Consider the following 45,515-nt stretch of genomic DNA (forward strand, 5'->3'; position numbering starts at 1 on the left):
GGTGATGGAGAAGCTGGTCGCCTGGCTGGACGCTAACGCCTTTGATGGCGCCTACGTTACGCTGGTGGCGGATGTGCCGGAACTGTACGCGAAGTTCGGCTTCGAAAGCGTTCGCCCGGAGAGCGAGGGGATGGCCCGCGTCTGGCGAACCCGCAGTCGTTAGCTCGCATTTCCTGCCAGGAAAAGAGCGTTGTCCAAATGGCAACTCGTCTTACGGCGCGTTCCTCACTATGCTGAACGCCATTCACATCGCGAGGATCCCATGACACGCTTTCTTCTCTGCAGCTTTGCCCTGGTTCTGCTCTACCCCTCCGGCATCGATATGTATCTGGTCGGCCTGCCGCGTATTGCTCAGGACCTGGGGGCCAGCGAGGCGCAATTACATATCGCCTTCTCGGTCTATCTGGCCGGTATGGCCTCCGCGATGCTGTTTGCTGGCCGCATCGCCGACCGCTCGGGGCGTAAGCCTGTCGCTATTGTAGGTGCAGCGATCTTTGTTATCGCCTCCCTGCTCTGCGCCCAGGCGCATACCAGCAGCCACTTCCTCATCGGACGCTTTATCCAGGGGATCGGCGCCGGCAGCTGCTACGTGGTGGCTTTCGCTATCCTGCGCGATACGCTGGACGACCGTCGCCGCGCCAAGGTGCTGTCGTTGCTCAACGGCATCACCTGCATTATCCCCGTCCTGGCGCCGGTGCTTGGCCACCTGATTATGCTGAAATATCCGTGGCAGAGCCTGTTCTACACGATGACCGGCATGGGCGTCATGGTCGCTGTGCTGTCGGTCTTTATCCTGCGTGAAACGCGGCCGACGGCGCCTCCGCAGGCAGCGTCACCGCAGCATGACGCTGGCGAATCGCTGTTGAACCGCTTTTTCCTCAGCCGCTTACTCATTACCACCCTCAGCGTGACGGTGATCCTGACCTACGTTAACGTCTCGCCGGTACTAATGATGGAAGAGATGGGGTTCGACCGGGGAACTTACTCAATGGCGATGGCTCTGATGGCGATGATCAGCATGGCGGTCTCCTTCTCAACGCCGTTCGCCCTGTCGCTGTTTAATCCCCGCACCTTAATGCTGACCTCACAGGTGCTGTTTCTGGCTGCAGGCGTGACGCTGAGCCTCGCCACTCGCCAGGCCGTCACCCTGATCGGGCTGGGCATGATTTGCGCCGGCTTCTCCGTTGGGTTCGGCGTCGCGATGAGCCAGGCGCTGGGGCCGTTCACGCTGCGCGCGGGCGTCGCCAGCTCGGTCCTCGGCATCGCGCAGGTGTGCGGTTCATCGCTGTGGATTTGGCTCGCCGCCATCATCGGACTCAGCGCAATGAATATGCTGATCGGGATACTCATTGCCTGTAGCATAGTGAGCCTTGTTTTGTTACTGGTCGTCACCCCGCCGCGGGTTGCGCAATACGATGAAGAAGCCGCTGTCGAGTCTTGATCTTAATTTACTCCTCTGCCTGCAGCTCCTGACCCAGGAGCTCAGCGTTACCCGTACGGCGAAGCGGATGAACGTTTCGCCGTCAGCGGTGAGCAAGTCGCTGGCCAAACTGCGCGCCTGGTTTGACGATCCGCTGTTTGTGAAAACCCCGCTGGGCCTGGCGCCCACGCCGCTGGTCAGCAGCATGGAGCAGGATCTGGCGGACTGGATGCAGATGGGCAACCAAATCCTCGATAAACCGCACCATACCATGCCCAGCGGCCTCAAATTCGAACTGGCGGCGGAAGCGCCGCTGCTGATGATCCTGTTTAACACCCTCTCTCAGCGCATCTATCAGCGCTATCCGCAGGCATTGATTCGTTTGCGCAACTGGGACTACGACTCCCTGGACGCCATCATCCGCGGTGAGGTGGATATCGGCTTCTGCGGACGCGAAAGCCATCCGCAGTCGCGTGAGCTGCTGAGCCTGCTGCCGTGGTATATCGATTTTGATGTGCTGTTCACCGACCTGCCGCAGGTCTGGCTGCGCGCCGATCATCCGGCGCTCAGGGAAGAGTGGGATCTGGCGGCATTCTTACGCTATCCGCATATCACTATCTGCTGGGAACAACGCGATACCTGGGCCCTGGACGACGTGCTGCAGGAGCTGGGGTATAAGCGTAACGTGGCGCTGACCGTGCCGGGGTTTGAGCAATCACTTTTTATGGCCGCTCAGCCGCAGCACACCATGCTGGCCACCGCGCCGCGCTACTGTCAGCACTATAATCAGCAGCACCAGCTGCCGCTCGTCTCCCGGCCGCTCCCCCTGGAGGCGCAGCATCTGGAAAAGCTGCGCGTTCCCTTCACCCTGCTATGGCATAAGCGCAACAGCTACAACCCGAAGCTTGTCTGGCTTAGAGATACGCTGAAAGCGCTCTATTCCGGTACGCTTTAAGCCTTGTTTCGTGCCCATAACACCTTATTTGCGCAAGAATTTGTAAAATTCAAACAAATTCCCTTTTCAATGGGGGATTTCGGCATTAAAACCTGTTAATACCAGGCGATAATAGCGCCCGCAGTTTTATCCAGACCATTACTCACGGAGCGACGTATGGCAACGCATTTTGCAAGAGGGATACTCAGTACCGGGGAGCCGCTATCGACACGTTTGTCAGCGGCCTGTCATCAATCCGCACGTCTTCTCCCGACATATCGCCAGGCTCGCTTTTGCGCGTCGCGCTCGCTGCTTGCCGAGCTGCTGTTTATGCTTTACGGCATCAGCGAGCTGCCTGAAATCATCAACGAAGCCAATGGCCGACCGGTTTTTAGCGATCGCCAACTCCCCCGCTTTTCGATCGCTTATACTGGCAATATCGTTGGTGTTGCCCTCACCACCGAGGGGGATTGAGGCCTCGACATGGAACTGCAGCGCACTGTCCGCAGCCACGACGCCGACCGGCACAATTTCAGCAACAATGAGAATCTGTGGATTAACATACAGCATGATCCGGACGAAGCGCGCAGCCAGCTGGTAGCGCTGCGCCGCAGCGTGCTAAAGCTGACCGGCGAAGCATCAACGCAGCTGCAGCTGCTGCCCGGCTCTGGCCGCCTGCGCACCGCCGGCAGTCAGCCAATCGAAGCGGTATGTGACGCCGAATCGCTGCTGGTATGGTCCATTGCCGCAACCCCGAACATCGGCTCGCTGAAGGTCTGGGAATATGATGCTAAGGGAGGTGACTGGCGCAGCCTGGCGGATGCGCAGCAGCGCGCACGCGAACCGTCAGCCCGCCTGATGCGCTTTACCAGCTTACCCATGGAAAAAACCTTATCCCTCAATTGACCGGTCTTGCCGGCATCATGATCCAAAGGAGCAATCATGTCAGATACCTTGAAAGTGGTTACGTTACTCGGCAGCCTGCGTAAAGGGTCGTTTAATGGAATGGTCGCGCGCACCCTGCCCGGCATCGCGCCAGCGGGCATGGATATCTCCGCGCTGCCGTCGATCGGTGATATCCCGCTGTACGATGCTGATATGCAGGAGGAAGAAGGTTTTCCGCAGCGCGTGCAGGAGATTGCGCAACAGATCCGCGAGGCGGATGGGGTAGTGATAGTCACTCCAGAATATAACTATTCCGTGCCTGGCGGCCTGAAAAACGCCATCGACTGGCTGTCACGCCTGCCCGAGCAGCCGCTGTCCGGCAAACCGGTACTGATTCAGACCAGCTCAATGGGCGCCATCGGCGGTGCGCGCTGCCAGTATCATCTGCGGCAGATTCTGGTCTTCCTTGATGCGATGGTAATGAATAAACCGGAATTTATGGGCGGCGTCATCCAGAACAAAGTGGATCCGCAGGCGGGTGAAGTGGTCGATCAAAGCACACTCGACCATCTGCGCGGCCAGCTGACCGCCTTTGGCGACTATATTCGGCGGGTTAAAGCATAAAAAAAGCCCGGCAGCGATGCCGGGCTTTTTCATCATGCGTGCGGATTAATGTGCATCGATAAAGACAATTTTCAGCACGAACAGCAGCGAAACGATAATCACACACGGGCTGAGCTCGCGCAGCCGGCCGGTACCGATCTTCATCACGCAGTAAGAGATAAAGCCCAGGGCGATACCTTCGGTGATCGAGAAGCTAAACGGCATCATCACTGCGGTGATGAACGCAGGCACCGCCTCGGTCAGGTCGCTCCACTTCACGCGCGCGAGGCTGGAGGTCATCAGCACGCCAACGTATATCAGCGCGCCCGCGGCGGCATAGCCAGGAACCATCCCCGCCAGCGGAGAGAGGAAAATAACCAGCAAGAACAGGATACCAACGACAACGGCGGTCAGGCCGGTACGCCCGCCCACGGAAACGCCGGAAGAAGATTCGATATAGGCCGTCACCGACGAGGTACCGATGAAGGAGCCCGCCACCGACGAGACGCTATCGACAAACAGCGCTTGCTTCATGCGCGGGAATTTACCGTTGGCATCCGCGAGACCCGCTTTATCCGTCACGCCAATCAGCGTCCCGGAGGAGTCAAACAGGTTGACCAGCATAAAGGAGAAGATCACGCCGGCCAGGCCCAGGTTCAGGGAGCCCGCCAGATCGACCTGACCAATCACCGAAGCCACGCTCGGCGGCGCCGAGACGATCCCGGTGTAATGCACGTCGCCCAGCATCCACCCCAGCAGGGTGGTCACAACGATAGAGACCAGTACCGCGGCGTGAATGTTGCGCGACGCCAGAATCGCGATGATAAAGAAGCCCAGCACGCCCAGCAGTACGCTGTGGGAAGTCAAATGACCAATGCTGACCAGCGTTTCCGGATTGGCGACAATCACCCCGGCGTTTTTCAGGCCCATCATGCCGATAAACAGGCCGATACCGCTGGTGATACCTACACGCAGGCTAAGCGGAATATTGGCGATCATCCAGTAACGTACGCGGAAGATGGTCAGCAGCAGCAGGCCCACGGCGCCCCAGAAGATGGCGCCCATGCCCACCTGCCACGGCAGCCCCATCGCCTGCACCACCACAAAGGCGAAAAAGGCGTTCAGGCCCATCGCCGGCGCCAGGGCGACCGGCAGGTTCGCGAACAGACCCATCAGGATACTGCCGAAAGCGGCAATCAGACAGGTGGTCACAAACACGGCGCTGGTATCCATGCCCGCTACGCCAAGAATTTGTGGGTTAACAAAAACGATATACACCATCGTCAGGAACGTGGTGAAACCGGCGATGGCTTCGGTGCGCACCGTGGTGCCGTGCTCGCGCAGCTTAAATACGCGCTCCAGCAGACCCTCGCCAGAAGACTGGCTGGTTTGTTGTTGACTCATTATCGGTTTCCGAACGTAAGGAGGGAAAATTCGAGGCTATCCTATACCAAATTACGGCACCAGGCGCGGTTGTATGGTAATTTTTTTCATTTATTTTGCTTATACGGCAACGATTGCGTCGCGGCATTGAGCATTACGAAAACGTTAAACTTGTTAATATGGAAAGGCTATGACTCAACCAGAAGCAGTATTTTTTGACTGTGACGGCACGCTGGTCGACAGCGAGGTGATTTGCTCCCGCGCCTACGTTCACATGTTTCAGGAATTCGGCATTACGCTGGACCTCGCCGAGATTTTTAAGCGCTTCAAAGGTGTGAAGCTGTACGAAATTATCGACACCATCAACGCTGAGTATGGCGTTAACCTGCAAAAGGCCACCCTGGAGCCGATTTACCGGGCGGAGGTCGCTCGCCTGTTCGATAGCGAGCTGGAGGTGATTCCCGGAGCCCAGGCGCTGCTGGATGCGGTAAGCGTCCCGATGTGCGTGGTTTCCAATGGCCCAGTCAGTAAGATGCAGCACTCGCTCGGACGCACCGGCCTGCTGCGCCATTTCACTGACCGCTTGTACAGCGGCTACGATATTCAGCGCTGGAAGCCCGACCCGGCGCTGATGTTTCATGCGGCAGAGGCCATGCAGGTAAAAGCCGAAAACTGTATTCTGGTGGATGACTCCAGCGCCGGCGCTCAGTCGGGGATTGCCGCCGGCATGGAAGTGTTTTATTTCTGCGCCGATCCGCACAACCAGCCGATCGATCATCCCAAAGTGACGACCTTTACCGATCTGGCAGAGCTGCCGGCATTGTGGCAGGCGCGCGGCTGGGATATCACGCGTTAAGGGCCTGGTGAGCGGCACGTTGGCATCGATGACCCCCCGCTATGCGTCTGCGTAAGCGGGGAATAGAACTAGCGGCTTTTTATTGCTGCAACTCCGCCGCCGCCGCTTTATCGGCAATAATCACCAGTGAAGGGTGCAATTTGAGCACTGAAGCCGGCACCTGCACGCTGACCGGACCTTCCACCACTTGCTTTAACGCGTGCGCTTTTGCCGCACCGCTGACAATTAGCAATAAATTTTTCGCCGCCATCACGCTTCTCGGCCCCATGGTGACATAGCTGTCTGGTACTGCCGAGATATCCCCGCCCATCTCGCTGTTAGCGATAAGAGCAATCATTTCCCCATGAATCGGCACTTCGACCGTCTGATCATGAAAGCGGGTGGTATTCGGCAGGTTGCCGCAAAAATGGCCGTCGGCCCCCAGCCCCAGCACCATCAGATCCAGACCGCCAGCCTCTTCCAGCTGGCGATCGTGCTGAGCGGCGTTGTCCAGCGTCAGCTTGTGAATGTTCTCTTCTTTGATCTGCGCCGGGGTAAAAAACAGCTGGCGCAAATTAGATATCGTGACGCCTTCTCGCGACTGGCCGCGAAAAGGGATCTCATCGAAGTTGTAATAGTGCACCCGATCATAGAATGCTTTGCCTTTCACGGCGGCGGTCAAATGCTCATACATCCGCTTTGGCGTGCTCCCCGCCGTCACCGCCAGATTCACCCGCCGCGGCGCCGTGATATAGCCCAGAACATGATGGCTGGCGACCAGGCTCATCTCTTCATAATCTTCGGTCACAATCATTTTCATCTTGTCGTCCTTCACAAGCACAAAACGGGGGCTGAAGGCCCCCTAAAGGTTATTTAAACAGTTTTTGCACAAACTCGGCGTAGGCCGGGCGCCAGACGTCCATTTCATGGTTCAGGCCGGGATACTGGTGGTAATCAAATTTAATCTGCTGTTTTTCCAGCTCGCTTTTCAGACCAGCAATGTCTTTACCGGTCACAGAATCTTTTTCCCCGACGACCACGGTAAAGTTACGCAGCTGCTTATTGATCGCGTCAGGCTGCTTCAGCTGCGCTTCCACGCTGGCATTCGGCACCGTGGTAGTCGTAACGCCGCTAAAGGTGGCGAGCCAGCCAAAGCTCTCCAGATGATTCATTCCGGAAACCAGCGCCTGATAACCGCCCTGCGAGAGGCCCGCCAGCGCCCGACCGTCGGTATCTTTACGCACGTTAAATCGGGCATCTATCAGCGGAATAATATCCTGCATGAGCTCTTTATCCGCCGCCTGCGCATTAAGTGGATAGAAGGTTTTGCGCCGCTCCTGCGGCGGGAAGTTTTCCGCGACCGCTTCCGGGATATCGGTTTCGGTATCCGGGACCACCACCAGCATCGGCTTAATCTTGCCCTCCGCCAGCAGGTTATCCATGATTTGCGGGATCCGCCCCTGATCGATGGCCGACAGGCCGCTGTCGCCAAAGCCATGATAGAAATAGAGCACCGGCAGAGGATCGCCGGTTCCGCTATAGCCCGGCGGCGTCCAGACATAGAGACGACGTTCGGCGTTCAGAGCCTTCGAGTGATAGGTGAGGGTGCGCAGATCGCCATGCGCAACCTCCCGATCGTCAAGAATACTGCCCGGCACCAGAATCAAACTGGTGTTCACCTGGCGCTGCGGCTTCTGATAGCGGCTGCCGGTATCTACCGAGCGGAAGCCATCCACATCGAAATAGTATTCATAGAGATTGGGCTTCATCGGCTCGCTTTTCCATGTCCAGACTCCGTCCGCTGCTTTGGTCATGTCGTGCGAGACAAAGGAGTCCGGCGTGGCGCCAGTCACTATCGAGACCCGCCGGGCATCAGGGGCAAACAAGCGGTAAGTGATACTCTTATCCGCGTTAACCTGGGTGATAAAGTGGCTCACCGGCAGGCTTGGGTCCGGCATCGCGGGTAATGGCGCCGCCTGGAGGGTAAACGCCGCGCCCGCCAGCGCCAGGGCGAAATAAATTGCATGTCGTTTCATCGTTGTTCCTCTTTCGTTGTGTCCGTTCAGTTATCGTCTCACCACCAGATTTCCGCCTGCGCCCCCACGGCAAACTGATCGTTCTTCCCGTCTTCAAAAATGCTGGTTGTATTATTCGCGGCCTTATCCAGGTCAATATCCTTCGCTTTAATATAGGTGGCATAGAAACGAATTTCCGGGCGCGAGGTCAGCATACTGGTATTGACTTTGAAGGTATGGAACAGCGTGGTCTTGTAGCCGGACTCGTTATATTTCTTGCCGGTAACATCTTTGTTTTGCTGTTTGAAGTACCCCAGCTCGACGCCGGTCTGGTTATATTTATCCCAGATATAAGCCGGTCGCAGAACCGTACGGATAGATTCAAAATCGGAGTGGGCCCCGGTTTCGTAGCTATAGACGTCGTTACCAAAAGAGTAGACGATGGCATTCGCCATAATAACGTCATCGCGTAAATAGGTTTCCCCCTGCGAGGTTAAGCGCACGGCGGTGCCATTGGTATGATCGCCATAATAGCGGCCATTAAAGGTGGTATAGGGGCTGGATCCGGCATAGCGTGAGAAGCTGCTGGCAATAGAGTTATTGGCCAGTAAGAAAGAGAATTCGTTAAAGCCGCCGTTAGCAAATTTCTGCGTTAACGAGGTACCAGCCATCCAGGTATCTTTCCACGGATAATAACCTTCATTGCCCTCTTTATATTTCTCTGATGAACTTTGGTTGGCGGCGACATAGCGTCCGCTAACCATCAGGCTGGCTTTATCCCACAGCGGAATCTCTTTGTAGCGAACGTCCAGGGTGTTGGTGTTAATTTGCTGCTTATTGCTTAAAGAACGGTCATAATCATCGACATCTTCGCGAATCAACGCGATATCGAATTTCCCGGCGCCCACCTGCCAGTTTTCCAGCCCTACGCCGGCCGCCGCATCGGTTCTCTGCGTTTTCCAGTCCAGCATCTGGATTTCAATTTTTGGCGCCCCGTGTTTGCCGACCCAGAAATCGGCTTCCGGCGCAAACGGCAGGAACCCTTTGGTGTTAACATACATATCCGAGAATTGAATGTAGTTTTCGCCGCCGGCATTGTCACCAAACCAGCCAGTGGAATACTGCTGGCCGACGTTCCCGTCGAGCATCACGATGGCGTCGACGCGTTTATCGCCTTCCTGAAACACCCGCTGCTTCAGCTGCAGATCGAACCAGCCGGAATATTCATTACCCAGGCGGCCAAGCGAACCGATCGCCCATGATTTTGGCGAGCCGTGCGAGGCGGTCCCCCAGCCGGAACGGAAGTAGCCGTTATAGCTAAAGCCAATTTCATCTTTCACGAACTTGCTAAAGTCTTTCAGCGTCATCGCGCTGTAGGCTGGCGCGCCATCGGTGACAGGTTGTTGATTTTTAACCAGCACCGCATCCGGTTTAACCGCCGTTTTCGGCCCGGCGGTCGCCCCCCGGTCTTGCGCTTCTGACCTTCCGCAGGAGGAGACCATGAGGCCCAAATCTGGTCTCTTTTTCTTTCCTGGTCCTGATATTTTTTGAGCTCTTTTTGCGCGTCTTTGAGCGCTTTTTCCAGCAGCTCAAGCCGTTGTTCCACCGTCAACTGGCTCGCTAGCAGATTAGTTGAATAACAAAGTGGCGCCAGCAAGACTATCGCCGAAGCGATCCTGTTTTTTCTCATCATAATATTCCCTTATATAATCATTGGCGTAAATAAAACACGACAACAACCCTATTCCGTGCCGGTGCTAATAGCCGTATCCATACCGTTTGACGTCGCGGCGGCTGTTATTTTTGCGGTTAGACAAAAACAAAAAAACCTGAAGAAGACCATCTGCCTTGGCAGATAATCCTCTTCAGGTTTTGCCCGCGCATCGCGGTAGCAACCCTCATTCAGCCATTATTGGCCCGCATAAAACAAAAAACCTGATATCGCCCCCAGGAGCAATATCAGGTTTTGCCTGCTGTCGCAGTCACAATCCGTTTAAACCATCCTGAGCGTTAAAACTCAGTGAGTGGCAGCTGATTGTTACGCGATAAAATGAATAACTCAAACGGGCAGATTGTTAATTGTGACGATAATCTCAGCAATCTCGCAGCCGCGGGGTAAAACATATCTAATTCTGATAAATCCATTTACCAGAATTAGACAGAATGATTATTACTCTTTCGGATCTTTGCCAGCGAGCAGTTTATCCAGCTCATCGCCGCCAACGTGACGGAAATCCTGACCTTTGACGAAGTAGAAAATATATTCGCAGATATTCTGGCAGCGGTCGCCGATACGCTCGATGGAGCGCGCGCAGAACAGCGCGGTCAGGACGCTGGGAATAGTGCGCGAGTCTTCCATCATGTAGGTCATCAGCTGACGCACGATGCCTTCATACTCCTGGTCGACTTTCTTATCTTCGCGATAGATACGTACCGCTTCGTCGAGATCCATACGCGCAAACGCATCCAGTACGTCATGCAGCATCTGCACCGTGTGGCGGCCCAGCGATTCGAGGCTCACCAGCAGCGGCTGGTGCTGCTGGGAAAACTTCTCCAGCGCGGTGCGGCAGATTTTATCCGCCACGTCGCCAATGCGTTCCAGCTCAGCGATAGTCTTGATGATCGCCATCACCAGGCGCAGGTCGCTGGCGGTCGGCTGGCGCTTGGCGATGATGCGCACGCACGCTTCATCGATAGCCACTTCCATCATGTTGACCTGCTTGTCGCCGTCGATGACGCGTTTCGCCAGATCGCTGTCCTGGTTATGCATGGCGGTGATGGCATCAGAGAGCTGCTGTTCCACCAGCCCACCCATGGTCATCACCTGGGTGCGGATATACTCCAGTTCAGCGTTGAACTGGCCGGAAATATGTTTGTTAAGATTTAGGTTGTCCATGGTGTCTCCTGATTGCCCAACTGGTGAGAGCCTGAAAGCACAAGGGCAAATCAACCGTAGCGGCCAGTAATATAATCTTCAGTTTGTTTCTTCGCGGGCTTAGTGAACAGGTCATCCGTGTTGCTGAACTCAATCAGCTCGCCAAGATACATAAATGCCGTATGGTCGGAGCAACGCGCAGCCTGCTGCATGTTGTGAGTCACGATAACGACGGTGTAGTCCTGTTTCAGCTCGGTGATCAGCTCTTCGATACGCCCGGTGGAGATCGGGTCCAGCGCGGAGCACGGCTCATCAAGCAGCAGCACTTCCGGGCGGATCGCGATACCGCGGGCAATGCACAGACGCTGCTGCTGACCACCGGAGAGAGAATATCCGCTCTGGTGCAGTTTATCTTTGGTTTCGTTCCATAATGCGGCTTTGGTCAGCGCCCACTGCACGCGCTCGTCCATATCGGCACGGGACAGCTTTTCAAACAGGCGCACGCCGAAGGCGATATTGTCGTATATGGACATCGGGAACGGCGTTGGTTTCTGGAACACCATGCCAACCTTAGCGCGCAGCAGGGCGATATCCTGGGTGTTAGTCAGAATGTTGTCGCCATCCAGCAGGATCTCACCTTCCGCGCGCTGCTCCGGATACAGTTCAAACATCTTGTTGAACGTGCGCAGCAGGGTGGATTTACCACAGCCTGACGGACCGATAAACGCCGTCACCTGGTTTTTGGTGATATCCAGGTTGATGTTCTTCAGGGCATGGAATTTGCCGTAGTAGAAGTTCAGGTTACGAACTGAAATCTTACCCGGAGCTGTATTCACCATACTCATCTCAATCTCTTCCTCATTCAGCGCAGCAGTTGCTGCGCCGCAAAAAATTAACCGTGTTTCTTCTTGGCGAAGATAACGCGCGCCAGGATGTTCAGCAGCAAGACGCACAGGGTGATAATCAATACCCCGGCCCATGCCAGTTGCTGCCACTCCGCAAACGGACTCATGGCAAATTTGAAAATGGTCACCGGCAGGTTAGCAATCGGCTGCATCATGTCGGTGCTCCAGAACTGGTTGGACAACGCGGTGAACAGCAGCGGCGCCGTTTCCCCGGCGATACGGGCGATAGCCAGCAGGATCCCGGTCATAATCCCTGAGACGGAGGCTTTCAGGGTGATCGCCGAGATCATCTTCCACTTCGGCGTCCCCAGCACATAGGCCGCTTCACGCAGGCTATCCGGCACCAGCTTCAGCATGTTTTCGGTGGTACGAATAACGATAGGCACCTGCAGCAGCGCCAGCGCGATAACGCCCGCCCAGCCCGAGAAGTGTTGCATCTGCGCCACCACGATGGTGTAGACGAACAGACCCACCACGATAGACGGCGCGGAAAGCAGAATGTCGTTGATAAAGCGGATGATTTCCGCCAGCACCGACTTGCGGCCATACTCCGCCAGATAAATTCCGGCGAGGATACCCAGCGGCGTACCAAATACGGTTGCCCACAGGATCAGCAGGCCGCTGCCGGCGAGGGCGTTAGCCAGTCCACCGCCCGCCGTATTCGGCGGCGGCGTCATTTCGGTGAACAGCGCCAGACTCATGCCGTCGAAACCGCGGGTTATCGTCGCCATCAGGATCCAGATAAGCCAGAACAAACCAAACGCCATGGTCGCCATCGACAGCGCCAGAGCGATACGGTTCTTCATGCGGCGTTTGGCCTGCATCTTGCGACGGGACTCCGCCAGTTCGGCGGTAGTTTGCAATTCAATGGTCGCCATTAGCGTGCCCCCTCATTCTTCGCGAGGCGCATAATCATAAACTTCGACGCGGCCAGAACGATAAAGGTGATAACGAACAGGATCAGGCCCAGCTCCATCAGCGCCGCCACGTGCAGGCCGGTTTCCGCTTCGGCGAACTCATTAGCCAGCGCGGAGGTAATACTGTTCCCCGGCATATACAACGAGATGCTGTCGAGCTGGTAGGTGTTGCCGATGATAAAGGTGACCGCCATGGTTTCACCCAGCGCGCGGCCCAGACCGAGCATCACCCCGCCGATCACCCCATTCTTGGTGAACGGTAAGACAATGCGCCAGATCACCTCCCAGGTGGTGCAGCCGATGCCATAGGCCGACTCTTTCATCATCACCGGGGTCTGTTCGAAAACATCGCGCATGACCGCGGCGATGTAAGGGATGATCATGATGGCCAGAATGACGCCAGCGGCGAGAATACCGATACCAAACGCCGGGCCGGCAAACAGCGCACCGACGAACGGGATGGTCGACAGAACGTTGCCGACCGGCTCCTGGAAGTAAGTCGCAAACAGCGGGGCGAAAATAAACAGGCCCCACATGCCGTACACGATGCTCGGGATTGCCGCCAGCAGCTCAATCGCAATGCCCAGCGGACGCTTGAGCCAGGCGGGGGACAATTCTGTCAGAAACAGCGCGATGCCGAAGCTCACCGGAACGGCGATCAGCAGCGCGATAAAAGAGGTGACCAGGGTTCCGTAAATCGGGACCAGCGCGCCGAAGATCTCGTTAGGCGCATCCCACTCTTTGGTCCACAAAAAGGCAAAGCCAAACTTTTGAATGCTCGGCCAGGAAGAGATGATCAGGGAAACGATGATGCCGCCCAGCATCAATAGCACAATCAGCGCAGCCAGTTTTACCAGCGCACTGAAAATCATGTCACCCTTTTTCCCCGGAGGGGTAAATGCAGGCTTGGTTGCAGCCATAGATTACTCTTTACGTATTAAAACTTGTTCGAATAAATGCCCGGTGGCGTTGGCTCCCGGGCCTACAGTCTGAACCGTAGGGCGGGCAGCGCCTGAACGCCCCCGCCATCTTCGTCAAAAATCTACTGTTAGTACAGCGCTTTACCGCTGCTGTCTTTGACGTTGGTTTTCCATGCCGCGCGAACCTGCTCTACCACGCTTTCCGGCAGCGTCGCGTAATCCAGCGCATTCGCTTCTTTCCCGCCGTTTTTATACGCCCAGTCGAAGAACTTCAGCACTTCAGCGGTCTGTTCCGGCTTGTTGGTCGCCTTATGCACCAGGATGAAGGTGGTTGAGGTGATCGGCCATGCATTTTCGCCTTTCTGGTTGGTCAGGTCCTGAGCGAAAGACTTGCTCCAGTCAACGCCTTTTGCGGCGTTAGCGAAATTGTCTTCAGTCGGGCTAACCGGCTTGCCGTCGGCAGAGACCAGTTTGGTGTAGGCCAGGTTGTTTTGCTTAGCGTAAGCGTATTCGACGTAACCAATCGAGCCCGGCAGACGCTGAACAAAGGCGGCGATACCATCGTTGCCTTTACCGCCCAGACCGGTTGGCCAGTTTACGGTAGAGCCGGCGCCGATTTTCGATTTCCACTCTTCATTCACTTTGGACAGGTAGCTGGTGAAAACGAAGGAGGTACCTGAACCATCGGCGCGGCGGACCACGGCGATGTTCTGCGACGGCAGCTTCAGGCCCGGGTTGAGCTTAGCGATCGCTTCGTCATCCCATTTTTTAATTTTACCCAGGTAGATATCACCGAGGGTTTTGCCATCCAGCACCAGCTCGCCGGATTTCACGCCAGGCAGGTTAACCGCCAGTACCACGCCGCCAATCACGGTGGGGAACTGGAACAGACCTTCCTGGGTCAGTTTGTCATCAGCCAGCGGAGCATCAGAAGCACCGAAATCAACGGTGTTGGCAATAATCTGCTTAACGCCACCAGAGGAACCAATACCCTGGTAGTTCACTTTATTGCCGGTTTCTTTCTGATAGGTATCAGCCCATTTGGCATACACCGGCGCAGGGAAAGTTGCGCCTGCGCCAGTCAGGCTTGCTGCTGCGAAGGCAGAGAAAGCGCTCATCGATAAGGTCGCGGCGACAACTGTTGCGACGGTGGTACGCATAACGTTCATAATGTCTCCTGCTGGGATTCGTAAATCATTGTTTCGAGGCTATGGTGAGCAAAATAGGTCAAAGAGGTGACAGTAAAATGTACGAATTATGACAGTTTTATGACAGGCCGGGAGAGTGGATTTTACGCCAAATAATACGCTTATAACTCAGATGGTTATCTTTAATCATGACCGTGCAATGACAAAATAATTTTCTTTTTATGACGGCGAAATCGGACCGTAAAACGATCGTTTGTCATCTACCGCCAGCCAAAATATTGCGCACGTAATCGATGGAAAACAGCAGGTGCAAATAAAAAGGGCCGCCGTCGGCAGCCCTTTGCAGGATAGGATGCTTTACTCAACCGTTACCGATTTCGCCAGGTTACGCGGCTGGTCAACGTCAGTGCCTTTGATCAGCGCGACGTGATAAGCCAACAGCTGCAGCGGAACCGTATAGAAGATAGGGGCGATGGTCTCTTCCACATGCGGCATCTCAATGATGTGCATGTTATCGCTACCGTTGAAGCCGGCTTCACCGTCGGCGAAGACGTATAGTTCACCGCCGCGGGCACGAACCTCTTCGATGTTGGATTTCAGTTTTTCCAGCAGTTCGTTGTTCGGCGCCACCACAATCACCGGCATTTCCGCATCAATCAGCGCCAGTGGGCCGTGCTTAAGCTCGCCCGCCGCATAGGCTTCCGCGTGAATGTAGGAGATCTCTTTCAGCTTCAGCGCCCCTTCCATAGCGATCGGATACTGATCGCCACGGCCAAGGAACAGCGCATGGTGCTTATCAGAGAAGCGCTCTGCCAGCTGCTCAATACGCTTGTCCTGGGAGAGCATCTGCTCGATACGGTTCGGCAGAGCCTGAAGGCCGTGCACGATATCATGCTCGATAGACGCATCCTGACCTTTCAGTCGCGCCAGTTTCGCCACCAGCATCAACAGCACGGTTAGCTGAGTGGTAAAGGCTTTGGTCGAGGCCACGCCGATTTCCGTTCCGGCTTTGGTCATCAGCGCCAGATCGGACTCGCGCACCAGCGACGAGCCCGGCACGTTGCAGATGGCCAGCGAGCCGAGATAGCCCAGCTCTTTCGACAGACGCAGCGCCGCCAGGGTATCGGCGGTTTCACCGGACTGGGAGAGGGTGATCATCAGGCTATTGCGACGCACTGCGGACTTGCGATAGCGGAATTCGGAGGCGATTTCCACATCGCACGGGACGCCGGCTAACGCTTCGAACCAGTAGCGGGAGACCATCCCGGAGTTATAGGAAGTCCCGCAGGCAACTATCTGAATATGTTCAACCTGAGCCAGCATTTCATTGGCGTTCGGCCCCAGTTCGCTGAGATCCACTTCGCCATGGCTGATGCGCCCGGTCAGGGTGTTCTTAATCGCGTTCGGCTGCTCGAAAATCTCTTTCTGCATATAGTGGCGGTAGATACCTTTATCGCCAGCGTCATACTGCAGATTGGATTCGATCTCCTGGCGCTTCACTTGCGCAGCGGACTTATCAAAAATCACCACCGAACGGCGAGTCACTTCCGCGATATCGCCTTCTTCGAGGAAGATGAAGCGGCGGGTAACCGGCAGCAATGCCAGCTGGTCGGAGGCGATAAAGTTTTCACCCATCCCCAGGCCAATTACCAGCGGGCTACCGGAGCGGGCCGCCAGCAGAGTTCCCGGGTCACGGGTATCCATGATCACCGTACCGTAGGCGCCGCGCAGCTGCGGGATAGCGCGCAGGACGGCTTCACGCAAGGTACCGCCTTGTTCCAGCTCCCAGTGCACCAGATGGGCAATAACTTCGGTATCGGTCTCGGTGACGAAGACATAGCCGCGAGACTGCAGCAGGGCGCGCAGCGGCTCATGGTTTTCGATGATCCCGTTATGGACCACCACAATGTGTTCAGAAACATGCGGATGCGCATTGCTCTCAGACGGTTCGCCGTGCGTCGCCCAACGAGTATGGGCGATCCCGGTACCACCGTGTAACGGTTGCTCTTCTACCGCCTGAGCCAGCATCTGAACTTTACCCAAGCGACGCACGCGGGTCATATGACCTTCGCTGTCGACCACTGCCAGACCGGCAGAGTCATAGCCACGGTATTCCAGACGACGTAAACCTTCGAGAAGGATTTCAGCAATATCACGCTGCGCGACTGCGCCAACAATTCCACACATAGTTAAATTTCCTGATAATGGCGATATGCCATGCGTTGTCGCTGACCTGTATTTGCCCGTTTTTCGGGCGCCCCGAGCCTTGTAGAGAGTGGGGTTATTGTTATGGTACTGCCTGCGGACGGGGATCTATGTTGACCCTCTCATCCTGGTTCGCCGGGAAAATTTCCCCGGCGATAATCCAAATTATTTCTTCTTCACCGGACGCTGCCAGCCCTGTTTGTGGACCTGCGGTACGCGGCTCAACACCAGTTCGTTATCGGCGATATTGCGCGTGACGGTGGTGCCGGCGGCGATCGTGACGCCGTTGCCTACCGTGACCGGGGCCACCAGCTGGGTATCCGAGCCGACAAAGACATCATCGCCAATAATCGTTTTATGCTTGTTCGCACCATCGTAGTTGCAGGTGATGGTGCCCGCGCCGATATTGACGTTATCGCCAATCTCCGCATCGCCCAGATAGGTCAGATGACCCGCCTTGGAGCCTTTCCCGAGACGCGCTTTTTTCATTTCCACGAAGTTACCAACGTGGGCGCCTTCCAGCAGTTCGGCGCCCGGGCGCAGACGGGCAAATGGACCGATGGTGCAGGCCGCCTGCAGCTGGGCATCTTCCACCACGCTGTAGGGGCTAATTTCGCAGTCATCGCCGATGGTGCTGTTTTTTGATCACGCAGCCGGCGCCGATTTTCACTCGATCGCCCAGCACCACGTTGCCTTCCAGAATAACGTTAGTATCGATCTCTACATCGCGCCCATGCTGCAGCGTACCGCGCAGATCGAAACGCGCCGGATCGCGCAGCATCACGCCCGCCAGCAGCAGCTTTTCCGCCTGCTCCGCCTGGTAGACGCGCTCCAGGCGCGCAAGCTGCAGGCGGTTGTTGACGCCTTCGACTTCGCTCAGGCGCTGCGGATGCACTGCGACGATCTGGTGTCCTTCCTGGTGCGCCATGGCGATGATATCGGTGATGTAGTATTCGCCCTGAGCGTTGTTATTGGTGAGTTTCGCCAGCCAGCGCTTTAGATCCGCTCCGCCGGCGATCAGGATCCCGGTGTTGATTTCCTGGATCTGGCGCTGGGCCTCGCTGGCATCTTTGTGCTCAACGATGCCCGTCACCTGGCCATTTTCACGGGTAATGCGGCCATAGCCGGTTGGGTCATCCAGCTTCACCGTTAACAGACCAATCCCACCCTGTGGTTTCGCGGCGCGCAGGCGCTGTAGCGTCTCAACGGAGATCAGCGGCACGTCGCCATAGAGCATCAGGATGTCTTCATCATCATTGAAGAATGGCGCCGCCTGCTGCATAGCGTGCCCGGTTCCGAGCTGCTCGGCCTGCAGCACCCAGTTCACGTTGTCTTCATGCAGAGTCTGACGCAGCAGATCGCCGCCGTGGCCGTATACCAGGTGTACCGCACATGCGCCTAAATCGTTAGCGGCATCAATGACATGCTGCACCATTGGCTTCCCGGCCAGGGTATGCAGCACCTTAGGAAGATCGGAATACATGCGGGTCCCTTTGCCTGCAGCAAGGATAACCACGCTCATCGCACTATTTGACATACTCATCCTGACGGTAGTTAGAACGAAAAGTAAAAGCCTTTCACGTTGAAATTTCTACATATTTTTCATCATAAAACGAGACGTGGAGAAAACGTCCAGGCTCACTGTTTTACCCCATTTTATGACGCTATTTTTAACCACTGCAAATCAGTTTAACGCTGAAAAAGGAGGGCGGGGTGGAGAATCATTAACTATCTCACTGCTTTTGCTGTTTTTTCGCCACCTGAATAAAGCCGCAGCGGCAGGCGTTTATCAGCACCCACAGCGGGAAGAACCAGGATAAATATTCGCCAGTCGCTGGCGGGGGAGGGCGGTAAAGTGATGGATGCTATCCATAAAAAACGAAAGGCCACCTATCAGGTGACCTTCTTTTCCCGGTTTCACATCGCCAGTGTTGTCGTTTTGATGGGCGATACGTCGTGTCAGCGGGCGAGATAGCGCGGAGCTTAGAAGCTCAGGACGCTAAATTTAGCGATGATTTTATGGAACAGTTTCATGATGATTTCCTGACGCAGGTGCAGTTTATAACGCTCTTTTTTGTGACATACATCACATAAAAAGAGTTTACGCCTCATCATTTAACTAATCAATAACAATTAAGGGTGAATGCTGTTTTCACTTCATCCGCTCGTCAGCAGCGGGCAATAAAAAAAGCCAGCCTGGAACCCAGACTGGCTTTTTACGTTCAAGCCGGTGTTACATCGCTTTTTTGGTCAACTCGATAACGCGCAGTTTAGCGATCGCTTTGGCCAGTTCCGCAGACGCCTGAGCGTAATCCACATCGCCGTGAGAGCTCTTAATGTGCTCTTCCGCTTTGCGTTTCGCTTCCAGCGCTCGCGCTTCGTCGAGGTCCTGACCGCGAATTGCGGTATCCGCCAGGACGGTCACGCTGCCAGGCTGCACTTCAAGAATGCCGCCGGACAGATAGATAAACTCTTCATGACCGTGCTGTTTAACGATGCGAATCATACCAGGCTTAATGGCGGTGAGCAGCGGCGCGTGGCCCGGGTAAATACCCAGTTCACCTTCGCTACCCGTTACCTGGATTTTTTCGACCAGACCAGAGAACATTTGTTGCTCTGCGCTGACGACGTCCAGGTGGTAAGTCATTGCCATATCACCCTCCGATTAAGGCGTTAAAGTTTTTTGGCTTTTTCCACGGCTTCGTCGATGGAACCGACCATGTAGAACGCCTGCTCTGGCAGGTGATCGTATTCGCCTTCCATGATGCCTTTAAAGCCACGGATGGTGTCTTTCAGCGCCACGTATTTGCCCGGAGAACCGGTAAAGACTTCTGCCACGAAGAACGGCTGGGACAGGAAGCGCTGGATCTTACGCGCGCGAGCTACCACCAGTTTGTCTTCTTCAGACAGTTCGTCCATACCGAGGATGGCGATAATGTCTTTCAGTTCCTGATAACGCTGCAGGATGGACTGAACGCCACGCGCGGTGTCGTAGTGTTCCTGACCAACAACCAGCGGATCCAGCTGACGGCTGGTGGAATCCAGCGGGTCAACGGCCGGGTAGATACCCAGGGATGCGATCTGACGGCTCAGTACTACGGTTGCATCTAAGTGAGCAAAGGTAGTGGCTGGGGATGGGTCAGTTAAGTCATCCGCAGGTACGTATACCGCCTGTACGGAGGTGATAGAACCGGTTTTGGTGGAGGTGATACGTTCCTGCAGAACGCCCATCTCTTCCGCCAGGGTCGGCTGATAACCTACCGCTGAAGGCATACGACCCAGCAGCGCGGATACTTCAGTACCGGCCAGGGTGTAACGATAGATGTTATCGACGAACAGCAGTACGTCACGACCTTCGTCACGGAATTTCTCAGCCATGGTCAGGCCGGTCAGCGCAACGCGCAGACGGTTTCCCGGCGGCTCGTTCATCTGGCCGTACACCAGGGATACTTTATCGATAACGTTGGAGTCGGTCATTTCGTGGTAGAAGTCGTTACCCTCACGAGTACGCTCACCTACGCCCGCAAACACAGAGTAACCGGAGTGCTCGATCGCGATGTTACGGATCAGCTCCATCATATTTACAGTTTTACCTACACCCGCACCGCCGAACAGACCAACTTTACCGCCCTTGGCGAACGGACACATCAGGTCGATAACTTTGATACCGGTTTCCAGCAGTTCCTGAGAGCTGGACAGCTCTTCATAGGACGGTGCCGCGCGGTGGATAGCCCAACGCTCTTCTTCGCCGATGTCGCCTTTCATGTCAACCGGTTGACCCAGTACGTTCATGATACGACCCAGCGTTGCTTTACCTACCGGGACTTCGATCGGGTGCTCGAGGTCTTTTACATCCAGACCGCGGCGCAGACCATCAGAAGAACCCATGGCGATGGTACGTACGATACCGCCGCCCAGCTGCTGCTGAACTTCCAGCACCAGAACTTCATTACCATTCTGTACCTCAAGGGCTTCGTACACGCGTGGTACGGCATCCTGAGGGAACTCGACGTCGACCACGGCGCCGATTACCTGGACAATCTTTCCAGTAGCCATCTTAAATCCTCTACGAAATAACCTGGTTAAACCGCGGCGGCCCCCGAGACGATCTCGGTGAGTTCCTGAGTAATGCTGGCCTGACGAGCTTTGTTGTATACCAACTGCAGCTCTTTAATCAGGCTGCCGCCATTATCGGTCGCGGCTTTCATCGCCACCATACGGGCGGCCTGCTCGCTGGCCAGGTTTTCAACCACGCCCTGATAAACCTGAGATTCGACGTAGCGGCGCAGGAGGGTATCCAGCAGCGCTTTCGGATCGGGCTCATACAGGTAATCCCAGGATTTACGTTTCAGATCAGCATCTTCTGATGCCGGTAACGGCAGCAGCTGAGTGATCGTCGGAACCTGAGACATGGTGTTAATAAATTTGTTGCTGACAACGTACAGCTTGTCCAGACGGCCTTCATCATAGGCCTGCAACATCACTTTTACCGGGCCGATCAGTTCGGACAGGGATGGGTTATCCCCCATACCGGTCACCTGTGCAACCACGTTGCCGCCCACGGAGTTAAAGAAAGAAACGCCCTTAGAGCCGATCATTGCGAGGTCGCACTGAACGCCTTTATCGGACCATGCTTTCATTTCCGCCAGCAGTTTCTTGAACAGGTTAATGTTCAAGCCGCCGCACAGACCACGGTCGGTCGACACCACCAGGTAGCCCACGCGCTTAACGTCGCGTTCTTCCAGGTAAGGGTGCTTATATTCCAGATTACCGTTCGCAAGGTGACCAATCACTTTGCGCATAGTATCTGCGTAAGGACGGCTGGCCGCCATGCGCTCCTGCGATTTACGCATTTTGGAAGCGGCGACCATCTCCATCGCTTTAGTGATCTTTTGCGTGTTCTGGACGCTTGCGATCTTACTACGTATCTCTTTTGCGCCGGCCATGAGCTTCTCCTCAATGCCTTGCGGCCTGCCCTAAGACAGACCGCCAGACGTTACCAGGACTGGGTTGCTTTGAAGGAATCGAGGATGCCTTTCAGCTTGCCTTCGATTTCGTCGTTATAGCCACCGGACTGGTTAATCTCTTGCATCAGCGGAGCGTGATCACGGTCGACGTAAGCCAGCAGAGCGGCTTCGAAGCTACCGATTTTCGCCAGTTCTACATCAGCCAGGTAACCACGTTCTGCTGCGAACAGAACCAGAGACTGCTGCGCGACGGACATAGGCGCATACTGTTTCTGTTTCAGCAGCTCGGTCACTTTCTGACCGTGGTCCAGCTGTTTGCGGGTTGCATCGTCAAGGTCGGATGCAAACTGGGAGAACGCCGCCAGTTCACGATACTGCGCCAACGCGGTACGGATACCACCGGACAGTTTCTTCATGATCTTGGTCTGCGCTGCACCACCAACACGGGATACGGAGATACCCGGGTTAACCGCAGGACGAATACCGGCGTTAAACAGGTTGGTTTCCAGGAAGATCTGACCATCGGTAATAGAGATTACGTTGGTCGGAACGAATGCGGAAACGTCACCCGCCTGCGTTTCGATAATCGGCAGCGCGGTCAGAGAACCGGTTTTCCCTTTCACTTCACCTTTGGTGAAGGCTTCAACGTATTCGGCGTTAACACGCGCAGCACGCTCCAGCAGACGAGAGTGGAGGTAGAATACGTCGCCCGGGAACGCTTCACGTCCAGGCGGACGACGGAGCAGCAGGGAGATCTGGCGATAAGCAACAGCCTGTTTAGACAGATCATCGTAAACGATCAGCGCATCTTCACCGCGGTCGCGGAAGTATTCGCCCATTGCGCAACCAGCGTATGGCGCCAGGTATTGCAGTGCAGCAGATTCAGATGCAGTCGCTACCACTACGATGGTGTTAGCCAGCGCGCCGTGCTCTTCCAGTTTACGCACCACGTTAGAGATGGTGGACGCTTTCTGACCGATAGCGACATAGACGCACTTGATGCCGGAATCACGCTGGTTGATGATGGCATCGATAGCCAGCGCAGTTTTACCGGTCTGACGGTCGCCGATGATCAGTTCACGCTGACCACGACCGATTGGGATCATGGCGTCAACGGATTTGTAACCGGTCTGTACCGGCTGATCGACGGACTGACGTTCGATTACGCCCGGCGCGATCGCTTCAACGGCGGAGAAACCGTCGTTTTCCAGCGGACCTTTACCATCAATTGGCGCGCCCAGGGTGTTAACCACGCGGCCCAGCAGGCCACGGCCTACCGGAACTTCCAGGATACGGCCAGTACATTTCACCTTCATGCCTTCGGCGAGGTCAGCGTACGGACCCATTACCACCGCACCTACGGAGTCGCGCTCCAGGTTCAGTGCGATAGCGTAACGGTTACCCGGCAGGGAGATCATCTCGCCCTGCATACATTCGGCAAGGCCGTGGATGCGGATAACACCGTCACTTACAGAAACAATAGTACCTTCGTTATGAGCTTCGCTCACAACATTGAACTGAGCAATGCGCTGCTTGATCAGTTCGCTGATTTCGGTGGAATTCAGTTGCATGCTCCAGTCCCCTTAAGACTGCAAGACGTCTGCAAGGCGCTCAAGACGGCCGCGTACGCTGCCATCAATGACCATATCACCCGCACGGATGATAATACCTGCCATAACAGACTTATCGATTTTGCAATTCAGCTTAACTTTGCGTGACAGACGTTTTTCCATCGCGCTGACGATCCTGGCAAGCTGTTCATCACTCAGTTGGTTGGCAGATATTACTTCTACCTCTGCGATGGCCTCACTGGCCGCGCGCAGGTGAATGAATTGCTCAAGAACGTCCGGGAGCACCTTCAGACGATTATTTTCCGCCATCACCTTAATCAGGTTCTGGCCATTTTCGTCGAGTTGCTCGCCGCAGATAGCGATAAACGCTTCTGAGAGCGTTTCCGGCGCCAAAGCACCGGAGAGAAGCTCTGCCATTTGGTCGTTTTTGGTCACTTCGGCGGCAAACGCCAGCATATCCTGCCAGCGTTCAACACTGTTGTGTTCGACGGCAAAGTCAAAAGCTGCTTTGGCGTAGGGGCGAGCTACCGTTACAAATTCAGACATCAGCCCCTCCCTCCTTACAGTTCAGCGACAAGTTTATCCACGATGTCGCTGTTAGCAGCTTCATCCACGGAACGTTCGATGATCTTCTCGGCGCCAGCAACAGCCAGGATAGCGACCTGCTTACGCAGCTCCTCGCGTGCACGTTTACGCTCAGCATCAATTTCAGCCTGCGCTTGTGCAACGATTTTGGTGCGTTCCTGTTCTGCTTCAGCTTTAGCTTCGTCCAGAATCTGAGAGCGGCGCTTGTTCGCCTGCTCAATGATTACCTGGGCTTCCGCTTTCGCTTTTTTCAGCTGGTCGGTCGCGTTGGCCTGTGCAAGGTCCAAATCTTTCTTAGCGCGTTCTGCAGAAGCTAAACCGTCAGAAATCTCTTTCTGGCGTTTTTCGATGGCAGCCATTAAAGGCGGCCATACGTATTTCATGCAGAACCATACGAAGATAACAAACGCGATGGCCTGGCCGAGGATTGTTGCGTTCATGTTCACAGCACAATACCTCTTTAATTAACTCTGTGGCTTAGGTTTCTAACAACTTACTACGCGACGGCGAACATCACGTACAGACCCAGACCTACAGCGATCATCGGGATAGCATCCACCAGACCCATAACGATAAAGAACTGAGTACGCAGCAGAGGGATCAGATCCGGCTGACGCGCTGCGCCTTCCAGGAATTTACCTCCGAGGATGCCGATACCGATCGCAGCACCGATTGCCGCCAGACCCATCATCACAGCGGCAGCCATGTACAGCAGATCCATATTCAGGTTTTCCATGACAGTCTCCAGTTTGTTTCAGTTAAAACGTAGTAGTGTTGGTAAAAAATCAATGCTCTTCAGATGCCATCGACAGATAGACAATCGTCAGAACCATGAAGATGAAGGCTTGCAGCGTAATAATCAGGATGTGGAAAATGGCCCAAGGCACATTCAGAACCCACTGTGACCACCACGGCAACAGACCAGCAATCAGAATGAAAATCAGCTCACCGGCATACATGTTGCCGAACAGTCGCAGACCGAGAGAGACCGGTTTGGACAGCAGGCTTACCCCTTCAAGGATTAAGTTGACAGGAATGAACGCCCAGTGATTGAACGGCTGCATGGTCAGTTCTTTAACGAACCCACCAACGCCTTTCATTTTGATGCTGTAGAAAATAATCAGGATGAACACGCCAAGCGCCATCGACAGGGTGATGTTCACGTCGGCAGACGGAACCACGCGCAGTGCAGGCAGGCCGAGTATGTGCTCACCGATCCAAGGTAAGAAATCGATAGGCAAGAGGTCCATCAGGTTCATCAGGAAGACCCAGACGAACACGGTCAGCGCCAGCGGCGCGATAACCTTGCTCTTGCCATGGTACATGTCTTTGACGCTGCCATGGACGAAGCCGATGATCATTTCGATGAAGGTTTGGAATTTCCCTGGTACGCCGCTGGTCGCTTTCTTAGCAACGCTACGGAACATGGCAAGGAACAGCAGACCGAGAACCACCGAGAAGAACATGGAGTCAATGTTGAGCGTCCAGAAGGTGGCTGTGTGGTTGTGCGGATCCACCAGCGAGAATGTACGCAGGTCCAACTGAAGGTTGTTCAGATGGTGTCCTATGTAATCCTGCGGCGTCATATTTTCTGAAGCCATGATGCCTTTACCCTTTGTTGTTAATTACAGCTGGCGCCAGAACTTGTACCACCAGCACCAAAACCCACGTCACGATCAGTGGCAAAAATACCACTTTTAAAACGGCCAGCGCCACCGCCAGAAGGGCGAAGGTCAGCAACACCTTGAAGGCTTCACCGAAGGCGAAGGTCCAGGCCACACGGCCTTTTGCTGGTGTATGCGCCTGATGACGCCAGGCAAAAATTATAAACATCAGATTTGGCAAGACCACTGCCAAACCGCCGCATACAGCGGAAATGCCCCAGAAGGGGTCTTTGAGGCTGAACAGCAGTCCACTTGCCATTACTGCCAGTAACTGAATAAACAGAAGCTTGCGAGCAACGTTTCGACTCAAGAGCGACACTGACATCACGTTTTTACTCCTGCTCCCTTTGAGGTATGTCGCGTGTCGTATAAAACGTCCTTTAAGACGAAGAGTCAAGCATCAAAAAGCGGACAAATTATACGGTGACGCCCCGTGATTTCAAACAATAAGTAGCAAAATAGTGAATAAATGTTTAATTATTTTCCAACGGACAACTTTCCGTGCATTTCAGCGTTCTGTGAGCGGTCATACAAAACTGCAAATAACGAGGAAACACGGCAATTAAAGCGTGCATCAGATCACATAATAAACATTTCAAGCGCCCTTTAATGAATCAAGGACATAAAACACTATTTTTCATGCTTTTGATATTCAAGATAAAAAGTGAGGACATTATCTAAAACAACCTCACATACAATAAAAACCTTTTATTGACATTTATAATAAAAATTTAACATCACTATGCTGTTCATCATTGTCGATTTTTAGCACCCTGATATTTTCAAAGTTGACTATTTTGTCAGTGAATCACTTACGCTAAGTTAACTGCAAGAAAAGCCATAGTAAAAACAAGGTTAAATGCAGCCCGTTAATATCGGGGGACGTCCTTTATTTTTGTAACATGCGCGGGCCACATTTTTTCCACATTTTTTGATAAAAATTAACTCGATTTTGGCTTAATCACCACCAGGTGCCGCTCCCCTTCCAACCGAGGAACATGCAGCTCAATCACCTCGACAATGTCATACCCCTCCGGCAGACTTTCCATTTCTTCTTTTTGCGCTAACCCTTTGAGCGCATAGAAGTGACCATTCGCTGCCGGCAGATGATGGCACCAGCTCACCATATCATTAAGCGATGCGAAAGCGCGGCTTATCACGCCATCAAACGGCGGCTCGGCCGGGAAGGCTTCCACGCGGCTCTGCACCGGGGTGACGTTATCCAGCTTCAGCTCGTGCTGCACCTGACGCAGGAAGCGCACGCGCTTGCCAAGGCTGTCCAGCAGGGTGAAATGTGACTCCGGACATACGATGGCCAACGGGATCCCCGGCAACCCCGGGCCCGTACCAACATCGATAAAGCGCGAGCCCTGCAGATAAGGCGCCACGATGATGCTGTCGAGAATATGACGCACCAGCATCTCATTCGGATCGCGAACGGAGGTCAGGTTATAGGCTTTGTTCCACTTATCGAGCAGTCCGACGTAAGCCACCAGCTGATTTTTCTGGTGATCGGTGAGCGAAATACCCGCTTCATCCAGCAGACGAGAAAGTTTGTTGAGCACGGTAAGTACCTTCAAAAAATAATGAGCCCGGAGGCGCTAACGCTTACCGGGCTATGAATGATAAAGGCGAACGCTGATTATGCAACTGGGAAATCAGCGCGGCAGGCAGCCGCAATCAGGCGCTGCGGCGCAGCATCCCCTGCTTTTTCAGCCAAACCAGCAAAATAGAGATCGCCGCCGGGGTGATCCCGGAGATACGTGACGCCTGCCCTATCGACGACGGTTTATGGTCGTTCAGTTTGGCAATCACCTCGTTAGACAGCCCAGTGACCTGGCGGTAGTCGAGGGTCGCTGGCAGCAAGGTATTCTCATTGCGCTGTTGTTTCTCAATCTCATCCTGCTGGCGCGCGATATAGCCCTCATACTTCACCTGGATCTCTACCTGTTCAGCCGCCTGACGATCTTCCAGTCCCGGGGTGAATGGCGAGAGTTGAACCAGCTGTTCGTAGGTCATTTCCGGACGACGCAGCAGATCTTCGCCGCTGGCTTCACGCGACAACGGCGCGGTCAGGTGAGCGTTCACTTCGTTGGCGCTCTCTGCCTGCGGATTCACCCAGGTGGATTTCAGACGCTGGCGTTCACGTTCGATGCTTTCCAGCTTCTCGTTGTAGCGCGCCCAGCGTTCGTCATCTACCAGACCCAGCTCGCGCCCCTGTTCGGTCAAACGCAAATCGGCGTTGTCTTCGCGCAGCATCAGACGATATTCAGCGCGGGAAGTAAACATGCGGTATGGTTCTTTGGTACCCAGGGTGCAGAGGTCATCTACCAGCACGCCGAGGTAAGCCTGATCGCGGCGCGGCGCCCAGCCCTCTTTTTCCGCAGAGAAGCGGGCGGCGTTAAGTCCGGCCAGCAGCCCCTGAGCCGCCGCCTCTTCATAACCGGTGGTACCGTTGATTTGGCCGGCGAAGAACAGACCCTGAATAAATTTGCTCTCAAGCGTTGGCTTCAGATCGCGCGGGTCGAAGAAATCGTACTCAATAGCGTAGCCTGGACGGACGATCCGCGCATTCTCCATCCCCTGCATCGAGCGGACGATTTGCATTTGCACATCAAACGGTAGGCTGGTGGATATACCGTTCGGATAAATTTCGTTTGAGGTCAGTCCTTCCGGCTCGAGAAAGATCTGATGCTGGTTGCGATCGGCAAAGCGCATGACTTTGTCTTCGATCGACGGGCAATAGCGAGGTCCGATCCCTTCGATCACTCCGGCGTACATAGGACTGCGATCGAGGTTATTGCGGATCACATCGTGGGTTTTCTCGTTAGTGTGGGTGATATAGCACGGTACCTGGCGCGGATGCTGATCCGCGGATCCCATGAACGAGAAGACCGGCATCGGGTTATCGCCATGCTGCTGCGCCAGCACGCTGAAATCGATGGTGCGCGCGTCAATACGCGGCGGAGTACCGGTTTTCAGACGACTTACGCGCAGAGGCAATTCACGCAGACGACGAGACAGCGGGATAGACGGCGGATCGCCGGCGCGGCCGCCGCTGTAGTTGTCCAGACCAATATGGATTTTGCCGTCAAGGAAGGTCCCGACGGTCAGCACTACCGCTTTAGCGCGGAATTTGAGGCCCATCTGGGTGACGGCGCCCACGACGCGATCGTTTTCGACAATCAGATCTTCAACCGCCTGCTGGAAGATCATCAGGTTCGGCTGGTTCTCCAGCGCGGTACGTACTGCCTGACGATAAAGCACGCGGTCAGCCTGGGCGCGGGTGGCGCGCACTGCCGGTCCTTTGCTGGCGTTTAGTATCCTAAACTGAATACCCGCCTGATCGATCGCTTTGGCCATCAAACCGCCGAGCGCATCCACTTCTTTTACCAGGTGTCCTTTCCCAATGCCGCCAATCGCCGGGTTGCAACTCATTTGCCCCAGCGTGTCGATATTGTGTGTCAAAAGCAGGGTTTGTTGACCCATACGCGCTGCGGCCATTGCGGCCTCAGTGCCTGCATGACCCCCGCCAATGATAATGACGTCAAAAGGATCCTGATAAAACATGGTGGTCTGCCTCGCATAAAGCGGTATGAAAATGGATTGAAGCCCGGGCCGTGGATTCTACTCAACTTTCGTCTTTCGAGAAAGACTCCGGGATCCTGAGTATTAAAAAGAAGATCTTTATATAGAGATCTGTTCTATTGTGATCTCTTATTAGGATCGACTCTCTTTGTGGATAAGTCGGATCCGCGAAGTAAGATCAAAAGCTTAAGAAGGATCACTATCTGTGAATGATCGGTGATCCTGGTCCGTATAAGCTGGGATCAGAATGAAGGGTTATGCACAGCTCAAAAACCATACTACGGTTATTCTTTGGATAACTACCGGTTGATCCAAGCTTTTAAGCATGGTTATCCACAGAAGATCGGACGATCTTTACAATTCTCAGAGCAAATTTTTCCAGGATCCCAGCCAGATTTCCGCTGGATCCTCCGGAATTTCGTGTTCAAGGACGTTGATCTTCAGCGTCTCACCGATCTGTTTTGCCCCGCAGGCCTTCAGCGCCGCTTCTAATTTATCGATCGCGCCGCAAAAGGTGTCGTATTCGCGGCTGCCGATCCCTATAGCGCCAAAGCGCACGGCGGAAAGATCGGCCTGCTTCTCCTGCAGCGCGTCATAGAAGGGAACCAGGTTGTCGGGAATGTCGCCGGCGCCATGGGTGGAAGAGATAATTAACCAGATCCCTTGCGCCTGCAGATCGTCCACCAGCGGACCGTGCTGGATTTCAGTGCTATAGCCGGCTTCTTCCAGCTTTTCCGCCAGATGCTCTGCTACATATTCCGCACTGCCCAGGGTGCTGCCGCTGATAAGTGTAATGTCTGCCATAGATCGCCGATCGCCCGCTCAACTGTTCAGAGTGGCGTATTGTACGCTGTGAGCGAGCTGGGATCTACCTGTGGAAAAATGTGGGATTAAAAAAAGCGATCAGGGCTTGATGGTGCGCATGATCGGGTTCTGCAGCACGATCAGAGTTTCAGTGGACTGAATTTCATCGATTGTTTGGATCTTGTTGATAAGTACCTGCTGCAGAGCATCGATGGATTTACACATCACCTTAATAAAGATGCTGTAGTGGCCGGTGGTGTAGTAAGCCTCGGTGACCTCCTCCAGACTTTCCAGGCGGGCGAGGGCGGAGGGATAGTCTTTGGCGCTTTTTAAAATAATGCCGATGAAGCAACCGACGTCGTAGCCCAGCTGCTTGGGGCTGACGTCAATGCGCGCGCCGGTAATGATACCCGCCTGCTTCATCTTTTCGACGCGCACGTGAATGGTGCCCGGGCTGACGCTGAACTGTTTGGCCAGTTCGGCATAGGCGGTACGGGCGTTGGCCATCAGCGCATCAAGAATGCCGCGGTCCAGATTGTCGATCTGATAATTTTCCATATCTTTTTCTTATGAAGTTTGAGGGTTCTTACTATTTTAGCGCTATATTTTAATGAATTAAAAGTTGATGCGCCTTTTTATTGATTGATTATTGTATTGCCGCCCTGTTTTGTTGCTTAATCAATGGCAACAGGACGCAGGAGTCATAAAAATGAAAACCGCATATATCGCAAAACAACGCCAGATCAGTTTCGTTAAATCTCACTTTTCCCGTCAGCTGGAAGAGAAGCTTGGCCTGATTGAAGTCCAGGCGCCAATCTTAAGCCGCGTGGGCGATGGGACGCAGGATAACTTGTCCGGCTGCGAGAAAGCGGTTCAGGTAAAAGTGAAAACACTGCCCGACGCCCAGTTCGAAGTGGTTCATTCGCTGGCGAAGTGGAAGCGTCAAACCCTGGGACAACACGACTTCAGCGCGGGCGAAGGGCTGTACACGCACATGAAAGCCCTTCGCCCCGATGAAGACCGTCTGACGCCTATCCATTCCGTCTATGTTGACCAGTGGGACTGGGAGCGCGTGATGGGGGATGAAGAGCGTCACGTCGGCACCCTGAAGGCAACCGTCGAGGCGATCTACGCCGGGATCAAAGCCACCGAGCTGGCGGTCAGCCAGGAGTTTGGCCTGACGCCATTCCTGCCGGAACAGATCCATTTTGTTCACAGCCAGGAGCTGCTGAGCCGCTATCCGGAGCTTGATGCCAAAGGTCGTGAGCGGGCTATTGCCAAAGAGCTGGGCGCCGTCTTCTTAATTGGTATCGGCGGCAAACTAGCTGATGGCAAGCGCCACGACGTGCGTGCGCCGGATTATGATGACTGGAGTACTGAGGTTTCTGAAGGTTTTGCCGGCCTGAACGGCGATATCCTGGTGTGGAACCCGGTGCTGGAGGATGCGTTCGAGATCTCCTCGATGGGGATCCGCGTTGACGCCGAGGCGCTAAAGCGCCAGCTGGCGCTGACCGGCGATGAAGATCGCCTGAAACTGGAGTGGCACCAGGCGCTGCTGCGCGGCGAGATGCCGCAGACTATCGGCGGCGGCATTGGCCAGTCTCGTTTGACGATGCTGTTGCTGCAGCTTGACCATATTGGTCAGGTGCAGTGCGGCGTATGGCCAGCGCAGGTTCGCGAAAGCGTTTCCGCGCTGCTGTAACGATTAGCGCCGCCAGCGTCGCAGCAGGCGGCTACGCAGCCCGGTGTCAAAGCGCCAGATATGATCGAAGATGCGCATGATGCCGGGTTTGCCGTGAACCGACATCGCCACCGCGTGAAAACGGTGCTGATGCTTACGCTGTAACTCCCCCACTTGAGCAATCACCTCATCCGGCAACCGTTGGGCAATAAAGTCGGAGATCACCACGGCATCCGCATCCACCCACTGCGGGTTTTGCAAACGTTCAATAATGGCGCGAAAACAGCTGGCCAGATCGGTGCCGCCGCGAAAACGCTGGCTCAGGAAACGGATCGCCTGCTCCAGTCCGCTCTCGCTGGTCAACTCGTAATGCACCACTTCGCTGGAGAACAGCATAATGAAGCAGCGACGGTTATCGGCCAGCGCGATGCGCATCAGGGCCAGACAAAAGGCCTTAGCGCACTGTTCGTTAAAACCGCCCATCGATCCTGACGTATCGACGCAGACAATGAACGGCCCGCGCGGTTGCTCATCAAAATCCTGCCGCGTTACCGGGCGTTCGGTAATTTTCTCGCGCCAGGCATCGCCGTGTAGCCGGTAGGTGAGCAGCTGTTTCTCCACCAGCTTGCGATAAAATTCAAACTCCAGCTCCGTGATGCCAAGCGTCGCCAGCTCCGGCGGCAGCAGGCGTAGAATGTCGTCGCTCTGCTGGAGGCCGTCGACCTGTTCAGGCACCGTTGCCGGCTCGCGTACCAGGCTGCGGAAGGTTTCCATCGGCGCATCTTTCTTCGGCACGGATTTCGCTTCCCTTGAACGCCCCAGCTGTTCCGCCAGTTGCAGTAGCTCCGGTTGCTGGTTAAGAAAATCGCCATAGCGCACGATCAGCTGGTAGTCGCCTCGTTTTAGTTCGCCGGCGCTCATATCCCACAGGCGTCCGGCGGCGGTATCATTTTCCGCCAGCACCGGATCGAGCTGACCGCTGAGCGTCATTCGTTCCTGGACCTCACTGAGCAACTGGTCGCGCTCCTCGTCCAGCAGCTGCTGGTTAAGGCTGGTGGCTTGCACCACCAGGCTCAGGCGCCAGCGCTGTAAAAACAGCGTATGCAGCGCCGGGGTAAAGGTGGCATTGTCATCCACCAGCTTCTGCGCCTGGGCGGAAAAAGGGGACTGGAGCTGGTGCAGTTTGCCGAGAATTTGCGGGAGCTGGACGATAAACTGCGAGGTAGAGAGCAGCTGAGCCTGCTGATAGGTTTGCACTTCGGCGTCCAGATCCGGCGGGATGTTAACTTCTTTTAAGCGGGCGCGAACGGCTTCCCGCCAGCGCGGAATATCCGCCGCGATGATGTTTTTCAGGCGGGGAAATTTTTCAAAGAACACCGCCAGCTGAGGAGAGGCCAACAGCGCCAGCAGCATCTCCTCGATCATTCCCTCTTCGCTGACTGCCAGCATGACATTCAGCATATCGAGCGTCATGGCTGCTTCGCCTGTTTAATCTGCGCGCCGACGTCCTGCAGGCTGGCTTCGATTCTTCCCAGCCATTCGACCGGGATAAACAGGCACTTTTGCTGCTCGCTGAAGCGGTTGTGTTGCTGGTGCCACTCATCATCCAGCGCTTCCAGCTGCTGGCGAATTTCCGCCGGCATATTCTCCTGCGCTGCGCTGCCGGGCAGCGCGAGGCGTGAGCCCTGCAGGCTCACATCGCGGACGACCAGATGCTGGCTGGTGTCGACATCCATATTGAGTAGTTGGGCAAAGCCGATCCCGTTGAGCTTACCGCGGATCTCGCCGCCCTTTTCCAGCCAGTTGGCTAACGCCTCGCGTTCAAAAGTAATGTGGATCACTTCCATATCGTGAAGTTTGAGCGGCTGCTGCAGCAGCAGCGTCAGGGTGGTCCCCTGGATCTCAGCCGGCAGTTCATAGTGCGGTTTGCGGCTAAACATCCCGCCAAGGCGGGTGACCTTCAGCGCCGTTTTGTCGCTTTGCTGTTGTTGGATCTGAATGCGTCGCTGCACAATCGCCCCCAACCGCGTCAGCATCGCCTGCTGTTGCCAGGCGTGACAGGTCATGAGCGTTTCCAGCTGCTGCGACATCAGGTTCATACTTTCGACATTGTGCCACAGACAATCTTTCAGCAGGATAAGGTCAATCGGCGCGATGCTGTCGCGGCCGCTGAAGAAGGCGCTGGCCTGCAGCAGGCGAATAGCCTTTTTCCAGCGGCGATCCGAGACGTAGGGGGCATTTGGCAGGGCGTCCAGCTGCTGGCGGAGCTGGAATATCAGCTCAAACACCGCGTCCGGCAGTTTAATATTGCCGATCTGCTGCTGCCATTGGGTAAATTCCTCGTCGCTCACCTGCAGCGCGCTGGGCACTGGATTGCTGTTTTCATCCTGCTGGCTGACCAGCATCGAACGGAAATTACCTTTATCCTGCACTTTATCAAGCCATAGACGGATCAGCATTCGGTCATACAGCGCTTCCAGGCTGCTGTCGGCTTCCGGGAGTTCGTTCGACGCGGCCACCAGCAGGCGCATTGGGATTTTCTCTTCATGCGCGCCATTGCGGAAGTGACGTTCGTTAATCGCCGTCAGTAGGGTGTTGAGGATAGCCGGACCTGCTTTCCATATTTCATCGAGAAACACGATTTCCGCTTCCGGCAGGTAGCCGGCGGTTAAACGTTCGTAACGGCCTTCATCTTTCAGCGCCTGAATGGACAGTGGCCCAAATACCTCTTCCGGGGTGGAGAAGCGGGTCATCAGGTATTCAAAAGCGCGCGCCTGCTGGAAGGCGAATTTGAGGCGGCGGGCAATCAGGCTTTTGGCGATCCCCGGTGGACCAAGCAAAAAAACGCTCTCGCCGCTGAGCGCCGCCAGCAGGCAGAGGCGTATCGCGTGGCTGCGTTCAAAGAGTCCTTTTTCGAGTGCCGCGCTGAGCCGGGAAATTCTTTCAGCCAGTAAATGTGTTTGAGCCATAATTGAGTTGCGTGCTTTGTCATGTATCGTTATTGGGACGAGTATAGATGTCAGAGCCGGGGCGGTAATAGCCTGAAGAATCGATTTATTTTTTTTGAGCCAGGTTAATATGGTGTCTGTTAGGGGTACGATTTCACAAATAATCGTGCATACTGTGCGCTTTTTGTGGGCCAAGGGACTAGGCACACATTTGTTTTATAAACGAAAAGACTAGTCTATGAGCACTGATAATAAACAATCGTTGCCGGCGTTAACGCTGGCGGCCATCGGCGTGGTGTACGGCGATATCGGTACCAGTCCACTGTATACCCTGCGCGAATGCCTGTCAGGTCAGTTTGGCTTTGGCGTAGAGCGCGATGCCGTTTTTGGCTTTTTGTCGCTGATTTTCTGGCTGTTAATCTTTACCGTATCGATTAAATACATCACCTTCGTGATGCGGGCGGATAACGCCGGGGAAGGCGGGATCTTAACGCTGATGTCGCTGGCCGGACGTAATACTTCGGCCAGAATGACCTCCGTGCTGGTGATCCTCGGCCTTATCGGCGGCAGTTTCTTCTATGGCGAAGTGGTGATTACCCCGGCGATTTCGGTAATGTCGGCGATAGAGGGGTTAGAAATTATCGCCCCGCAGCTGGATACCTGGATTGTCCCTATCTCCATTATCGTGCTCACCCTGCTGTTTGTGATCCAGAAGCACGGGACTGGCATGGTCGGCAAGCTGTTTGCGCCGATTATGCTGATCTGGTTCCTGTTGCTGGCGGTGCTGGGCGCGCGAAGCATTTACGCTAATCCGGAAGTTCTGCAGGCGCTGAACCCCTACTGGGCTGTGCACTTCTTCCTGCAATACAAGACCGTTTCCTTTATTGCGCTTGGCGCGGTGGTGCTGTCGATTACCGGGGTGGAAGCGCTGTACGCCGATATGGGCCATTTCGGCAAACTGCCGATCCGCGTTGCCTGGTTCTCCGTCGTGCTGCCCTCGTTGGTGCTGAACTATTTTGGCCAGGGCGCGCTGCTGCTGAAGCACCCGGAAGCGATTAAAAACCCGTTCTTCCTGCTGGCGCCTGAGTGGGCGCTGATCCCGATGCTGATTATCGCCACGCTGGCGACGGTTATCGCCTCCCAGGCAGTGATTTCCGGGGTCTTCTCCCTGACCCGTCAGGCAGTGCGTCTGGGCTATCTGTCGCCGATGCGCATTATCCATACCTCGGAAATGGAGTCCGGGCAGATTTACATTCCGTTCATTAACTGGCTGCTGTACGTTTCTGTGGTCATCGTTATCGTCAGCTTTGAGCATTCGTCTAACCTGGCGGCGGCGTATGGTATCGCCGTAACGGGCACCATGGTGCTGACCTCCATTCTGTCGGCGACCGTGGCACGCAAAAACTGGCACTGGAACAAGCTGTTTGTCGGTCTGATGCTGGTGGCCTTCCTGTGCATTGATATTCCGCTGTTCTCGGCGAACCTCGATAAGATTGTCTCCGGCGGCTGGCTACCGTTGTCCCTGGGGATGGTGATGTTTACGGTGATGACGACCTGGAAGAGCGAGCGTTTCCGCCTGCTGCGCCGGATGCACGAGCATGGCAACTCGCTGGAAGCGATGATCTCTTCGCTGGAGAAGTCACCGCCAGTGCGTGTGCCGGGTACTGCGGTGTATATGTCCCGCGCCCTGAACGTGATCCCGTTTGCCCTGCTGCATAACCTGAAGCACAACAAGGTGCTGCATGAGCGAGTGATCCTCCTGACCCTGCGTACCGAAGATGCGCCTTACGTGCATAACGTTCGCCGGGTGCAGATTGAGCAGCTGTCACCGTCCTTCTGGCGGGTGGTGGCCAGCTACGGCTGGCGGGAAACGCCTAATGTTGAAGAGGTGTTCCACCGCTGTGGCCTGGAAGGACTCAGCTGCCGGATGATGGAGACCTCGTTCTTTATGTCGCATGAGTCGCTGATTATCGGCAAACGGCCATGGTATCTGCGCCTGCGCGGCAAGCTTTATCTGCTGCTGCAGCGTAACGCCCTGCGGGCGCCGGATCAGTTTGAGATCCCGCCAAACCGGGTTATCGAGCTCGGTACCCAGGTCGAAATCTGATGTCAAAAAAGCCCTTCCATTGCGAAGGGCTTTTTGTTTCTCACTCCGGTTGTTATGTCCTGTCGCTGCCTCGCGAAACGTTTCGATGGCGATCACATTTCTCTCTTCTGGTGATGGTTTTCTGCTCACGCATTGATAATAATTATTTTAGCGAAACGTTTCGCTAGTGGAGCAAAAGAGAAAAAATGAAAAAAGGCACCGTACTTAACGCTGATATTTCCGCGGTCATTTCCCGCCTGGGCCACACCGATACGCTGGTGGTCTGCGATGCCGGATTACCGGTTCCCCGCAGCAGCACGCGCATTGATATGGCGCTGACTCAGGGCGTACCTTCATTTATGCAGGTGCTGGAAGTGGTGACGACGGAAATGCAGGTTGAAGCGGCTGTCATCGCGGAAGAGATTAAAACCCATAATCCGCAACTCCACGCGACGTTGCTCACTCACCTCGAGCAGCTGCAGCAGCACCAGGGAACTACCATTGAAATTCGTTACACCAGCCATGAGCAGTTCAAAAAACAAACCGCAGACAGTCAGGCGGTAATTCGCAGCGGGGAGTGTTCCCCGTTTGCGAATATCATTCTCTGTGCCGGCGTCACGTTCTGAGGTCGCCGTCATGGAAGCCTTATTGCAACTGAAAGGGATCGACAAAGCGTTCCCTGGCGTCAAGGCGCTCTCCGGCGCGGCGCTGAATGTCTATGCCGGCCGGGTGATGGCGCTGGTAGGGGAAAATGGCGCCGGCAAGTCCACTATGATGAAGGTGTTGACCGGGATCTACACCCGTGATGCCGGCTCTTTGCTGTGGTTAGGCAAAGAGACGACCTTTAACGGCCCAAAATCCTCCCAGGAAGCCGGGATCGGCATTATCCATCAGGAACTGAACCTGATCCCTCAGTTGACGATCGCCGAGAACATCTTCCTTGGCCGCGAGTTCGTTAACCGTTTTGGCAAAATCGACTGGAAGCAGATGTATGCCGAAGCCGACAAGCTGTTGGCAAAGCTGAATCTCCGCTTTACCAGCCAGAAACTGGTGGGCGATCTATCGATTGGCGATCAGCAAATGGTGGAGATCGCCAAAGTGCTGAGCTTCGAATCGAAAGTCATCATTATGGATGAACCGACCGATGCGCTGACCGATACCGAAACCGAATCGCTGTTCCGCGTCATCCGCGAACTGAAGTCGCAGGGGCGCGGTATCGTCTATATCTCCCACCGTATGAAAGAGATCTTCGAGATTTGCGACGACGTGACGGTCTTTCGTGACGGGCAGTTTATCGCCGAGCGCGAGGTCTCGTCGCTGGATGAGGACCGACTTATCGAGATGATGGTCGGCCGTAAGCTGGAAGACCAATATCCCCACCTCGATAAGGCGCCCGGCGCGGTGCGCCTGAAGGTCGACAACCTCTGCGGCCCGGGGGTGGATAACGTGACCTTTACCCTGCGCCAGGGGGAGATCCTCGGCGTTGCCGGGCTGATGGGCGCCGGGCGGACCGAACTGATGAAAGTGCTGTACGGCGCGCTGCCGCGCAGCAGCGGTTCCGTGACGCTCGATGGCCGCGAAGTGGTGACCCGTTCGCCGCAGGATGGTCTGGCGAACGGCATTGTCTATATCTCCGAAGACCGTAAGCGCGATGGTCTGGTTCTCGGGATGTCGGTAAAAGAAAACATGTCCCTGACGGCGTTGCGCTATTTCAGCCGGGCGGGCGGTAGTCTTAAGCATAAAGATGAACAGCAGGCGGTAAGTGATTTCATCCGCCTGTTTAACGTGAAAACGCCGTCCATGGAGCAGGCGATCGGCCTGCTCTCCGGCGGCAACCAGCAAAAGGTCGCCATCGCCCGCGGGCTGATGACCCGGCCGAAGGTGCTGATCCTCGATGAACCGACCCGCGGCGTCGACGTCGGGGCGAAGAAAGAGATCTACCAGCTCATCAACCAGTTCAAAGCCGACGGCCTGAGCATCATTCTGGTCTCCTCCGAGATGCCGGAAGTGTTGGGCATGAGCGATCGCATCATAGTGATGCATGAAGGGCATCTCGGCGGTGAATTCACACGCGAGCAGGCCACCCAGGAAGTATTGATGGCTGCCGCTGTGGGCAAGCTTAACCGTGTGAATCAGGAGTAAGAAAGATGACAACCCAGGCTGTTTCTGGTCGCCGCTATTTCACAAAAGCGTGGCTGATGGAGCAAAAATCGCTGATTGCCCTGCTGGTGCTGATCGCGGTGGTATCGACCATGAGCCCCAACTTTTTTACCGTCAATAACCTGTTCAATATTCTGCAGCAAACCTCCGTTAACGCCATTATGGCGGTAGGGATGACGCTGGTCATACTGACCTCGGGGATCGATCTGTCCGTCGGCTCCCTGCTGGCGCTCACCGGTGCGGTGGCAGCGTCAATCGTTGGCATTGAGGTTAATGCGCTGGTGGCGGTCGCGGCTGCCCTCGCATTAGGTGCGGCGATCGGCGCAGTCACCGGGGTGATTGTAGCGAGAGGCCGCGTGCAGGCCTTCATCGCCACCCTGGTGATGATGCTGCTGCTGCGCGGCGTAACCATGGTGTACACCAACGGCAGCCCGATCAATACCGGCTTTAGCGATAATGCCGATCTGTTCGGCTGGTTTGGCATCGGGCGTCCGCTGGGGATCCCGACGCCGGTATGGATCATGGCGATTGTCTTCCTGGCGGCCTGGTACATGCTGCACCATACTCGCCTGGGCCGTTATATTTATGCCCTGGGCGGTAATGAAGCGGCGACGCGTCTGTCCGGGATTAGCGTCAATAAAGTTAAAATTATCGTTTACGCCTTGTGCGGAATGCTGGCTTCGCTGGCCGGGATCATCGAAGTGGCGCGTCTCTCCTCCGCGCAGCCGACAGCGGGGACGGGCTATGAGCTGGACGCCATTGCGGCGGTGGTGCTCGGCGGCACCAGCCTCGCTGGTGGCAAAGGACGCATTGTCGGCACGCTGATTGGTGCGCTGATCCTTGGCTTCCTGAATAATGGTCTTAATCTTTTAGGCGTTTCTTCCTATTACCAGATGATCGTTAAAGCGGTGGTGATTTTGCTGGCGGTACTGGTAGATAACAAAAAGCAGTAACTGAGAACTCTACAGGACATCTTAACTATGAATATGAAAAAACTGGCGACCCTGGTCTCTGCTGTTGCGCTAAGTGCGACCGTTAGCGCGAACGCGATGGCCAAAGACACCATCGCTCTGGTTATCTCTACCCTCAACAACCCGTTCTTCGTGTCGCTGAAAGACGGCGCGCAAAAAGAAGCTGACAAGCTGGGCTACAACCTGGTGGTGCTGGATTCCCAGAACAACCCGGCGAAAGAGCTGGCGAACGTCCAGGATTTAACGGTGCGCGGTACCAAGCTGCTGCTGATCAACCCCACCGACTCTGATGCCGTCGGCAACGCCGTGAAGATGGCGAACCAGGCGAAAATCCCGGTCATCACTCTCGACCGTCAGGCGACAAAAGGCGATGTTGTGAGCCATATCGCCTCTGACAACGTGCAGGGTGGGAAAATGGCTGGCGATTACATCGCGAAAAAAGTGGGTGAAAGTGCAAAAGTCATTGAGCTGCAGGGCATTGCCGGAACTTCTGCGGCGCGCGAGCGTGGCGAAGGCTTTAAACAGGCCGTGGCGGCGCACAAATTCAACGTCCTGGCCAGCCAGCCGGCCGATTTCGACCGCACCAAAGGCCTGAACGTGATGCAGAACCTGCTGACCGCACATCCTGACGTCCAGGCTGTGTTCGCGCAAAATGATGAAATGGCGCTGGGCGCCCTGCGCGCGCTGCAGACCGCAGGCAAGTCCGATGTGATGGTGGTTGGATTTGACGGCACTCCGGATGGCGAAAAAGCAGTAAACAGTGGCAAACTGGCGGCGACCGTCGCACAGTTGCCGGAGCAGATCGGCGCGAAAGGCGTTGAGACTGCTGATAAGGTACTGAAGGGCGAAAAAGTGGAAGCTAACTACCCGGTTGAGCTGAAGCTGGTCGTTAAGCAGTAATATGCGATTCGGACTGGCAACGGTCCGAGGGACAATATAAAAAAGAAAAGCAGGGCATGCGCCACCGGATCCCGGTGGCGCGCTTTCCCGGGAACAGAAATGATGAAAACTGCAGGCAAACTTGTCGTCCTTGGCAGTATCAATGCCGATCACATTCTTAACCTTGACGCTTTCCCGACGCCGGGCGAAACCGTCACCGGCCACCATTATCAGGTGGCGTTCGGTGGAAAAGGGGCCAACCAGGCGGTGGCCGCCGGGCGCAGCGGAGCGGATATCGCGTTTATCGCCTGCACCGGCGATGACGATATCGGTGAACGCATCCGTCGTCAGCTGGCGAGCGATAAAATCGACGTGGCGCCCGTGCGCGCGGTTGCCGGGGAAGCGACCGGGGTGGCATTAATTTTCGTTAACGCCGAAGGTGAGAATGTCATCGGTATTCATGCCGGCGCCAATGCGGCGCTTTCCGTCTCCCAGGTTGAGGCGGAAAAAGAGCGTATCGCCAGCGCACAGGCGTTGTTGATGCAGCTGGAGTCGCCGCTGGAGAGCGTCATAGCGGCGGCGAAAATCGCCCATCACCATCACACCACCGTGGTGCTGAACCCCGCGCCAGCGCGTGAGCTACCGGATGAACTGCTGGCGCTGGTGGATATTATTACCCCTAACGAAACCGAAGCGGAAAAGCTGACCGGTATTCGCGTTGAGAGTGACGAAGATGCGGCAAAAGCCGCCAACGTGCTGCATGCCAAAGGCATTGGTACGGTGATGATCACCCTCGGCAGCCGCGGCGTCTGGCTCAGTGCCGAAGGCGAAAGCCGCCGGATCCCTGGGTTTCGCGTACAGGCCATTGATACTATCGCGGCCGGTGATACCTTTAACGGCGCGCTGGTGACCGCACTGCTGGAAGGGACCGCCCTGCCGGAGGCGATTCGCTTTGCGCATGCCGCAGCGGCGATCGCCGTAACCCGCAAAGGCGCTCAGCCGTCCGTGCCTTGGCGCACAGAGATCGATGAATTTTTAGCGCAACAGGGGTAATGCTTGGCTACGATGAAAGATGTGGCCCGCATCGCGGGCGTTTCCACATCGACGGTGTCACACGTCATCAATAAGGACCGCTTTGTCAGCGAGGCGATTACCGCCAAAGTTGACGCTGCGATCAAAAGCCTCAACTACGCCCCCTCTGCGCTGGCGCGTAGCCTCAAGCTCAATCAAACCCGTACCATCGGCATGCTGATCACCGCCAGTACCAATCCGTTTTATTCGGAGCTGGTGCGGGGCGTGGAGCGTAGCTGCTTTGAGCGGGGTTATAGCCTCGTGCTCTGCAATACCGAAGGTGATGAGCAGCGAATGAATCGTAATCTGGAGACGCTAATGCAAAAACGCGTCGATGGATTACTCCTGCTGTGCACGGAGACTCATCAGCCCTCCCCGGAAATCATGCAGCGCTATCCGTCGGTACCGACGGTTATGATGGACTGGGCCCCCTTTGATGGCGATAGCGATCTGATTCAGGATAACTCGCTGCTCGGCGGCGATATGGCGACCCAGTATCTGATTGACCAGGGGCATTCACGCATTGCCTGTATTGCCGGCCCGCTGGATAAAACCCCGGCGCGCCTGCGTCTTGAAGGCTATCATGCCGCGATGGCGCGCTGCGGCCTGCCGGTTGCCGAAGGATATGTGGTGACCAGTGATTTTGAGTTTGGCGGCGGGTTTAGCGCGATGCAGCAGCTGCTGGCGTTGCCGCAGCGTCCGCAGGCGGTGTTTGTCGGTAACGATGCGATGGCGGTTGGCGCTTATCAGGCGTTATACCAGGCCGGGCTGCAGATTCCGCAGGATATGGCGCTGGTGGGCTACGATGATATTGAGCTGGCACGTTATATGACGCCGCCATTGACCACCATTCACCAGCCAAAGGATGAGCTGGGGGAACTGGCCATCGACGTACTGATCCATCGCATGGCCGATCCGCAGCAAAAACAGCAGCGCGTTCAGTTAACGCCGGAGCTGGTGGTGCGCGGTTCCGCTTAGCGTTTATGCCGCTCGCTAATCAGGTTGCGGCCATCCTTCGCTCTTAACAGCATAAACATCAGCGCCGATATAATGGTTATCACGCCCATGGTTATAAAGGTGTAGTGAAACTGCTGTACCGTGCTTGCATTATCAAAACCTTCATAGAAGCGTAGCACCGCAGCGCTGATGGCCACCCCGAGACTAATTGAAAGCTGCTGGGTGACGGCCAGCAGGCTGTTGCCGCTGCTGGCATTATCATCGGTCAGATCGGCCAGGGTAATGGTATTCATGGCGGTAAACTGCGTGGACATCGCCATCCCCAGCACGAACAGCGGCAGAAGAAGCATCCACAGCGGCATCTCTGGCGACTGCAGCGAGAACTGGGCGATCATAAGGCCAATAAACACGGTGATCCCCACCAGGGTCTTACGATAGCCAAACCAGCGCAGCACCTGGGTAACGGTGGATTTCGCAATAATCGAGCCGATAGCGGTGGGGGCGATCATACAGCCGGCGATAATGGCCGGATAGCCGAAACCAACCTGTAGCATCAGCGGCATCAGAAACGGTACGCAGCCGGTACCCAACCGCGTGGCGAGGTTGCCGGCAATGCCGACCGAGAACGTATGGGTCTTAAATAAAGAGAGCGAGATAAGCGGCGTCGGATGGCGACGCGCGTGACGCACATAGGCCACGAGCAGTAACAGACTGACGGCAATCACGGCCAGCGCCTGCCATGTCGCCACGATTTTTTCCCCAAACAGTTCAATACCGCTGGAAAATAACACCAGACTTAAGCCAAATAACAGAAAACCGCCTATATCGAAGCGTCGGCGCGGCGTTGTGAAATTTGGCATGTATTTACGGGCGTACAGAATGCCAATTACGCCGATCGGAATGTTTATCAGGAAAATCCAATGCCAGCTGGCCCAGGTCACAAATACCCCGCCGAGTACCGGGCCCAGAATCGGCCCCACCAATCCCGGCATGGTGACAAAGTTCAGGACCGGCAACAGTTCGCTGCGGGGGTAGGCACGCAGCAGGGCCAGCCTCGCCACCGGCATCATCATCGCCCCACCGATCCCCTGAATTACGCGAAAAATGACCAGTTCCGTTAAGGAACTGGAGAGGGCGCAGGCGAGGGAACCGAGGGTGAACAGGCTAACGGCGATGATAAAGACCCGGCGCGTGCCGAAGCGATCGGCCAGCCAGCCGCTGACCGGGATCAGCATCGCCACCGTCAGCGTATAGCTGATAATGGCCGACTGCATCGCTAAGGGAGAACGATTAAGACTGTGGGCGATAGCCGGGAGGGCGGTGTTAAGAATGGTGGCATCCAGCGCCTGCATAAAGAAGGCCATCGCCGCGATCCACGGCAGGCCAGCCATGCTGCGCCCTTTTTTTCCGCTCATGCCAAATCCTTGTTATTGATTTACGTGGTGTGGGGCGTTCAACAATGCCTGGCAGGCGAGCAACGCCCCCGGCGCATCACTGTTAAGAATGGCATCGACAATCGCCTGGTGGAGATCGAGCTTCACCACTTCATTTTGCGTAATCGACGTGAAGTAGGTGTGGTAGACCGAATGAAACAGCGAGGCGAAAGAGCTGAGGAAAGGATTACCGCTCATTTCATAGATATGTTCATGCCAGGCCATATCGACTTCTATCCAGCGTTCGCGCTGAAAATGGCGTTTCAGAGCAATCATCTCTTCCATTAATGTATTGAGCTGTGCTTTTTGCCCGGCGGTGCCGTTGGCGGCGGCGAGAAAGCAGGCCTGTGGCTCCAGGCTGCTGCGCATGACGAGAAAGTGGCTTACCACCTCTTCGAAGTTATCTTCTGTTAGCCACCAGGAGAGCAGTTCCTTATCAAGGAAATTCCAGCTGCTGCGCGGCATCACCCGGGTGCCAATGCGAGGGCGGGGCAGCAGCATGCCTTTTGCAGTAAGCGTCTTCACCGCTTCGCGGACGGCGGTACGGCTTACGCCGAACTGCTCCCCCAACTCCATTTCGCCGGGAAGAATGCTTTCCGGCTGATATTCGCCAGTCAGTATTTTTTGGGCGAGCTTTTCGGCCAGTACCCAGGAAATGTTCTTTTGTGCCGCCAGTTGCTGTGCGCTTAAAGACATAAATGCCGTTCCTTTCTTTCCTCTACTCTAACAGTATGCCACCAGGCGCCCCGTTTCGTCGGTTAAAACGGCAAAACGGCGGTTTTTTGCGACATTCCTCGCCGCATTGTTGAAAAAAGAGACGGTTGAAAACTTTTTTTGCATTTCCCCTTGTCACCTCAGAATTACTCCCTATAATGCGCCTCCACTGACACGGAACAACGGCAAACAAGCCGCCGGGTCAGCGGGGTTCCGGTGAGAACCTCGCAGAGAAAAGCAAAAATAAATGCTTGACTCTGCAGCGGGAAGGCGTAATATGCACACCCCGCGCCGCAGCGAAAACGAAGCGGCACTGCTCTTTAACAATTTATCAGACAATCTGTGTGGGCACTCAAAGTGACATGGATTCTTAACGTCCTCGGACGAAAAA

The 45,515-nt window shown here is 55.3% G+C and carries 39 protein-coding genes and 3 pseudogenes (1 of these 42 running past the window's edge); 14 read left to right on the forward strand and 28 right to left on the reverse strand.

What is annotated here, in order from left to right:
* The 5 genes and pseudogenes from HMPREF1024_RS10650 to HMPREF1024_RS10635 all read left to right on the forward strand — a co-directional run.
* On the forward strand, window positions 1-163 hold the end of the coding sequence (locus tag HMPREF1024_RS10650) for a GNAT family N-acetyltransferase (RefSeq protein ID WP_004151539.1). 257 nt of this gene lie to the left of the window's left edge; the window shows 163 of its 420 coding nt (coding positions 258-420); the start codon falls outside the window, past its left edge; the stop codon is at window positions 161-163.
* A 99-nt stretch (window positions 164-262) separates the two neighbouring features.
* The gene (locus HMPREF1024_RS10645) at window positions 263-1,441 is read left to right on the forward strand and encodes an MFS transporter (RefSeq protein WP_004151540.1); all 1,179 of its coding nucleotides are present in this window, start codon (window positions 263-265) and stop codon (window positions 1,439-1,441) included.
* Window positions 1,416-2,375: an HTH-type transcriptional regulator YidZ gene (yidZ, locus tag HMPREF1024_RS10640; protein WP_004211197.1), complete on the forward strand. Its 960-nt coding sequence runs from the start codon at window positions 1,416-1,418 to the stop codon at window positions 2,373-2,375. Before HMPREF1024_RS10645 ends, yidZ begins: the two co-directional genes overlap by 26 nt.
* A gap of 309 nt (window positions 2,376-2,684) precedes the next feature.
* A pseudogene (locus HMPREF1024_RS30680) lies at window positions 2,685-3,260 on the forward strand (4'-phosphopantetheinyl transferase superfamily protein).
* Between the two features lie 36 nt (window positions 3,261-3,296).
* Complete coding sequence (locus tag HMPREF1024_RS10635; RefSeq protein WP_004151543.1) at window positions 3,297-3,863, forward strand: NADPH-dependent FMN reductase; 567 nt, start codon at window positions 3,297-3,299, stop codon at window positions 3,861-3,863.
* 45 nt (window positions 3,864-3,908) lie between these two features.
* Here the strand turns inward: HMPREF1024_RS10635 and HMPREF1024_RS10630 are convergent, their stop codons facing one another.
* Window positions 3,909-5,246 carry an NCS2 family permease gene (locus HMPREF1024_RS10630; RefSeq protein ID WP_009308842.1) on the reverse strand — a complete coding sequence of 446 codons (1,338 nt, stop codon included), beginning with the start codon at window positions 5,244-5,246 and terminating at the stop codon, window positions 3,909-3,911.
* Between the two features lie 169 nt (window positions 5,247-5,415).
* Here HMPREF1024_RS10630 and yieH point away from each other — a divergent pair, with 169 nt between their 5' ends.
* Window positions 5,416-6,081 (forward strand): 6-phosphogluconate phosphatase, encoded by a 666-nt coding sequence (gene yieH, locus HMPREF1024_RS10625; protein ID WP_004145102.1) that lies wholly within the window; start codon window positions 5,416-5,418, stop codon window positions 6,079-6,081.
* Window positions 6,082-6,160: 79 nt separating this feature from the next.
* Here the strand turns inward: yieH and HMPREF1024_RS10620 are convergent, their stop codons facing one another.
* The 23 genes and pseudogenes from HMPREF1024_RS10620 to asnC form a co-directional block, all read right to left on the reverse strand.
* A complete protein-coding gene (locus tag HMPREF1024_RS10620; RefSeq protein WP_004901614.1) occupies window positions 6,161-6,880 on the reverse strand; it encodes a glucosamine-6-phosphate deaminase in 720 nt (239 codons plus the stop codon).
* Between the two features lie 49 nt (window positions 6,881-6,929).
* Window positions 6,930-8,096, reverse strand: coding sequence for an alpha/beta hydrolase-fold protein (locus HMPREF1024_RS10615; RefSeq protein ID WP_009308843.1), 1,167 nt, complete (start codon window positions 8,094-8,096; stop codon window positions 6,930-6,932).
* Between the two features lie 38 nt (window positions 8,097-8,134).
* A pseudogene (locus HMPREF1024_RS10610) lies at window positions 8,135-9,768 on the reverse strand (carbohydrate porin).
* A 477-nt stretch (window positions 9,769-10,245) separates the two neighbouring features.
* Window positions 10,246-10,971 (reverse strand): phosphate signaling complex protein PhoU, encoded by a 726-nt coding sequence (gene phoU, locus HMPREF1024_RS10605; protein WP_004145007.1) that lies wholly within the window; start codon window positions 10,969-10,971, stop codon window positions 10,246-10,248.
* A gap of 50 nt (window positions 10,972-11,021) precedes the next feature.
* Window positions 11,022-11,795: a phosphate ABC transporter ATP-binding protein PstB gene (pstB, locus tag HMPREF1024_RS10600; RefSeq protein ID WP_004145006.1), complete on the reverse strand. Its 774-nt coding sequence runs from the start codon at window positions 11,793-11,795 to the stop codon at window positions 11,022-11,024.
* A gap of 47 nt (window positions 11,796-11,842) precedes the next feature.
* Entirely contained in the window at window positions 11,843-12,733 is an 891-nt protein-coding gene (gene pstA / locus HMPREF1024_RS10595) for a phosphate ABC transporter permease PstA (protein WP_009308845.1), read from the reverse strand.
* Window positions 12,733-13,692 carry a phosphate ABC transporter permease PstC gene (pstC, locus tag HMPREF1024_RS10590; RefSeq protein WP_004145004.1) on the reverse strand — a complete coding sequence of 320 codons (960 nt, stop codon included), beginning with the start codon at window positions 13,690-13,692 and terminating at the stop codon, window positions 12,733-12,735. The genes pstA and pstC overlap by 1 nt, the downstream gene beginning before the upstream one ends.
* 128 nt (window positions 13,693-13,820) lie before the next feature.
* Window positions 13,821-14,861 carry a phosphate ABC transporter substrate-binding protein PstS gene (gene pstS, locus HMPREF1024_RS10585; RefSeq protein WP_004150308.1) on the reverse strand — a complete coding sequence of 347 codons (1,041 nt, stop codon included), beginning with the start codon at window positions 14,859-14,861 and terminating at the stop codon, window positions 13,821-13,823.
* Between the two features lie 336 nt (window positions 14,862-15,197).
* Window positions 15,198-17,027, reverse strand: coding sequence for a glutamine--fructose-6-phosphate transaminase (isomerizing) (glmS, locus tag HMPREF1024_RS10580; RefSeq protein WP_004150309.1), 1,830 nt, complete (start codon window positions 17,025-17,027; stop codon window positions 15,198-15,200).
* 183 nt (window positions 17,028-17,210) lie between these two features.
* Window positions 17,211-18,582: pseudogene (gene glmU, locus HMPREF1024_RS0126740) on the reverse strand (bifunctional UDP-N-acetylglucosamine diphosphorylase/glucosamine-1-phosphate N-acetyltransferase GlmU).
* A gap of 696 nt (window positions 18,583-19,278) precedes the next feature.
* Window positions 19,279-19,698: a F0F1 ATP synthase subunit epsilon gene (locus HMPREF1024_RS10575; protein ID WP_001251971.1), complete on the reverse strand. Its 420-nt coding sequence runs from the start codon at window positions 19,696-19,698 to the stop codon at window positions 19,279-19,281.
* Window positions 19,699-19,718: 20 nt separating this feature from the next.
* Window positions 19,719-21,101 (reverse strand): F0F1 ATP synthase subunit beta, encoded by a 1,383-nt coding sequence (gene atpD / locus HMPREF1024_RS10570; RefSeq protein ID WP_004144997.1) that lies wholly within the window; start codon window positions 21,099-21,101, stop codon window positions 19,719-19,721.
* Between the two features lie 26 nt (window positions 21,102-21,127).
* Window positions 21,128-21,991, reverse strand: coding sequence for a F0F1 ATP synthase subunit gamma (gene atpG, locus HMPREF1024_RS10565; RefSeq protein WP_004144996.1), 864 nt, complete (start codon window positions 21,989-21,991; stop codon window positions 21,128-21,130).
* A 50-nt stretch (window positions 21,992-22,041) separates the two neighbouring features.
* Window positions 22,042-23,583 carry a F0F1 ATP synthase subunit alpha gene (gene atpA, locus HMPREF1024_RS10560; protein WP_004144995.1) on the reverse strand — a complete coding sequence of 514 codons (1,542 nt, stop codon included), beginning with the start codon at window positions 23,581-23,583 and terminating at the stop codon, window positions 22,042-22,044.
* 12 nt (window positions 23,584-23,595) lie between these two features.
* Window positions 23,596-24,129, reverse strand: coding sequence for a F0F1 ATP synthase subunit delta (gene atpH, locus HMPREF1024_RS10555; RefSeq protein ID WP_004144994.1), 534 nt, complete (start codon window positions 24,127-24,129; stop codon window positions 23,596-23,598).
* A gap of 14 nt (window positions 24,130-24,143) precedes the next feature.
* Window positions 24,144-24,614: a F0F1 ATP synthase subunit B gene (atpF, locus tag HMPREF1024_RS10550; protein WP_004107293.1), complete on the reverse strand. Its 471-nt coding sequence runs from the start codon at window positions 24,612-24,614 to the stop codon at window positions 24,144-24,146.
* 50 nt (window positions 24,615-24,664) lie between these two features.
* Window positions 24,665-24,904 (reverse strand): F0F1 ATP synthase subunit C, encoded by a 240-nt coding sequence (gene atpE, locus HMPREF1024_RS10545; protein ID WP_000429386.1) that lies wholly within the window; start codon window positions 24,902-24,904, stop codon window positions 24,665-24,667.
* Between the two features lie 49 nt (window positions 24,905-24,953).
* Complete coding sequence (gene atpB / locus HMPREF1024_RS10540) at window positions 24,954-25,769, reverse strand: F0F1 ATP synthase subunit A (RefSeq protein ID WP_004173838.1); 816 nt, start codon at window positions 25,767-25,769, stop codon at window positions 24,954-24,956.
* Between the two features lie 7 nt (window positions 25,770-25,776).
* Window positions 25,777-26,157, reverse strand: a complete 381-nt coding sequence (gene atpI / locus HMPREF1024_RS10535) for a F0F1 ATP synthase subunit I (protein WP_004144991.1) — start codon at window positions 26,155-26,157, stop codon at window positions 25,777-25,779.
* 616 nt (window positions 26,158-26,773) lie between these two features.
* Window positions 26,774-27,397: a 16S rRNA (guanine(527)-N(7))-methyltransferase RsmG gene (gene rsmG, locus HMPREF1024_RS10530; RefSeq protein ID WP_004151554.1), complete on the reverse strand. Its 624-nt coding sequence runs from the start codon at window positions 27,395-27,397 to the stop codon at window positions 26,774-26,776.
* Between the two features lie 115 nt (window positions 27,398-27,512).
* The gene (gene mnmG, locus HMPREF1024_RS10525) at window positions 27,513-29,402 is read right to left on the reverse strand and encodes a tRNA uridine-5-carboxymethylaminomethyl(34) synthesis enzyme MnmG (RefSeq protein WP_004144989.1); all 1,890 of its coding nucleotides are present in this window, start codon (window positions 29,400-29,402) and stop codon (window positions 27,513-27,515) included.
* A 381-nt stretch (window positions 29,403-29,783) separates the two neighbouring features.
* A complete protein-coding gene (gene mioC, locus HMPREF1024_RS10520) occupies window positions 29,784-30,224 on the reverse strand; it encodes an FMN-binding protein MioC (RefSeq protein WP_004144988.1) in 441 nt (146 codons plus the stop codon).
* 99 nt (window positions 30,225-30,323) lie between these two features.
* Window positions 30,324-30,782, reverse strand: a complete 459-nt coding sequence (gene asnC, locus HMPREF1024_RS10515; protein ID WP_002882510.1) for a transcriptional regulator AsnC — start codon at window positions 30,780-30,782, stop codon at window positions 30,324-30,326.
* A 151-nt stretch (window positions 30,783-30,933) separates the two neighbouring features.
* Here asnC and asnA point away from each other — a divergent pair, with 151 nt between their 5' ends.
* Window positions 30,934-31,926 carry an aspartate--ammonia ligase gene (gene asnA, locus HMPREF1024_RS10510; RefSeq protein ID WP_002882514.1) on the forward strand — a complete coding sequence of 331 codons (993 nt, stop codon included), beginning with the start codon at window positions 30,934-30,936 and terminating at the stop codon, window positions 31,924-31,926.
* A 3-nt stretch (window positions 31,927-31,929) separates the two neighbouring features.
* On the opposite strand, the gene viaA is transcribed toward asnA, so the two are convergent.
* Together viaA and ravA are read right to left on the reverse strand one after the other, a co-directional pair.
* On the reverse strand, window positions 31,930-33,378 hold the full coding sequence (viaA, locus tag HMPREF1024_RS10505; protein ID WP_009308848.1) for an ATPase RavA stimulator ViaA: 1,449 nt from the start codon (window positions 33,376-33,378) through the stop codon (window positions 31,930-31,932).
* Complete coding sequence (gene ravA / locus HMPREF1024_RS10500; RefSeq protein WP_004151555.1) at window positions 33,375-34,874, reverse strand: ATPase RavA; 1,500 nt, start codon at window positions 34,872-34,874, stop codon at window positions 33,375-33,377. Before ravA ends, viaA begins: the two co-directional genes overlap by 4 nt.
* A gap of 217 nt (window positions 34,875-35,091) precedes the next feature.
* Here ravA and kup point away from each other — a divergent pair, with 217 nt between their 5' ends.
* The 7 genes from kup to rbsR all read left to right on the forward strand — a co-directional run bounded on the left by kup (window position 35,092) and on the right by rbsR (window position 42,998).
* A complete protein-coding gene (gene kup, locus HMPREF1024_RS10495) occupies window positions 35,092-36,960 on the forward strand; it encodes a low affinity potassium transporter Kup (RefSeq protein WP_002882520.1) in 1,869 nt (622 codons plus the stop codon).
* Between the two features lie 185 nt (window positions 36,961-37,145).
* On the forward strand, window positions 37,146-37,565 hold the full coding sequence (gene rbsD / locus HMPREF1024_RS10490; RefSeq protein ID WP_009308849.1) for a D-ribose pyranase: 420 nt from the start codon (window positions 37,146-37,148) through the stop codon (window positions 37,563-37,565).
* A 10-nt stretch (window positions 37,566-37,575) separates the two neighbouring features.
* On the forward strand, window positions 37,576-39,081 hold the full coding sequence (gene rbsA / locus HMPREF1024_RS10485; protein WP_002882529.1) for a ribose ABC transporter ATP-binding protein RbsA: 1,506 nt from the start codon (window positions 37,576-37,578) through the stop codon (window positions 39,079-39,081).
* Window positions 39,082-39,086: 5 nt separating this feature from the next.
* Complete coding sequence (rbsC, locus tag HMPREF1024_RS10480; protein ID WP_002882531.1) at window positions 39,087-40,052, forward strand: ribose ABC transporter permease; 966 nt, start codon at window positions 39,087-39,089, stop codon at window positions 40,050-40,052.
* A gap of 27 nt (window positions 40,053-40,079) precedes the next feature.
* The gene (rbsB, locus tag HMPREF1024_RS10475) at window positions 40,080-40,970 is read left to right on the forward strand and encodes a ribose ABC transporter substrate-binding protein RbsB (RefSeq protein WP_002882536.1); all 891 of its coding nucleotides are present in this window, start codon (window positions 40,080-40,082) and stop codon (window positions 40,968-40,970) included.
* A 99-nt stretch (window positions 40,971-41,069) separates the two neighbouring features.
* Window positions 41,070-42,002 carry a ribokinase gene (rbsK, locus tag HMPREF1024_RS10470; protein WP_004173836.1) on the forward strand — a complete coding sequence of 311 codons (933 nt, stop codon included), beginning with the start codon at window positions 41,070-41,072 and terminating at the stop codon, window positions 42,000-42,002.
* 3 nt (window positions 42,003-42,005) lie between these two features.
* Complete coding sequence (gene rbsR / locus HMPREF1024_RS10465) at window positions 42,006-42,998, forward strand: ribose operon transcriptional repressor RbsR (protein ID WP_004187944.1); 993 nt, start codon at window positions 42,006-42,008, stop codon at window positions 42,996-42,998.
* On the opposite strand, the gene mdtD is transcribed toward rbsR, so the two are convergent.
* On the reverse strand, window positions 42,995-44,392 hold the full coding sequence (gene mdtD / locus HMPREF1024_RS10460) for a multidrug transporter subunit MdtD (protein WP_002882539.1): 1,398 nt from the start codon (window positions 44,390-44,392) through the stop codon (window positions 42,995-42,997). The genes rbsR and mdtD overlap by 4 nt on opposite strands.
* A 12-nt stretch (window positions 44,393-44,404) precedes the next feature.
* Window positions 44,405-45,106 carry a FadR/GntR family transcriptional regulator gene (locus HMPREF1024_RS10455; protein WP_002882540.1) on the reverse strand — a complete coding sequence of 234 codons (702 nt, stop codon included), beginning with the start codon at window positions 45,104-45,106 and terminating at the stop codon, window positions 44,405-44,407.
* Window positions 45,107-45,515: the final 409 nt, after the last annotated feature.

Origin of the sequence: Klebsiella sp. 4_1_44FAA (assembly GCF_000238715.1) — a bacterium.
In the GTDB taxonomy this organism is placed as follows: domain Bacteria; phylum Pseudomonadota; class Gammaproteobacteria; order Enterobacterales; family Enterobacteriaceae; genus Klebsiella; species Klebsiella pneumoniae.

Excerpts from the sequence above, each read along its gene's own strand:
- HMPREF1024_RS10645 (WP_004151540.1), top strand. The coding sequence starts at position 263 with ATGACACGCTTTCTTCTCTGCAGCTTTGCCCTGGTTCTGCTCTACCCC.
- yidZ (WP_004211197.1), top strand. The coding sequence starts at position 1,416 with ATGAAGAAGCCGCTGTCGAGTCTTGATCTTAATTTACTCCTCTGCCTG.
- HMPREF1024_RS10635 (WP_004151543.1), top strand. The coding sequence starts at position 3,297 with ATGTCAGATACCTTGAAAGTGGTTACGTTACTCGGCAGCCTGCGTAAA.
- HMPREF1024_RS10630 (WP_009308842.1), bottom strand. The coding sequence starts at position 5,246 with ATGAGTCAACAACAAACCAGCCAGTCTTCTGGCGAGGGTCTGCTGGAG.
- yieH (WP_004145102.1), top strand. The coding sequence starts at position 5,416 with ATGACTCAACCAGAAGCAGTATTTTTTGACTGTGACGGCACGCTGGTC.
- HMPREF1024_RS10620 (WP_004901614.1), bottom strand. The coding sequence starts at position 6,880 with ATGAAAATGATTGTGACCGAAGATTATGAAGAGATGAGCCTGGTCGCC.
- HMPREF1024_RS10615 (WP_009308843.1), bottom strand. The coding sequence starts at position 8,096 with ATGAAACGACATGCAATTTATTTCGCCCTGGCGCTGGCGGGCGCGGCG.
- phoU (WP_004145007.1), bottom strand. The coding sequence starts at position 10,971 with ATGGACAACCTAAATCTTAACAAACATATTTCCGGCCAGTTCAACGCT.
- pstB (WP_004145006.1), bottom strand. The coding sequence starts at position 11,795 with ATGAGTATGGTGAATACAGCTCCGGGTAAGATTTCAGTTCGTAACCTG.
- pstA (WP_009308845.1), bottom strand. The coding sequence starts at position 12,733 with ATGGCGACCATTGAATTGCAAACTACCGCCGAACTGGCGGAGTCCCGT.
- pstC (WP_004145004.1), bottom strand. The coding sequence starts at position 13,692 with ATGGCTGCAACCAAGCCTGCATTTACCCCTCCGGGGAAAAAGGGTGAC.
- pstS (WP_004150308.1), bottom strand. The coding sequence starts at position 14,861 with ATGAACGTTATGCGTACCACCGTCGCAACAGTTGTCGCCGCGACCTTA.
- glmS (WP_004150309.1), bottom strand. The coding sequence starts at position 17,027 with ATGTGTGGAATTGTTGGCGCAGTCGCGCAGCGTGATATTGCTGAAATC.
- HMPREF1024_RS10575 (WP_001251971.1), bottom strand. The coding sequence starts at position 19,698 with ATGGCAATGACTTACCACCTGGACGTCGTCAGCGCAGAGCAACAAATG.
- atpD (WP_004144997.1), bottom strand. The coding sequence starts at position 21,101 with ATGGCTACTGGAAAGATTGTCCAGGTAATCGGCGCCGTGGTCGACGTC.
- atpG (WP_004144996.1), bottom strand. The coding sequence starts at position 21,991 with ATGGCCGGCGCAAAAGAGATACGTAGTAAGATCGCAAGCGTCCAGAAC.
- atpA (WP_004144995.1), bottom strand. The coding sequence starts at position 23,583 with ATGCAACTGAATTCCACCGAAATCAGCGAACTGATCAAGCAGCGCATT.
- atpH (WP_004144994.1), bottom strand. The coding sequence starts at position 24,129 with ATGTCTGAATTTGTAACGGTAGCTCGCCCCTACGCCAAAGCAGCTTTT.
- atpE (WP_000429386.1), bottom strand. The coding sequence starts at position 24,904 with ATGGAAAACCTGAATATGGATCTGCTGTACATGGCTGCCGCTGTGATG.
- atpB (WP_004173838.1), bottom strand. The coding sequence starts at position 25,769 with ATGGCTTCAGAAAATATGACGCCGCAGGATTACATAGGACACCATCTG.
- atpI (WP_004144991.1), bottom strand. The coding sequence starts at position 26,157 with ATGTCAGTGTCGCTCTTGAGTCGAAACGTTGCTCGCAAGCTTCTGTTT.
- mnmG (WP_004144989.1), bottom strand. The coding sequence starts at position 29,402 with ATGTTTTATCAGGATCCTTTTGACGTCATTATCATTGGCGGGGGTCAT.
- mioC (WP_004144988.1), bottom strand. The coding sequence starts at position 30,224 with ATGGCAGACATTACACTTATCAGCGGCAGCACCCTGGGCAGTGCGGAA.
- asnC (WP_002882510.1), bottom strand. The coding sequence starts at position 30,782 with ATGGAAAATTATCAGATCGACAATCTGGACCGCGGCATTCTTGATGCG.
- asnA (WP_002882514.1), top strand. The coding sequence starts at position 30,934 with ATGAAAACCGCATATATCGCAAAACAACGCCAGATCAGTTTCGTTAAA.
- viaA (WP_009308848.1), bottom strand. The coding sequence starts at position 33,378 with ATGACGCTCGATATGCTGAATGTCATGCTGGCAGTCAGCGAAGAGGGA.
- ravA (WP_004151555.1), bottom strand. The coding sequence starts at position 34,874 with ATGGCTCAAACACATTTACTGGCTGAAAGAATTTCCCGGCTCAGCGCG.
- kup (WP_002882520.1), top strand. The coding sequence starts at position 35,092 with ATGAGCACTGATAATAAACAATCGTTGCCGGCGTTAACGCTGGCGGCC.
- rbsD (WP_009308849.1), top strand. The coding sequence starts at position 37,146 with ATGAAAAAAGGCACCGTACTTAACGCTGATATTTCCGCGGTCATTTCC.
- rbsA (WP_002882529.1), top strand. The coding sequence starts at position 37,576 with ATGGAAGCCTTATTGCAACTGAAAGGGATCGACAAAGCGTTCCCTGGC.
- rbsC (WP_002882531.1), top strand. The coding sequence starts at position 39,087 with ATGACAACCCAGGCTGTTTCTGGTCGCCGCTATTTCACAAAAGCGTGG.
- rbsB (WP_002882536.1), top strand. The coding sequence starts at position 40,080 with ATGAATATGAAAAAACTGGCGACCCTGGTCTCTGCTGTTGCGCTAAGT.
- rbsK (WP_004173836.1), top strand. The coding sequence starts at position 41,070 with ATGATGAAAACTGCAGGCAAACTTGTCGTCCTTGGCAGTATCAATGCC.
- mdtD (WP_002882539.1), bottom strand. The coding sequence starts at position 44,392 with ATGAGCGGAAAAAAAGGGCGCAGCATGGCTGGCCTGCCGTGGATCGCG.
- HMPREF1024_RS10455 (WP_002882540.1), bottom strand. The coding sequence starts at position 45,106 with ATGTCTTTAAGCGCACAGCAACTGGCGGCACAAAAGAACATTTCCTGG.